We start from the raw sequence: 40,822 nt of genomic DNA on the forward strand, positions 1-40,822 counted from the left end.
AGAGTCAGTTTTTTCATGAGGATCAGCTCCTTTTATCTTTAATTCTGCGAATGACTTTTGCGGGAACTCCTCCGACAACTGTCATAGGAGGAACATCCTTTGTAACAACAGCCCCTGCGCCTATGACTGCCCAGTCTCCAATGGTAACGCCGGATAAGATTGTGGCATTGGAACCAATCCATACATGTTTTCCAATGATAATGGGAGCATAATGATTTTTTCTCATTTTAGAAGGTTCCAGGTCGTGATTGATGGTGGCGAGAACAGCGCTGTGGCCGATCATAGTTCCATCGCCAATGGAAATACCGCCTTGATCCTGAAAATGACAGCAGGAATTTATAAACACATCTTTTCCAAAAGTAATATTTTTTCCGAAGTCAGTATAAAAAGGCGGGAACAGCCGGAAACTGTCATCGACCTGTCTGCCGGTCAGACGGCTCATGATTTTGACGATCTCTTCCGGAGTATGATACCGGGTATTCAGTTCCATTCCAATCTGGATGGCTTCCTGAAATAAAACATTCGCATAAGCGCTTCTTTCCGGGTCATATGGTGCGTTTTCTCTGAATCCTTCAATTACATCTTGAACAGTCAAAACGAAATTCCTCCTTTTGAATTTTATCAGGTAGTTTCATTATAATTGGGGGTATTAGAAATGTAAAATATTTAAAAATTATTTATAGATATTTGAAAAATAAATAACTGAATCTGATATACTAAAAAAGGAGGAAATAAAATGGAATTACGAGTTTTGCGTTATTTTCTGGAAGTCGCCAGAGAAAAGAATATTACAAAAACAGCACAGAGGCTGCACATTTCCCAGCCGACGCTATCGCGTCAGTTAAAAAATCTGGAGGAAGAACTGGGAAAGAAATTATTTGTACGCACCAATTACAGTATTAAATTGACAGAAGAAGGACGTCTGCTTCAAAAGAGAGCAGAAGATATACTAGATATGGTGGATAAGACAGCAGAAAAGATAAAAACTTTGGATGAAATCAATGGAGGAGATATTCGTGTTGGCTGTGCGGAATCAAACGGTATTCAGTATTTTATCCGAGCGATTAGAAAACTGCAGAAAGAATATCCTTTGATTCGTTATCATTTTTACAGCAGCGGTACAGATGCCGTAAATGAAAGACTGGGACAAGGCCTGCTGGATTTTGCGATTATTGTTCAGGAACCAGATGCTGTGAAATATAATTATCTGAAACTGCCTTCGATGGACCGCTGGGGCTTGATTATGCGAAAAGACAGTAGTCTGGCAGAGAAGGAATTTATCTGTCTGGAAGATCTGATTCATATTCCTTTGATTCTGTCCCGGCAGGCTATGGAGGATGAAATGCCAAGATGGTTTGGGGAAGCGCAGGATAAACTGCATATCGTGGCTACATATGATTTGCTGTTCAATGCGTCGGTCATGGTTCGTGAAAATTTTGGATATGTATTGGGATTTGACGAACTGATCTATACAGGAAAAGATGGAGAACTGTGTTTTCGGCCGCTGGAGCCTGCCTTGGAATCACCTATGTATATTATATGGAAGAAATATCAGACCTTTACTCCCGCTGCAAAATTAGTCATAACAGAATTGAAAAAAGAATTCTTATAAAAAAGACAGAAACCGACTATAAACTATAGGTTATAACTCTTTTAACGAATGGTTTCTTCTTTTGAGAAACAGACAGGAGTAGAATTATGCTGGAAGAGAAGCTGTGTGAAACAGCAGTCATAAGAAGATAAGGTGGGAGAAATATGAAAAAAATGGCAGTAATTTATTATTCCTGGTCTAATGGCAATACAAAGAGGATCGCGGAGCGGCTAAGTAAAGGAACAGGAGCGGATCTGATCAGGATCGACACCGCAAAGCCATATGAAGGAAGCTATGAAGATGTAGTGGCCCAGGGAAAGAGAGAAGTAAATGAAGGATATAAGCCGCAGATAAAACCAATTGGCGTAGATTTATCTCAGTACGATGTGATCGCGGTAGGAACACCGACCTGGTGGTATACCATGGCTCCGGCAGTCCATACTTTTCTGGAGCAGACAGATTTTACAGGAAAAACCGTGATACCATTTATGACCAACGGCGGCTGGCCGGGACATGTGATTAAAGATATGAAGAAAGCCTGCAAAGGAGCATCCTTTGCCTGTGAAATGGAAATTAAATTTGATTCCTCAGGAGGAGATCATCTGGAAACTCCGGATAAAGATATCGACGCATGGGTCGAGAAGGTAAGAAAAGAAGTGAATCAAAATGCGTAAAAGCGGAAAATTGCAGAAAGAAATAGAAGAAGATTCTGCGGCCAGGGAAGAGCAGATTTTTGCCAGTGCGGTGGCGGCAGTTTTTCTGTGCCTTTTGGTGTATACGATAACCTTTGTGATCATTGCAGTATTTCAGGCGGTGGGACGAGGTGTGGAACCGTTTGTTTTGTCCGTTCTCCACAAAGGCTCACTGGATATTGTGCTTTTATTCATTCTGCGCCGGCTGGCAGGTGTGGAGAGAATTCTGTGGGCAGCGCCGACTGCCGAAGTGATCGCACTGATCACGGGAATCATCATGCTTGCGGCGTTCTGGAAAACGTTAAATATGAAGTATGCGCAGGTGCGTTGACGGTGTCTCTGCGGCTGTGATAGACTGAAAATACAAGGGTTTTCCTTATGACAGGATGAGGAAGATCTTTGTATTTTTTGTTATGGGAATCGATTTTGCTGAATGTAAGAGGAATGTTATGACAGAAATATATTATGTAGAAGATGATGAAGACATTGCAGGGATTGTAAAAGAATATCTTGAATCACGAAATTTCAAAGTGACGCTTTACAGGGCCGCAGAGGAAGTAAAAGAATCACTGGGAAAACAGCGTCCGGAGCTTATTTTGCTGGACTGGAATCTCCCGGATGAAGAAGGGAGCCGGCTTTGCCGGTGGATTCGCTCCAGATGGCAGGATCTGCCGCTGATGTTTCTAACGGTCAGGAATGAAACAAAGGATATTGTAAAAGGATTTCAGAATGGCGCAGATGACTATGTGGAAAAGCCATTTGAATTGGAAGTTCTGTATTCACGCATCTGTGCCCTGCTTCGGAGAGCAGGAATTGTTCCCGGGCAGACGGTGATATCCTGCGGGAATCTGACCATTGATAAAGAAAAAATGATGGTATTCTGCGGCGGGCAGGAGGTTTCCGTGAGCCGGTCAGAATATCAGCTGCTTCTTATTTTGATGGAACATAAGGGAATGACAGTGACAAGGCAGAGACTGCTGGAAAAAATATGGGATGAAAATGGAAACTTTGTGAACGATAATACACTGACTGTCGCCATGAAACGTCTGCGTCAGAAGCTGAACCAGCCGGCATATATCAAAACCATAAGGAGTTTTGGGTATCGTATGGAGGATGAAATATGACAGAACGGAAAATGAAGATTCTAATGGGGCTTGCCGCTTTTCTTATTGTCTGTTCTGTCTCTGCTTTTGCAATGTATCAGTATCAGGTGAGAGAACAGTACAGACTGCTGGACGCTTTTTGTGAAAGACTGCAGGAAGAACGACCGGATGTGGAACAGACGATGCTGGAAATTATCAAAGAGAAAGATGTTCTGAGAGAATCCGAAACTTCCGGATATCTGAAAACTTTTGGATATACCCCGTCTGATCTGAAATGGAACCGGGGAATTTTTCTGAAAAGCGCAGGCGCCGGGCTTCTGACAGGAGGCATTTTATTTTCATGCGTTTTTATATATTGGAAAAAGAATATATTTCAGCGGATCCGCACGCTGACAGAGAATCTGGAAAAAATGAATCATGGGGATTATGCGATGTTTCGAAAAGAAACAGAAGGAGAGTTTTCAAAATTACAGGATGAAATCTATAAAACCGTCACATCACTGCGGCAGACACGGGATCACGCAGTCAGAGCAAAAAATCAGTTTGCGGATCATCTTTCCAATATTGCCCATCAGCTGAAAACGCCGGTAACATCTATTTCTTTGTCTTTGCAGATGCTGCAGACGACAAATTCATCTAAATATATTCTTCAAATAAAAAGACAGCTGAATCGATTAAAACATCTGGAAGAAGCACTGCTTCTCCTTGCCCGTATTGATGCGGGGACGCTTGTTCTGGAAAAAAGCAAAACCGATGTTTTTACTCTGCTGATGATGGCAGCGGATAATTTGCAGGAATTATCGCTGCAATATGGTGTTTCTATTGATGTTTTAAAGACAGAAGAGACAGATATTACGGCAGACCCGGAATGGACCATGGAGGCTGTGATGAATCTGATGAAAAACTGTATGGAACACAGTACGAAAGGAAGAAGAGTTTATTGTACTTATGAAAAAAATCTGCTGTATACACAGATAAACATATGGGATGAGGGACCAGGTTTTCCGGAAGAAGATATACCGTATTTGTTTGACCGGTTTTTCAGAGGCAGAAATGCACAAAAAGACAGCACAGGAATCGGTCTTTCCATTGCGAAGGAAATCATTGAAATGCAGAATGGGGTTGTAAGAGCATATAATCGTCCGCAGGGAGGCGCCTGCTTTGAGATTCGGATATATCAGAGGGAATAGCCGCTGCTTCCATATGTCACCGGAATGTCATTTTTCTTTGCTATGATAAGAAAAAATGAAGTCAAAGGAGGACGGAGATGGAGATTCTCAGATGTGAAGGCGTGATAAAGAAATTTGGAAAAGGGGAAAACCAGGTGACGGCGCTGAACGGGGTAAATCTGTCAGTGGAACAGGGAGAATTTGCAGCCGTGGTCGGGAGATCGGGATCGGGCAAATCTACACTTCTGCATATTCTTGGAAGTGTGGACAGCCCGACAGAAGGATCTGTCATAGTGGACGGGGTGGATCTGGGAACATTAAATGCTTCCGAAGCGGCAATTTTCAGAAGAAGAAAGATAGGACTGGTCTATCAATTTTATAATCTGATTCCCACATTGACCATTGAAAAAAATATTTTGATGCCTCTGCTGTTGGACAAGCGGAAACCGGAACGGGAATATTATGAACAGATTATAAAGACACTGGGGCTGGAGGAAAAGCGAAACATGCTTCCATATCAGCTGTCCGGAGGGCAGCAGCAGAGAGCTGCCATTGCAAGAGCTCTGATCTACCGTCCGGCTATTTTGCTGGCTGATGAGCCTACCGGGAACCTGGATCGGAAAAATTCCAGAGAAATCATGGATTTGTTAAAAGTATTTTACCGGAATCTGAAGCAGACAATCCTGCTGGTCACCCATGATGAAAAATTTGCTTTGGAAGCAGACCGCATTATTACGATGGAAGATGGACGTATCATCGCAGATCAGAGCAGGAGGTAGGATATGTGGAAAAATTATTCAGAAAGTTATCTGAAACATAACCGAAGGACCTGTATTTCTATTATGATGGCAGTATTCGGTGCCATGATGTTCCTGTCATTGATCTGTACCATGGCCTTTAATTTGTGGAAATATGAGATTGAAAGGATTGAACTGGAAGAGGGAGGATGGCAGGGGCGGATCATTTCTGAACTCAGCGAAAATGACATAAAGAAAATTCAGCAGTTTAAGAATGTAGAGCGGGCAGAGTTAAATGAAGATTTATCGGATGAGAAGACCGTGATAGATATTTATTTTAAAAATCTGCGGACAATTTACAGCGATATGCCTGGAATTGCCCGGTATCTTGGAGTGGAAGAAGAGGAAATCCAGTACCATGTACAGCTGCTGTCCTGTTATTTTATCACGGATCCGCAGGATAAAGAACCGCCTTTGCTTTTGCCGTTTTGTGCAGTGGTCCTGTTTTTCATTTGTCTGTCGCTGATTCTCATTATCAGGAATTCTTTTGAAATTTCAATGAGGGCGAGGATCCGTCAGTTTGGAATACTTTCAGGCATTGGGGCCACACCCGGACAGATCCGGACGTGTCTCCTTCAGGAAGCGGCAGCGCTGAGTATTTTGCCGATTCTTCTGGGAACGGCGGCGGGAATCGGAAGCAGTTATGCTGTCATAAAAGCAGTCAATCATTTCGCTGAGAATGTGGCAGGACGACATCCGGCCGTATTTCAATATCATCCTGTGATACTGACAGTTTCTCTTTTTCTCGCGGCAGTTACTGTGCTTTTATCTGCGTGGATTCCAGCCGTAAAATTAAGCCGGATGACGCCGATGGAAGCAGTACGGAATGAAGAAGGGCTGCATTTGAATAAAAGAAAGCGCCGGACAGTTCTGTCCGGAATTTTTGGAATCAAAGGAGAACTGGCGGGAAATGCAATGAAAGCGCAGAACAGAGCTTACAGGATTTCCAATGTGTCTCTGGTTTTATCATTTTTAAGTTTTGCTTTGATGCTGTGCTTTTTTACTTTGTCTGATATCAGTACACGTTATACGTATTTTGAGAGATATCAGGATACATGGGACGTTATGGCGGAAATTAAAAATACAGAGCTTGCTGATTTTGACCGGACACAGGAAATCAGGAATCTTCCGGGAATCCGTGACAGTATTTTATATCAGAAAGCGGAAATGCGAATTTCTCTGCCCCGGGAATGGCAGAGCCCTCAGATGCTGGCGCTGGGCGGGCTGGAAGCCCTGACAGAAAATGAAGTCGAAAAAGATAAACAGGGAAATGATACAGTGATATCGCCTGTCATTATTATGGATGATGAGAGTTTTCTGAAATACTGCAGAGAGATCGGAGCATCTCCGGGGCTGGACGGTACTATTATTTTGAATCGTATCTGGGACAGCAAAAACAGCAATTTCAGAGACAGAAAATACATTCCATTTGTAAAGGAAAATAAAACGGCAGCAGCGGCCGCGGAAGAAATTAAAATGCGGGAAATCCCTATACTGGCGTATACACAGGATGAGCCGAAGCTCAGAGAGGAGTATGCAGACTATGCTTTGGTTCAGTTTATGCCCCTTTCTCTGTGGGAAAGAATGGGAGCCCATACCGGTGAAACGACAACTTATATCCGGATTCTGGGGCGTCAGGGAATTGATCTTGAGGGATGCAGTTTGATAGGAGACGGGATAGAAAAGATATTGGATACATCTTACGATTATGAAATAGAAAACCGCATCCGGGAAAGGATATCAAATGAAGAAATGCTTCAGGGAGTCAAAATGATCATCGGAGGATTCTGCATTCTGATCGCAGTCATCGGAATTGCCAATATATTTTCTGTAACGCTGGGATTTGTACAGCAGAGAAAAAGAGAATTTGCCCAGTATCTGTCCATAGGCATGACACCAAAAGATATACGGAGTGTATTTTGTATGGAAGCATTTGTAACAGCAGGGCGTCCGATTCTGATCACAATTCCTCTGACTGCAGCAGCGGTTACATTTATGCTTGCGGCAAGTCACCTGAATCCTGAGGTGTTTTTGCGGGAAGCACCGATCATACCGGTGGCGGCATTTGCAGCTGTGATTATATTTTTTGTGGGACTGGCGTATTTTATCGGGGGCAGAAGAGTTTTAAATTGTGATTTGAGTGAGATTTTGAAAGATGATACGCTGAATTAAAAAAATGTTTCAGAACCTGAGGATCAGACGATGTCTGTCACTCGGGTTCTGAAACCAAAAGATTATAATTCCAGCAGGAAGAAATCACAGTCTTTATACGGATGACTGAACCGGATTGGAAGCTGATCTTCCGTGACTTTTCGAAAACCGGCCTGTTCATAAAAGGCATGGGCTCTGTCTGTATTATAAGGAGTATCCAGAAGGATGGTTTTAAAGCCCTTTTCCCGGGCAAAAGTCAGGAGGCGCTGATATAGTTTCTGTCCGATGTGATACGGTTCGCCCTGATAATCTTCATATACAAAAAATTTCTTTAAGACGGCAATTTCTGGGGTGTACGGCATAATGCCGATGGATCCGATCAGTGTTCCGTGTCTGGCGGCAATCCAGAAATTGCCGCCTTTTTCTATATATTCACCGGTAATATTCAGCAGATCCGGCTGATCGTCAACGGAAACAGGCGGGCGGGTGCCGTCATTTTGAAAATGAAGGACCAGATCGATGACATCCCGGGTATATTTATCCTGAAATTGATGGATTGTGAATTCAGTCATAGTTCTTCTCCTCTTTATAATATCTCAAAAGAATAATATAATGGAACAAAAAGTATGTTATGTTGCGATTTGTGTGATATAATGATAATATAAATACAATATATTGTCAATGCAGGAGGAAAGAAAGATTGGATACAATGAATCAGATTGTAGCCGGGAACATCAGGCGGTTCAGGAAAGAAAAGAAGCTGACCATGGAAGAACTGGCAAAATTAAGCGGAGTCAGCAAAAGCATGCTGGCGCAGATCGAAAGGGGAGATGGAAACCCTACGATCTCAACGCTGTGGAAAATATCCAACGGAATGAAAGTGCCGTTTGACGCGCTGACTGTGCGTCCGGAAGTGACATATGAAATTGTAAAGACGGCAGAAGTGCAGCCGATTCTGGAAGATGACGGAAAAGTAAGGAACTATTCCATTTTTCCGGATGATGAGAACCGGAGATTTGCCGTTTATTATCTGGAACTGGATCCGGACAGTTACTGGGAGTCCGAACCTCATCTTCGTGGAACGACGGAATTTATCACGGTGTTTTCAGGAACAGTTGAAATAAAAGCCGATGGAAAGCAGTTTCAGGTGTCAGAAGGAGAAAATATCCGGTTCAAAGGGGATACGGAACATTCCTATCGGAATTCGGGAGAAGAAACTGCGGTGCTGCACATGATTTTGTATAATCCGTAGAAAGGGAATGGAGGAAAAAGAATGAAAAAAAGATCTCATACGTTGAAAAAGGCGTTTGCCGCGGCATTCCCTTATACGATTCCAATTTTTGCGGGATTCTGGTTTCTGGGCCTGACCTATGGAATTTATATGAATGTTTCCGGCTTCAGCTTCTGGTATCCATTGTTTATGAGCATGTTTATATTTGCGGGTTCGGTAGAATTTTTAACAGTTAATATGCTTCTGGGAGCTTTTCATCCTCTGCAGGTATTGGCAGTGACCCTGATGGTCAATGCCCGTCACTTGTTTTATGGAATTTCCATGCTGGATCGGTACCGTGCGGCAGGATGGAAAAAGATTTATCTGATTTTTGGAATGTGTGATGAGAGTTTTTCCATTAATTATACGGCAGAAATACCGGATGACACAGACCGGGGCTGGTTTATGTTTTTTGTGACCATGTTAAATCATTTTTACTGGGTATTTGGAGCGACACTGGGCGGCATCTGCGGCTCTCTGATCCATTTTGACACGGAAGGGCTTGATTTCGTTATGACTGCCATGTTTGTAGTAATTTTTCTGGAGCAGTGGATGAAAGAAAAAAGACATACCAGTGCGGTAGTGGGAATCGCGGCTTCCCTGCTGTGTCTGATTTTCTTTGGAGCCGATAACTTTATGATTCCGGCTATGCTGGCCATGTTATGTGTGCTGACGTATTTACGAAGATTTCTGGAGAAAGGAGAAGAAGCAGTATGACACTGGCACAAAAGATAATAATAATCGGAATGGCAGTGCTGGGAACGGCAATGACCAGGTTCCTGCCGTTTCTTGTATTTCCCGGGGACAAGCCTGTTCCAAAATATATTCAGTACCTTGGAAGAGTGCTGCCGTCCGCGGTTTTCGGACTGCTGGTCATTTACTGTCTGCGGGATGTAAACATTCTGTCCGGAAGTCACGGAATCCCGGAACTGATTTCCATTGCGGCCGTTGCGGGGCTTCATCTCTGGAAACGGCAGATGCTGCTGTCCATCGCAGGAGGAACGGTTTGTTATATGATGCTGGTGCAGATGGTGTTTTGACTGGCTTGACATATTATATACGCAGTGCTATACTGACTGCGTTGAAAGGAAGATAATTATGAATTTTTTTATACAAAATAGATTACCAGCGAAGAATAAGCTTAACTCTGTACAATTCAAACCGATGAAACATTGTGCAGAGTATAGTGCTTAAAAGGCGCGGAAAGATTTCATCGGAACCATAAGCAATGGATTTGTCAAATTCTGATATATCTGATTGCTTATTTTCCGTATGATTTTTGACAGACAAAGGCTGTGGATGATGTTTCATCCACGGCCTTTTGTTGTATAGAAATAGTAAAACAGATGAATGTTTGCTTTTAGTGGGAAAAGCGATCAAAGCAGAAGGCGTTGCGTGGAATGCAAAGTCTTCTGCTTTTTTCATTATTGCAAAAAGAAAGGATGAGATACAATGAGTTTATTGGAAATTGAGGGGCTGACCCATTCTCTTGGAGAAAATATTTTATATGAAAATGCGGCATTAACCTTGAATCGGGGAGAACATGCGGGTGTTGTTGGGAAAAATGGAGCGGGAAAAAGTACTTTGATCAAAATATGCACTGGGCAGCTGCCAGCAGATTCCGGGCATGTCGTCTGGGCTCCAGGGATAAAAACAGGATGTCTGGATCAATATGCCGAAATAGAAAAGACAATGACAGTGATGGGATTTTTGAGATCTGCATTTGCTGATTTGGAAAAAGTAGAGAGGCAGATGCTGAAATATTACGAAAGAGCAGCTCAGGGAGATGAAAAGTATCTTGAGAAAGCTGCAGAGTGTCAACAAGAATTGGAAATCAGAGATTATTATTCAGCAGATACCAAAATAGAACAAGTCATGGAAGGACTGGGATTGTCATCCTTAGGCGGAGAACGTTTTATTTCTGAAATGAGCGGAGGGCAGAGAGCCAAAATAATATTGGCCAAAATTTTACTGGAAGAGCCAGATGTTCTGCTGCTGGACGAACCGACGAATTTCCTGGATCATGAGCATGTGGCGTGGCTGGCAGGATACTTGTCTCAGATAGAAAATGCATTTCTTGTAGTTTCCCATGATGATGAATTTTTGAATCTGGTATCCAATCGGATTTTTGATGTAGATCAAAAGACGATTACGAAATATTATGGGACTTATACAGAATTTCAGGAGAAAAAGGCAGCGCGGCAGAAAACATATGAGTGCCGGTACAATGCTCAGCAAAAAAAGATACGAGCAACAGAAGAATTTATACGAAAGAACATAGCCGGAAGAAAATCCAGGATGGCGAAAGGCAGAAGGAAACAGCTGGAAAGAATGATGAAAATAGGAACACCAGACCAAAGAGAAGAAAAACCATTTTTTAAGTTTAGAGAAATTCCATCAAATCATACGGAGTATCTTACGGTAAAACAACTTTCAGTAGGATATGATGTCCCTATTTTGCAGGGAATTGAATTTAATCTTATGAGCGGACAGAAAGCAGTTATAACAGGATTTAATGGAATAGGAAAATCGACACTGATTAAAACACTGACAGGTCAGATAAAAAGCATAGATGGGCAATTCAGACTGTCTGATCAGGCAGAGACAGCGTACTTTGAACAGGATTTTTCATGGGAAGACAAAACAAAGACCCCGGTTGAAATTATTTCAGAATATAATCCGGATCTAACGGCAGGGGAAGTAAGGAGATATCTTGCAAGATGTGGAATAGGAAAGAAGCATGCTTTGCAGGAAATTCATACTTTAAGCGGGGGTGAACAGGCAAAAGTAAAATTATGTCTGCTGACGCTAAAGCCCTGCAATTTTTTGATTTTAGATGAGCCGACTAATCATCTGGATGTGACAGCAAAGGAGGCGCTGCGGGAAGCAATTATGAAGTTTCAGGGAACTGTGCTGCTGGTATCCCATGAGGAATCATTCTATAAAGACTGGGTACAGAAGATCATTCATATTGGAAAATAGAAATATGCCGCTTCAGAGTCAGGTATTTATATACTTCCGCGGAGAACATCCATAATATTTTCGAAAAGCTTTATAGAAGTTGCTGCTGTTGCTGCACCCCAGCATGGCGGCAATTTCTTCTATGGACAGACTGGTTCCCCGCAGCAGACTGAGAGCCCGGTCCATGCGCTGTTCCAGCAGGATCTCGGAAAAGGTGCGTCCTGTTTCCTGGTGAAGGAGAGTGGAAATATAATTCGGGTGATATGCGAAATGCTGTGCAATACTGCTTAGGGAAACTGTGTCAGTATGTTCACTGATATAGCGGATGATCTGGTCGGACAAAGTCTCGTTTTCAGGGACAGAGACAGAGTTTCGGTACTGCCGGGCGGCCTGCATCAGGAGAGTCAGAACCATAGGCTGCAGAATCTTCTGGGTATCTTCTCTGGGATTTGCGTATTCAACGACCATCATTTCCAGCAGTGTCCGGATACAGAAAGGATCCTCAAATTTAAGGTGGATAAAGTCATCGGAATATTCATCGTTTTGTGGAGCCAGGAAAAAATGAAATAACTTCGGGTCTGATGACAATACCGGAAGAAATGTTTTGAAAAATGACTCTTTCTGGATCAGGATGCCAATGATGATAATTTCTTCCTGACTGTGAGCCGTCAGTGCATATCCGGTGAAAGGCTGTCCAATGTAGCATTCATTCTCACAGATGGTAATGTGATTGTCATGGCGGTAGCTTAGAGCGCCATAATTTCCTTTGTATGCAAAATTAAAGAAGAAAAAATCCTGACGATGAAATAATTCCTGGATATCCGGTCCCTTATGGACACAGATCATAATCTGTTCACTGGCTTCACCGGGCCATGCAAAAGCTTTTTCAATCTGACTGCCTACCGGCAGATCTAAATATTCCCAGTCTCGTCTGGCAAACTGCTCACCGAGAGATTCCAGAGAAGAAGATAAGAGTGTATGTGCCATGTCTGTTCTCCTTTCTATGAAGCGATGCTGTCTGAAGTTCTGTTTCTAATTTATCATGAAATATGAGAAAAAGCCATATGATTTCTTAAGGCAGGATACTGAAAAATCATGTTCCGGACGATATAGTAAAAAAATATAAGTTAAAAACAGAATGACAGAGGGAAAACGGAATCTGAAGGAGGAAAAAATGACAGAGTTAGAAAAATTAGACGCGGGACTGGAATATGATTTCTGGGATGAAGAAGTCAACGCAAGGAAACTTCATGCGGTAAAAGGATGTGAGAAATTAAATAAAACAGATCAGACCGATGAGAAAGCAGTAGAGGCGGCAATCAGAGAATTATTTGATTCCGCAGGAAAGGATCCGGCGGTTCTGCCGGGATTTGCCTGTGACAACGGAAAAAACATCCATGTAGGAGAAGAATTCCTGGCAAATTATAATGTAACTATACTGGATATCGCGCCGGTTTCCATTGGCGATTATGTAATGATCGGGCCGAATACACTGATCACAACAGTGAACCATCCAATGTCACCGAAGAAAAGGCGCCGGCACCTGGGACAGGCAAAGCCGGTCACCATAGGAAATGATGTTTGGATTGGAGGCGGCTGCACTATACTGCCGGGAGTTGTCATAGGAAATAATGTGGTTGTGGCAGCAGGAGCCGTCGTGACGAAAGATGTTCCGGATAATTGTCTTGTAGGAGGTGTTCCGGCAAAGTTTATCAGAGAGATAGAAGATGATACAAAACAGGGAAGATAAGGAGAAAGAATTCTGCTGTTTTGAGGCTGCAGAAATATTAGTGGAACTAAAAGAATGATACAGAAACCATGGAGGGATACGGATAACTTCATGGTTTTTTGCCGTCCTTTCTCAGTTGTTCTGGAGGAAAAGAGACCTGGGGTTGACATAAAATAAGAAATAGAACAGAATAGAAGGAGAGAAGGAGGACATCATGGAGAATTTAATTTTCAGCCTGAATGCGACAGTTCCGATTTTTCTGATGATGATTCTGGGACTGCTGTTTAAAAAAATCGGATGGATCGATGACGATTTTGCGTCCAAAATGAATAAATTTGTATTTCTTGTGCCGCTGCCGGTCCTGGTATTTGAGGATCTGGCAACGGTTGATTTTTCTAAAGTATGGGATTTGAAATTTGTACTTTTTTGTTTTGCGGCAACACTGATCAGCATAGGAATTTCTATGGGGATTTCTTTTTTATGGAAGGATAAATCCATTCAGGGAGAGTTTATACAGGCATCTTATCGAAGCAGCGCCGCTCTGCTTGGAATTGCGTTTATCCAGAATATATATGGCGATGCAGGAATGGCGCCGCTGATGATCATCGGAAGTGTGCCTCTTTACAATATCATGGCGGTTGTGGTCCTGTCATTTTTTCAGCCGCAGCCTCAGAAAATGACCAGAGAGGTCTGGGCAAAAACTTTTAAGGGAATTATTACAAATCCGATCATTATCGGCATTGCGGCGGGACTGATCTGGTCTGCCCTGAGGATTCCAATGCCGGCGATCGTAGGGAAAACGGTTTCGAATATAGGATCCTGCGCTACGCCTCTCGGCCTTATGGCGATGGGAGCTACGTTTGACATCAGAAAAGCATTTCAGAAGGTAAAACCTGCGGCTGTGGCATCCTTGATGAAACTGGCAGGTTTTGCAGCGGTTTTCCTTCCGGCAGCGGTAGCACTTGGATTTCGAAGAGAACAGCTGGTGGCAATCCTGATCATGTTAGGATCCGCCACAACAGTCAGCTGTTATGTTATGGCAAAAAATATGGGACATGAAGGAACTCTGACTTCAAGCACCGTTATGCTGACTACATTGTTCAGTGCTTTTACAGTGACGGGATGGCTGTATATCTTAAAAAGTATGTCCCTTATATAAACAGATATTCTGCCGATATAGAAATGTATAAGAGGATTGTATTGGATTCAATACATAAATATGATAGAATGTGAGAATAGGATGAAATTATTGGGAAGAATACGTAAAGTATTCTTGAAAAAAGGATGGATAAAAACTATGAAGCGATATTTTGATAATTATATGATAAAACATCCGGTATCAGTTCAGCCAATGATGGAAATCGAAGGATTTCTTGTACGTCCAGGTATGTTTGATTTAAATGGTGCGACAGAATTGCCAATCGGGGTCAATTTTACAATCCATACCAGCGGAGGGACGGGATGTGAACTGCTTTTATTTCATGTAGGAGAAGAAGAGCCATATGCGGTGATTCCGTTTCCGGAATCGTATAAGATCGGGGATGTTTATTCCATGATCGTGTTTGAATTAGATATTAATGAATTTGAGTATGCTTACCGGATTGACGGTCCGCATGAACCGGAAAAGGGGCTGCTTTTTGATAAAAATAATATTTTACTGGATCCTTATGCCAGAGCGGTGGCAGGAAGAAGAACATGGGGAAAGAAGCGTCAGGCAACGTATCATGCCCGTGTCGTAAAAGATGTGTTTGACTGGGGAGACCGGCCGCAGTCCGACCGGGAGATGAGTGACCTGATCATATATGAACTCCATGTGAGGGGATTTACAAAACATCCTTCTTCCAATGTAAAACATGGAGGAACATTCGAGGGCCTGAAGGAGAAGATCCCTTATCTGAAAGAACTGGGCATCAACGCCGTAGAACTGATGCCGGTCTTCGAGTTTGATGAGACGATCAATGCCAGGGAAGTGGATGGAAATACCCTTTTGGAGTACTGGGGATATAATACCGTCAGTTATTTTTCACCGAACAATAACTACGCGGCATTGGATGATTTTAAGAAGGAAGGCTGGGAGTTAAAAGAACTGATCCGGGAACTTCATGAGAATGGAATCGAAGTCATACTGGATGTGGTATTTAACCATACGGCAGAGGGAAATGAAGACGGCCCAAGTTTCTGCTTTAAAGGAATTGATAACAATATATATTATATTCTTACGCCGGACGGTAAATATTATAATTTCAGCGGCTGCGGAAATACATTAAACTGCAATCATCCGATCGTTCAGCAGATGATTCTGGAATGTCTCAGATACTGGACGATCAATTACCGGGTGGACGGTTTCCGTTTTGACCTTGCCAGTATTCTTGGAAGAAACGAGGACGGCATGCCAATGAATAATCCGCCGCTGCTTAAGAATCTGGCGTATGATCCGATTCTTAAAAATGTGAAGCTGATCGCGGAAGCATGGGATGCGGACGGACTGTATCAGGTTGGAAGCTTTCCGGCCAACCGCCGGTGGGCAGAATGGAATGGAAGATACCGGGATGCGGTCAGAGGTTTCCTGAAGGGAGATTTCTGGGAATCCTGGAATGCCGCGTGGAGTATTTCGGGATCCGGAGATCTGTATGGAGATCTTTATAATGAATATAATGGACATTACGCAGGATACAATTCCAGTGTCAATTTTTTGACTTGTCATGATGGATTTACCCTGTATGATCTGTATTCTTATAATACAAAACATAACGAAGCCAATGGATGGAATAATACCGATGGATCCGATGATAACCGAAGCTGGAACTGCGGGGCGGAAGGAGAGACCGATGATCCGGAAGTGCTGAATCTGAGATTCCGTATGATCCGCAATGCCTGTACCGTACTGATGTGCAGCAGGGGAACGCCGATGTTTCTGGCGGGTGACGAATTTGGCAATACCCAGTTTGGTAATAACAATGCTTATTGTCAGGATAATGAGATTTCCTGGCTGGACTGGAGTCTTCTGGATAAGAATCAGGATCTGTTTGAATTTTTTAAGTTTATGATTGCTTATCGAAAGAAACATCCATCGATCCGTAAAAAATTACCGGATGCTCAGTGTGGAATCGAAGGACTTTCTACTTATAATATTCATGCGGAGAAGATGACAGTATCCCGGGACGACAGGATTTTCTCCAACGTATTTGCAGGATATGACGAGACTCAGCAGCAGGATGATCTTGTTTATATTACGATCAATGCTTACTGGGATGAGATTGAGATCCGGCTGCCGGATATCGGTGAAAACATGTCATGGTATTTAAGTGTCGATACCTTTGGAGATGAAGAGGGAAATTACTGCTTTTCAGAAGAAAAAGAGAGAAGGATAAAAGGAAGTTATGTCATGCGTCCGAGAACTGTGGCGGTCTTTACCGGAAGAAAAAATCCGGAAGTATCCAGTGAAGCATAAACTCCTGTCGTTTCAGACGGAGAGAAGCAATAAAATGAAAACACCTCATATGGTATGAGATAGTACCAGGAAAGGAGATGCCTATGAAATGCCCAGTATGTAAAGATGTGACTTTGCTGATGTCGGAGAAACACGGTGTGGAAATTGATTATTGTCCGGAGTGCCGTGGAATCTGGCTGGACCGGGGAGAACTGGATAAGATCATAGAAAGAGCGTCTGCATATGACGATGGATATGATCGTGACGAGAAACCAAAGAGCAAAGAGAAATCAAAACACAATCAGAAGCCGAAAAAGAAGAGTGCGTTTTTAGGAGATATCCTTGAAATCTTCGGTGGAGACTGATCCGGTGAAGAAAAACAAATTAGGCAGCCACTGTGAAAACAGCAGGCTGCCTTTGACTATTCTTAAAAATATTTTCTAACTAATTGAACGACAGTTCCGGAAAGCAGGAACAGAGCAATCAGGTTTGGAATGGACATAAGGCCGTTAAAGGTTTCGGCAATGCTCCATAAAAGCCCAAGATTTACTGTCGCGCCGAGAATGGATACCAGAGAGTATACGACCATAAACGGCTTGATGACCTTGGAAGAAAATAGGAATTCGATGCATCTTGCGCCGTATAATCCCCATCCGATGATCGTGGAGAAGGCAAAACAGCACAGAGCAACCGCGGTAAAAATAGAAATCCAGCTGCCGTAAGTTGAAGTAAGTCCAAGGATTGTAAGTTCAGCTCCGGCTGCGTTTCCGTAATCAACAGGAACTCCGCTGCACAAAATGACCAGGGCAGTCATGGTGCAGATAACGATCGTATCGGTAAATACCTCAAAAATTCCGAACAGTCCCTGTTTTACTGGTTCATCGGTATCGGCGCAGGCATGGGCGATGGAGCCGGTACCTAATCCTGCCTCATTGGAAAAAATACCTCTGGAGACACCTTTCTTCATGCTCAGGAAGAAACTTCCCACAACGCCTCCGGTTACAGAAGACGGCTGAAAAGCGCCGGCAAAGATGGAGGCGAAGACTCCGGGAACCCTCTGGATATTCAAAATGATGACGCCGAGAGACAGTGCAATGTAAATGACAGCCATAAACGGCACCAGTTTTTCAGTTACACTTCCGATTCTTTTAATTCCTCCAAGAAGGATCAGGCCGACTAAAACTGCGATGACAATGCCAAGAATGATATTAGAAGTTTTAGTATAAGCCGGATCCAGAAGATGAAAATTGATCAGGGCAGAATTGATCGCCGTTGTGATCGTATTGACCTGTGTGGCGTTTCCGGTGCCGAAGACAGTAAGAACGCCAAAAGCGGAAAATACAAAAGCGAGCCAGTGCCAGTGCCTGGAAAGTCCGTTTTTTATGTAATACATCGGACCGCCCACATAGTCCCCATCTTTGTTCCTTTCACGAAAATGAACGGCCAGGGTAACTTCAGAGAATTTAGTGCACATCCCAAGGAAAGCAGAAATCCACATCCAGAATACGGCGCCTGGTCCGCCAATGGCGATGGCCCCGGCAACGCCGGCGATATTTCCGGTTCCTACTGTGGCGGCGAGAGCGGTACAGACAGCCTGAAATGGCGTCAGAGCTCCGTCAGAAGCCGTTTGTTTTTGAAATACTTTTCCAAGAGTGGATCGGATCGCATAGGCAAATTTCCGGATTTGAATGAAACGGGTCCGGAGACTTAAGTAAAGGCCGACGCCGATAATACATATCATGGCGGGAACGCCCCAGATAAAATTGTTGACAGCAGTATTAACAGATTCAATGATGTCCAGCATATTGTAATATCCTTCCTTTTTCATTTTGAGTGTCGTTTTGACGCGGACACACTGTTGAAAATCATACCACATATTTTTGAGAATGTATAGATATTTATCGTAAGTTGGAAAAGAGATGACAAACGGTTATAATAGTCTTGAAAAAAGGAAACAGGAGAAATCAGATGAAATTTTATCTTGCGCCGATGGAAGGCATTACTATTTTTATTTATCGAAATGCGTATGCACGTTTTTTTGGTGATATGGACAAATATTTTACTCCGTTTATCATGCCAAACAAAAAAAGGATTTTCAGGACGAGGGAGCTTCAGGATGTGCTGCCGGAGCACAATGAAGGAATCAGCCTGGTTCCACAGATCCTCACCAGAAAATCAGAAGAATTTATAAAGACAGCAAAAGAACTTCGGAATATGGGATATGATGAAGTAAATCTGAATCTGGGCTGTCCTTCCAGGACAGTAGTTACAAAGGGCAGGGGATCAGGATTTTTAAAAGATCTGGAGGAATTGGACCGGTTTTTTACTGAAATATTTGAGAAACTGGATATGAAGATTTCCGTGAAGACGAGAATCGGGCTTTATGATCTGGAAGAATTTGAGGAAATCATGGAAGTGTACAACCGGTATCCGATCCATGAACTGATCATCCATCCAAGGCTGCAGAAAGAGTTTTATAATGGAACGGTACATATGGATGCTTTCCGATCAGGATGGGAGAAGAGCAAAAATCCTGTCTGTTATAACGGGGATATTGTCCGGGCAGAAGATTACCAGAAGCTGATCAAAGAGTTTCCAAAACTGGGAGCTGTGATGATTGGAAGAGGCATTTTGAGAAATCCTGCCCTGGCAGGGCAGATCCGCAGCGGGAAGAAACTGGAAAAGAAAGATCTGCGGGCTATGCATGACCAGATTTACAGAGATTATCAGGAATATCTTTCCGGTGAAAAGAATATTCTATTTAAAATGAAAGATTTCTGGACGAATCCGATACAGGTATTTACCGGTTCTGAAAAATATGCAAAGAAAATACGCAAGGTTCAAAGGCTGAAGGAATATGAGAAAATCATAGATTCTCTGTTTCGGGAACAGGACATCGCGGAAGAATTGTGCTAACATATAAGATGTAAAAGAAATGTCAGACGGAAAAGAGGTCATGCTTATGAGTCAATATGTAATCAGCTGCTGTTCTACGGCAGATTTAACCAGGAAACATTTCGAGGAAAGAGATATTTCATATATCTGTTTTCATTTTGAGCTGGATGGGGTTCCATATATGGATGATCTGGGAGAATCCATCCCATTTGATGAATTTTATCAGAAAATGGCAGATGGAGCAGAGACAAAGACATCGCAGGTAAATGCAGAAGAATTTGAAGAATATTTTGAGCCGTTTTTAAAGGAAGGGAAAGATATTCTGCATGTGTGTCTGTCATCCGGAATTTCCGGGGTAATCAATTCAGCGATGATTGCCAGGGAGGAACTGGAAAAGAAATATCCAGACCGCAGGATTTATATTGTGGATTCCCTTGGCGCATCGTCTGGCTACGGACTGTTGATGGACAAGCTTGCGGATCTGAGAGATCAGGGAAAAAAGGTGGAGGAAGTCTATCAATGGGCAGAAGAACATAAGCTGGAAGTGCATCATTGGTTTTTCTCAACGGATCTGACCTTTTTTATCAAGGGAGGAAGAATTTCCAGAACGGCCGGATTTGTCGGCGGAGTTCTGGGCATCTGCCCGCTGCTGAATATGGGAGAGGAAGGGACTCTGGTTCCACGGCAGAAGATCCGGACCAAACGAAAAGTGATCCGGGCCATTGTCGATAAAATGGAGGCCAATGCCCGCGATGGACTGGAGTATTCCGGTAAATGCTATATTTCCCAGTCAGCTTGTGAAGAAGACGCAAAGGCTGTGGCTGATCTGGTTGAAAAAAGATTCCCGAATCTGGACGGAAAAGTAGAAATCAATCACGTAGGTACGACCATTGGAAGTCATACAGGACCAGGAACAGTGGCGCTGTTTTTCTGGGGAAAGAGCCGCAAAGGATCGTAGACGGGGCAAACAGCAGGATAGCTGTCATCCTGCTGTTTTTTTCTGCTCTGTTTTATGGACGGGTTTCCGCCTGAAGGGCAGCCATTGTAATATAATTGTAGGGCTGGTTAAAATGAGGCAGGAAAAACATGTCAAATAGTTTCAGCGTATCAATGGATACCTGTTCCTGGACAGCCAGGGAAAACATATGGATTGCCATGGAAATATCATATTCAGAGCAAAGCTGCGCACCGAGGATCCGGCGGGAAGATTTGTCATAAATAATATGGATCATAACTTTCTGGTTGTCAGTTTCTAAAAATCCAGCTTTTTGATAATCTTCATAATCAACATAGGCGGCATCATAGCCGAGACGTATGGCTTTTTTTAATGACAGCCCTGTACTGACCATTTTCAGATTCCAGATGCTGATGCCGTTGGAACCCTGAACGCCGGGAGAATCAACGGGAACGCCGAGAGCGTTCTGTGCAGCAATGATGCCGGAGCGGACGGCATTGGAAGCAAGAGCGATATAATCGGTTCTTTGGGAAGCGTTATTATAGACCGTGGCGCAGTCACCGGCTGCATAGACGTCAGGAATGCTGGTTTCCTGACGCCGGCTGACAAGATAAGCGCCATTATCAAATTTTTCCAGGACGCCGTCGCCCAGTTTGGTGCTGGGACGGAAACCGGCACAAAATACGGCCATGTCGGTGTCATAAGAAGCTTTTTCCGTGATAACTTTCTGGATGGTTTCGTGTCCTTCCAGTCTCTGTACGGTTTCACGGAAAGCCAGACGGATGCCGTGACGTTCCAGATTTTCTTCCATTTTTCGGGAAAAAGGTTCATCATAATAGGAAGAAAGACAGGCAGAGGCGCTGTCGATCAAAGTAACTTCCCGCCCGCAGCGGCAGAAGGCTTCGGCAAGTTCAACGCCAATGTATCCGGCGCCGATAATGGTAATTTTCTTTAGATTTTTATTTTTCAATTTGTGGATAACATCTTCTGCGTTTTGATATAATTTGACAAATTGGACATTGTGAAGATCGATTCCCTCGATTGGAAGGGAGACAGGCATGGATCCGGTGGCGAGGATCAGCTTGTCAAATGCCTGTTCATAGTAGTCACCGGTCGTACATTTTGCACGAATTGTCTTTCTTTCAAAGTCAATAGAAGAAACTTTTGTATTCATATGAACGTGGGCGCCTTTTGCTTCCAGAGCCTGCCGGCTGGAATAGAATAGTCCTTCAGGTCCGGAAATCTGTCCTCCAATCCATAATGCCATGCCGCATCCGAGAAAACTGATATTGGAATTTGCGTCAAAAGCGGTGACGTTGATATCTTTTCCTGAATCAAGAATTGTATTTAACGCCGCAGTGCCGGCATGATTGGCGCCTACGACAATGATATTTTGTGCCATAAGAAAACCCTCCTCGTTTGAAATATGGTTAGAGTATTGCCCAAAAGAGGGAAAATATACCAGGAGAAAGATTGAAATATAAGGAAAATTAATTGACAAACGAGCTTTTTCTCTATTATAATAACTCAATAGGCGATGACGGAGAAAAGTAACATGGATTATCGTTTCCAGTGAGCAGGGGACAGTGAGAACCCGCAAAGTGAATTCATGCGAAGAACACTCCCGAGCATCAATCTGAACACCGGCAGTTATGGCGGATTAAGTAGGTGCGACGTAGGTCTGGCGTTAACAGACAGGTAAGAGAGACTGTATCAGCAGTAAATCAGGTGGTACCGCGGACTGGATCATACAAGTTCGTCCTGAAAGGAAATTTCAGGACGGGCTTTTTTATTTTATAGGGAACTTTGTTCCTGTGAAATAAAAACGCTCCGCCTGAAGAAGATAAAAGACAGATGATAGAAAAAAGGAGAATTAAGATGTCAGATTTATACCGTTCCAGAACGATGGATCAGATTTCAGAAGCCGATATCGGGGAAGAATTAAAGATTGCCGGATGGGTCGAGAATATTCGTGACCACGGCGGCGTTTCCTTCATTGACCTGAGAGATATGTATGGTGTAATGCAGGTAGTGTTAAGGGATACAAGCCTTCTGGATAACGTAAGAAAAGAAGAGTGTCTGTCCATCGAAGGACTGGTTCAGCACAGAGATGAGGAAACTTACAATCCGAAAATCCCAACGGGAACGATTGAGTTAGAAGCTCATAAAATTGATATTTTAGGAAAAGTTTACAGAGATCTTCCATTTGAGATCGCTACTTCCAAAGAAATCAGGGAGGATGTCCGTCTGAAATATCGTTACCTGGATATGAGAAACCGCAAAGTAAAGGATAATATTCTGTTCCGTTCCAAAGTAACTCGTTTTTTAAGGGATAAGATGGAAGAACTCGGATTTATCGATATCCAGACGCCGATTTTATGTGCGTCTTCCCCGGAAGGAGCCAGAGATTATGTCGTTCCTTCCAGAAAATATAAAGGAAAGTTTTATGCTCTTCCACAGGCGCCGCAGCAGTATAAACAGCTTTTGATGGTATCCGGAATTGATAAATATTATCAGATTGCGCCTTGCTTCCGTGATGAAGACGCCCGTGCTGACCGTTCACCGGGAGAATTTTATCAGCTGGATTTTGAGATGGCATTCGCAACACAGGAGGACGTGTTTAAAGTAGGCGAAGAAGTCCTGACAGCGGCATTTAAAGAATTCGCTCCAAAAGGATCTGTCGTTACAGAAGCGCCTTATCCGATTTACAGCTACAAAGAGGCTATGCTTCAGTTTGGAACTGATAAGCCGGATCTGCGCAATCCTCTGAGAATTGTGGATGTGACAGAATTTTTCCAGAGATGTACGTTCAAACCGTTCCATGGACAGACCGTACGTGCCATCAACGTACATGCAAAATTGTCCAAAGGACAGCACGAGAAACTTTTAAAATTTGCCCAGTCTATCGGAATGGGAGGACTCGGATATCTGGAAGTAAAAGAAGAAATGAAGTATAAAGGACCGATTGATAAGTTTATCCCGGATGACATGAAAATGGAACTGGCAGAACTGGCGGGATTATCTGTCGGAGACACGATTTTCTTCATTGCGGCACCGGAAAAAGCGGCAAATCTTTTCGCAGGACAGATTCGTGATGAACTGGGACAGAGACTGGATCTGCTGGAGAAAAACGCATACCGTTTCTGTTATATCAATGATTTTCCGATGTACGAGATCGATGAAGAAACAGGAAAACTTGGATTTACACATAATCCATTCTCCATGCCGCAGGGCGGACTGAAAGCATTAAATGAAAAAGATCCTCTGGAAATCCTTGCTTATCAGTATGATATTGTCTGCAACGGAGTGGAATTATCATCCGGAGCTGTCAGAAATCATGATATGGAGATCATGGAAAAAGCATTTGAAATCGCAGGATATGAGAAAGAGACATTAAAAGAAAAATTCGGAGCCCTTTACAATGCGTTCCAGTTCGGAGCACCGCCTCATGCAGGAATGGCGCCGGGACTTGACCGTATGATCATGCTGCTCCGCGGAGAAGAAAATATCAGGGAAGTCATTGCCTTCCCGATGAGTGGAACCGCACAGGATCTTATGTGCGGAGCGCCAAATGAAATCACAGAGCAGCAGCTCCGTGAGGTGCACATTAAAGTCAGAGATTAAAGAAAATATATATAACGGAGAAGAAAGCAGAGACCGAAAGGGATCTGCTTTCTTTTTCTGCCTGTCAGGAAACCGGGACCTTTTGCCGGCAGTTTTCATAGACTAAGAAAAAAGGAGTTTTTTATGAAAAAATGCTGGTGTGAAAAATTTGGAAGGAATCCGCAGGCCCCCTGCTGTCCTGAATCTTATGCGCAGTATGGGACTATTGGAAGATATCCGTCAGGAAACTATCTTTCATTTTATGAGGTATTTCGAAAAGGGACAGAGATTTCACTGGAAGAAGATCAGACGATCGTTCTTCAGCCGGGATATCTCTATCTGATAGATTATGTATTTCTGGCGACGACGGGAAGTCAGCAGCGGATTCAGATTCTCCCTTATATTAATCAGCAGCCGGGGCTGCTTTATTCTGTATTTTCGATTTCAGGAAATGAGGATAATGTTTCTGCAGCAGCTTCTTTTACGACCAATGCGGCGTGGGATGAGGCGGCACAGCTGGAATTTCGTGTGACGGCAGGAAATGAGTCGGGAACGGTTACTGCAGATCTTCAGGGGGCAGTGTCTGTGACTCCACTGATCCGAAAGAGAGAATAGAAAATATATTTTGTGTGAGAAGAAAAACATGGTAAGATAAGAAGTAAGAAGAAATATCAGAAACGATGTTTTTGCCGAATTACAGAGGCAGAAGAGCATCCAAAGAGGAAGGAGCTGTATATTATGGCAGTAATAGGAGCAGTTATGGTCCCGCATCCGCCGCTGATCATTCCGGAAGTGGGACGGGGAGAAGAAAAAGCAATACAAAAAACGATCGATGCCTATCATCAGGCAGCGAAAGAGATCGCAGCCCTTCAGCCGGAGACGATCGTTGTTACGACGCCTCATTCGATTATGTATGGAGATTATTTTCACATTTCACCGGGATATGACGCCAGCGGGGATTTTGGACAGTTCCGGGCAGCCGGAGTCAGGATTCATACCAATTATGATACGGCTTTCGTGGAAGAACTGTGCGCCGAGGCAGATGAACACGGCTTTATGGCGGGAACTCTAGGAGAGCGAGATTCCAGGCTGGATCATGGGATGATGATTCCTCTGTATTTTATTGATCAGGAATATACGGATTATCAGACGGTCCGTATCGGACTGTCCGGTCTGTCTTTTGCAGATCATTACACTTTAGGACAGTACATTCAGGAGACAGCCATACGGCTTGGAAGAAGAACAGTCATTGTGGCAAGCGGAGATTTGTCCCACCGGCTGAAAGAAGACGGCCCTTATGGATATCAGGAAGAAGGGCCGCAGTATGACAAGAGAATCATGGAAGTGATGGGAAGAGGAAAGTTTGGAGAATTGTTTGAGTTTTCGGAGAATTTTTGTCAAAAAGCAGGCGAGTGCGGCCACCGTTCTTTTCTGATTCTTGCCGGAGCCATGGACCGGATGAAAGTAAAGGCGGAAGCGCTGTCTTATGAGGGTCCGTTTGGCGTTGGATACGGCGTCTGTACATTTCGGGCAGAGGGAGCGGATGAAAACAGGAATTTCAAGGATCAGTATGAAGAACGTCAGAGAGAAAAGATGAGAGAGAAAAAGGAGCAGGAAGACGCTTATGTCCGTCTGGCCAGAAGATCTCTGGAAGGATATATGATCAAAAGGGTGCCGATTGAGGTTCCCGACGATGTTCCGCAGGAACTGCTGGAGAAGAAGGCAGGAGTGTTTGTATCCCTTAAGAAAGATGGAAGGCTCAGAGGATGTATCGGAACCATTGCTCCAACGACCGGATCCGTGGCGGAAGAGATCATCCAGAATGCAGTCAGCGCCGCGGTCAGCGACCGCAGATTTCCGGAAGTTGCCTATGAAGAGCTTCCGTATCTGGAATACAGTGTTGATGTGCTGGAAACTCCGGAAGATATTCAGACGCCGGATCAGCTGGATGTAAAGAAATACGGACTGATCATAACAAAAGGAAGAAAACGGGGGCTTCTGCTTCCGAATCTGGAAGGCGTTGATACGGTAGAGGAACAGATTGCGATCACAAAGCAGAAAGCAGGAATCGATGCGGATGATGAGGATGTTCAGATGCAGCGGTTTGAAGTTGTCAGACACAGGTGATGGTTATGGGTGAGAGAATTTGTAATCTATGTATGCACCGCTGCCGGCTGAATGACGGACAGACCGGCAGGTGCAGGGCAAGAAAGAATGCAGATGGAAAGGTCATCTGCGGCAATTATGGGAAGATCACTTCCCTTGCCCTGGATCCCATAGAGAAAAAACCGCTGAGAAAATTTTTCCCTGGAAGCCGCATTTTGTCGGTGGGGAGTTATGGATGCAATTTGTCCTGCCCTTTTTGTCAGAATCATGAAATATCCATGAAAAGGGAGGAAGAAGTACAGAGCGTGTATATCTCTCCGCAGGCACTGTGTGAAAGAGCGCTGCAGATGGTTCCTTACGGCAATATCGGTGTCGCTTTTACCTATAATGAGCCGATGATCGGATATGAATATGTGAGGGATACTGCCAGGTGCTGCCGGGAAGAGGGATTAAAAACGGCAGTGGTGACTAACGGGTCTGTTTTTCTGGAAGAGACAGAGGAGATTTTCCCGCTGATTGATGCGTGGAATATTGATCTGAAGGGATTTACGAAACAATATTATCGGAAACTCGGCGGCTCTTTAGAAATTGTAAAAGAGTTTATCTGCAGGGCGAACGAATACGGACATGTAGAACTTACGACTCTGATCGTCCCGGGAGAAAACGACAAAGAAGAAGAAATGAGGGCCATGGCATCCTGGATTGCCTCTGTTGATCCAGAGATCGTACTCCATGTAACAAGATTTTTCCCAAACTGGAACATGCAGGACCGGGGACCGACCAGCGTGGAACAGGTATACCATCTGGCAGAAACTGCAGGCAGATATTTGGAAAATGTGTACACAGGAAATTGTTAGGCTGGCGGGATCAGCCGGAGGGAGAAAGAAATGAATGGATTGGTAAGCGCCTGTCTGCTCGGCGTAAAGTGCAAATATAATCAGGGGAGCAATTGTTCAGATAAGATAGCAGATCTTCTGAGCGAATATCATCTGATTCCGGTCTGCCCGGAAATCATGGGAGGACTGCCGACACCACGGGTTCCGGCGGAAGTCTGTGGCAGCAGGGTGATAACGGAAGATGGAAGAGACGTGACAGAACAGTTCCGGCAGGGGGCCCGGGAAGCGTTGAGGCTGGCAAAGCTGTATGAATGCCGTTTTGCGGTCTTAAAGGAAAAGAGCCCGTCCTGCGGAAGCGGGAAAATATATGACGGTACATTTACAAAGACATTGACAAACGGTGATGGAGTGACTGCGAAGCTTTTAAAGGAGCATGGAATCTGTGTATTTGGAGAAAATACTCCGGGTCTTCTGGAAGCTTTGCGTGAGAAAGGAAAAAACAATGAATTTTAAAAGAATCAGACAGATCATATCCGGAATCGCCGTGCTGACAGGTGCGGCATCTTTTTCTGTTTTTCAATATGCGATCTGCAGAAAAAAGAAACAGCCGGACGTCAGAAGAAAGAAAAAATGGAAGCCGTATCTGGATTTTGTCCTGGAAGAACAAAAATGGGTGAAAAGGCATCACGGAAGGAAACAGGAGATTATATCCGGTGACGGATTGAAACTCCGGGCCATGTATATTCCGAGAAAAAATGCAAAAGGTATTATTATATGCATGCATGGATATCATTCGGAAGTTGATATTGAATTTGTTCCGGAAGTGCGTTTTTTATGGAATCTCGGATATGATATTTTGCTGCCGTGGCAGAGAAGCCATGGACAGAGCGAAGGCAGATATATAACCTATGGCGTGAAAGAACGGTACGACTGCAGACAATGGATCCGATATGCCAATGAGCATCTGGGAGCCAAAGATAAAAATGTGTTTTTATGCGGCATTTCCATGGGATGCGCTACCGTGCTGATGGCGGCAGGACTCAAACTTCCTGAAAATGTCAGGGGAATTATTGCTGACTGCGGGTTCACGTCACCATGGGAGATCATACGTCATGTGGTAAAGACTAAATATCATCTTCCGCCATATCCGCTGCTGTTTTTCCTGGATGCCATCTGCCGGATTGCGGCAGGATTCAGCCTGAAGGACGCCTCTGTTCAGGAAGCGATGCGGAAAAATACGATACCGGTTCTGTTTATTCACGGTGATGAAGACAGATATGTGCCGGTATGGATGACTTACAGTAATTATGAGGCATGTGCGGCTGAGAAAGAACTTTATATTGTACATGGGGCTGCGCATGCGCTGGCTTTTTCTTATGACAGAAAAGAAGGCAGCAGACGAATCAGAAATTTTATACAACGATATGAAAGGTGAAAGCAATGAAGAATAAATATGACGTAATTATGATCGGGGCCGGACCGTCTGCGATTTTCTGTGCTTATGAACTGATGCAGAAACGGCCGGAAACGAAAATACTGATGATTGAAAAAGGAAGAAGAATTGAACAGAGAAAATGTCCTAAAAGGGACACAAAAGTCTGTGTTGGATGCCAGCCGTGTTCAATCACCACAGGCTTTGCCGGCGCAGGAGCGTTTTCAGACGGCAAACTGTCTCTTTCTCCTGATGTAGGGGGAAATCTGCCGGAAATTCTCGGATATGAACGGACAACAGAACTGCTCAGGGAATCAGATCAGATTTATCTTCAGTTTGGAGCAGATACGAAAGTTTATGGAATCAATGAAGAAGATGAGATCGCAAAAATCAGAAAAAAGGCAATTCAGGCAAATTTAAAGCTGATCGAATGCCCAATCCGCCATCTTGGAACAGAAGAAGGATATAAGATATATGCAAGACTTCAGAAACATCTTCTGGAACGAGGCGTGGAAATGCGGTTTTTGACCATGGTAAAAGATATTCTGATTGAAGATGGAGAGGTTAAAGGTGTTATAACAGATCAGGACGAAACATTTTTTGCGGACGAGATCATAGCGGCAGTGGGACGGGAAGGATCGGAATGGCTCAGTGATATCTGCCGGACATATGGAATTGAAACACAGGTAGGCACCGTTGATGTCGGCGTCCGTGTAGAGGTGAGAGATGAGATCATGGAAGAATTGAATCAGAGTCTCTATGAAGCAAAACTGGTCTATTATACGCCGACTTTTGATGACAAAGTAAGGGTTTTCTGTACGAATCCATCCGGGGAAGTTGCCACAGAATATTATGAAAACGGTCTGGCAGTGGTCAATGGACATGCTTATAAGGCAAAAGATCATAAGACAAGCAATACAAATTTTGCCCTGCTGGTATCTAAAAATTTTACCAAGCCGTTCAAGGAACCGATTCAGTATGGAAAACATATTGCCCAGCTGAGCAACATGCTTTGTGACGGAAAAATCCTTGTACAGAGATTTGGAGATTTTATCAGAGGAAGAAGAACGACAGAGGAACGTCTGGTAAGAAATAACATTACGCCGACCCTGAAAGACGCAGTGCCGGGAGATCTGTCTTTGGTTTTTCCTTACAGGATCATGAAGGATATCGAGGAAATGATTTATGCCTTAGATGAGGTGACACCGGGAATGGCAAGTGATGAGACACTGTTGTATGGTGTGGAAGTTAAATTTTATTCTAATAAGATTCTTGTAGACAAGAATTTTGAAACGAACATTCAGGGACTGCATGCAATCGGCGATGGAGCCTCAGTCACGAGAGGACTTCAGCAGGCATCAGCCAATGGTCTGAGTGTAGCCAGGAGTCTGCTGAAAAAGTGGAACTAAAGAAGGGAAAAGATCCGGGACAGACGGTCAGTCTGCTTCCGGATCTTTTTTTGCTGCTTTTTTCTGGTAATAGGCTTCGTTGGCTTTCTTTCCTGCATCGATCAGGCGCTCAAGACCTTCTTCCGGACAGAGAAAGCTTCCCAGAGGATAAGGAGTTGTTGTATACAAACCGTGGAAATCGGTTCCTCCGGTCATAAAAAGATCGTGTTCTTTGCACAGAACCTTGATCTGTTCCATGGTCTTTTCATCGTTGCGGGGATGATTCAGTTCAATTCCATCCATCATGTGATCCTCGATCATCATTTCCATCAGCATTGGATTTTTGTACTGTCCCGGATGAGCCAGGACCGGGACTCCGCCGCAGGAACGAATCAGCCTGACTGCTTCCATGGCGTCCATGTAATCCGTCTGGAACTTATGAGGGCTTCCAGGATGGAAAAGCTCCCTGTGGAGTTCTCCAATGGGCTGGCCGGTGTATCCCATCAGGGATAAAACCTGCATGATATGGGTATAGTAAATGCCGGTGCTCTGACGGGAAGCTTCGTACAGCTGGTCCATTGTAATGGGATATTCATCCATCAGGGACTGATAGGAACGAATCACAGAATCAGAAAAAAGCTTCAGATCCTTGTCCAGGCGTTTTTGAAGACGCTTGGTATCCGCCGGATAATAGCAGAGCAGATGAACATTAATACCAGTTTCTTTGTGACGGGCAGCAATTTCCACAGCCGGAATCACATGGAGATTCAGCTCTTCCCCCAGTGCGCAGGCCGCAGGTATGGAATGAGTAGATTCATGATCCGCGATGGCAATATAGTCCAGATGAATTCTTGAGGCATAGTGCAGGAGCTGGTCAATATCCATTGCGCCATCAGATAATACAGTGTGACAGTGTAAATCGGCTTTCATAAAGTTCTCCTTTCAAGGCAGATAGATGTATTAGTTTCGCGTGTTAAAAAGAGCCGGGACTACTCTAATTTTCTAAGGATTTTCAGAATGTCATCGACTGCGTGGTGGAAGGTTTCCTGATCTTCCAGGGACAGCATATTAAATTTGCTGGAGAGCCGTTCTTTGACAAGGCGCTGTTCTTCTTCAATAAAGGATTGTCCCTGTTCGGTGAGACGAATGTAAACTTTCCGCCGGTTGTCTCCCATATGGAATCTGGTGACATATCCTTCTTTAACCAGAGGAGCAACAGCCCGGGTTGTCTGTTCTTTGGAAGAGGCAATGTATGCCGCAGTCTGAGACATGTTCAGATGTTCTCTGCTGTAAAGGGCAAATAAAATCAGCATCTGGGTTCTTGTAAAACTGACTGAATGCAGATCAATGGTGTTAAAAAGAAGTTTTTGCACCACAGGGAATATTTCCATAAGCGCAGAGATGTTTTTCATAGATTTCGTATCCTCCTTTGTATCATGAAATCTGACTAACATTTATTATAGCATTTTGTTTAAGAAGGTCAATGATTGACAAATGTCAAATAAAAGAGTAAAATTATATTGATAAAAATCAACTTTTGCAGCGTAAGGAGGGAACTGGAAAGATGACGAGAGAGAACCTAAGCAGTTATCTGAAGCGTCAGGCAGTTGTTTGCCGTGATCATTGTGAGATTGATAAAGAATTGTACGAAAAATTTGGGGTAAAAAGAGGTCTTCGTGATAAGGAAGGGGTCGGAGTTCTGGCGGGCCTTACTAACATTTCCAATATACAGTCAAGCAAAATTGTAGATGGGAAAAAAGTTCCGTGTGAGGGACAGCTTTTCTATCGGGGTTATAATATATATGATCTGGTGAAAGGATTTCTTTCCCAGGACAGATACGGCTTCGAGGAAGTAACGTATCTTTTATTGTTCGGCATTCTGCCGGATCAGCAGCAGTTAGCGGAATTTCGGGAAATTTTAGTATCCGGGATGACGCTTCCGAAAAATTTTACAAGAGATGTTATTTTAAAAGCGCCAAGTAGTGATATTATGAATTCTCTGACGAAGAGCATTCTTACACTGGCTTCTTATGATGACAACGCCTCTGATATTTCAATGGAAAATGTGCTGCGCCAGTGTCTGATGCTGATCAGTGTATTCCCGATGCTGGCAGTTTACGGATATCATGCCTACAATCATTATGAAAATGATGACAGCTTGTATATTCACCGACCGGATCCACAGTTTTCCATGGCAGAGAACATCTTAAGGCTTTTAAGACCGGATAAATCATTTACGCAATTAGAAGCCAAAGTGCTGGATCTTGCTCTGGTGCTCCATATGGAACATGGAGGAGGAAATAATTCCACTTTCACAACGCATGTGGTAACTTCTGCCGGATCCGATACGTATTCCGTTATTTCAGCGGCTTTGTCTTCTCTGAAAGGACCAAAACATGGAGGAGCCAATATCAAAGTCGTAGAAATGATGAAAGATCTGCGTTCCAGTGTGGAAGATGTAACAGATCGTGATCAGGTGGAGGAATATCTGAAGAAACTTCTTCATAAGGAGGCTTTTGATAAGAAAGGACTGATTTATGGAATGGGGCATGCGGTTTACAGTATTTCTGATCCGAGAGCCCAGATTTTCAAAGAATTTGTTCAGAAGCTGGCTGAGGCCAAAGGAAGGGATGAGGATTTCAGACTGTACTCTATGATTGAAAAACTCGCGCCGGAAGTGATCGCAAAAGAGCGTCATATTTATAAGGGTGTAAGCGCAAATGTAGATTTTTACAGTGGTTTTGTCTATAGTATGCTGGACATTCCACTGGAATTGTTTACACCGATTTTTGCCATGGCAAGAATTGTAGGATGGAGTGCTCACAGGCTGGAAGAACTGACCAATGTGGATAAGATCATACGGCCGGCCTATAAAAGCATAGGAGAAGAAAAAGAATACATTCCATTGGAAGACAGATAAAAGCAAAAGAGAGTCCGGAATATCCGGACTCTCTTTTGTCTGGCCGCAGCCTGATTTGTAATCTGAAATGTGATATCGTTTCATGGAGAGATAGAAGAAAGGGTAATCCATAAAACGCTTATTTTCAGATTTATAGAACAGTCAGGCGGCCGGCGGCATATCAAATACCGCCTGTCATGCCGCTGTCTGTAAATCCTGATTTAAAGATCAGCAATAACTGTAGAAGCCGCTTCTACCTGATTTCCTGTATGGAAGCTGATTTCTTTGGCGTCGCCCATTTCTGTCACAACCATGATTGTGATTGCAGGGTGGCCGGCTGCTTTGATCTTTTCCTGGCTGAAACGAATCAGAGGATCACCGGCTTTTACAACGTCACCGACTTTTACTAATGGTTCAAATCCATCTCCATTCATATCTACGGTGTCCAGACCGATATGGAGGAGGATTTCAGTTCCGCTTGCGAAACGGAGTCCGCAGGCATGGTTGCTGCCTTCCATAACGATGGTGACAGTACCGTCTGCAGGAGCAGTTAATACATCATTAACCGGATCGATAGCCATACCGTCTCCAAGTGTTTTGCTGGAGAATACAGCATCTGGAACTTCTTCAATAGGAACAGCTTTTCCGGTAAGAAAAGCTTTTAATTCATGAACTTCACCGGCTGGAAGTTCTGCGGCAGGAGCCTCTGCAGCAGGAGCCTCTGCGGCTGTCTCTTCTTCTGCTGTATCGCCTTTATATTTTTTCTTTCCAACAGTCAGTGTTAAAATCAGAGGAATTACAATTGCGATAACAGAGCAGATTGCAAATAAAAGCATGTATTTTGGCTGAATGGAAAGGATTCCCGGAAGTCCTCCGACACCGATTGCATTTGCGGTGATACCTGTTGTAACACAGATGCATCCTGCAACAGCGGAACCGATCATACCACATAAGAATGGGAAGCCATACTTAATATTTACACCAAACATTGCAGGTTCTGTTACACCAAGGTAGCAGGAGATACAAGCCGGAATAGATACTTCTTTTGCTTTTTCATCATGTTTCTGAAGGAAGATCATTCCAAGTACGGCAGAACCCTGCGCGATATTGGAAAGAGCGATCATTGGCCAGAGAGTGGTTCCTCCAAAGTCAGCGATCAGCTGAAGGTCGATCGCGTTGCTCATATGATGGAGTCCGGTGATAACCAGCGGAGCATATACAAATCCGAAGACTGCACCGAACAGACTCTTAATGCTGGATGTCAGACCAGCGTTTACGACATCAGAGATTGCTGTACCGATAGTCCATCCGATTGGTCCAAGGATGAAATGTGCAATCATAACAGATAATGTTAACGCGAAGAATGGTACAACGATCATGGAAACAACCGCAGGACAAATCTTGCGGAAGAAACGCTCTAAGTACACTAAAGTAAATCCGGCGAGGATTGCAGGAAGTACCTGAGCCTGATAACCAATCATGCTGACATGAGCGAAACCGAAATCCCAGTATGGAATATCTGCGGCAGCTGTGGAAGCAACACTGTAAGCGTTCAAAAGCTGAGGAGATACCAGTGTGATACCGAGGACAATACCAAGGGACTGGGTCGTACCCATTTTCTTCGTGATAGACCAGACAATGGATACTGGCAGGAAGTGGAATACCGCTTCACCGATCAGCCATAAGAACTGGTACACACCGTTCCAGAATACGGATGTCTGAATCAGAGACTGTGTTCCGTCACCAAACATGTAAATCTCACCGATGATGTTTCGGAAACCTAAGATCAAACCACCGGTAATGATGGCAGGGATCAATGGTGAGAAGATTTCAGCCAGATCAGACATTAACTTCTGAAGTCTTGTCTGATTGGATTTTGCCGCGTCCTTTGCCGCCTCTTTTGAGACACCTTCGATTCCGGCAACGGCTACAAAGTCGTTGTAATATGTGCTGACTTCATTTCCAATGATAACCTGGAACTGTCCTGCCTGTGTGAACGTTCCTTTGGTCGTTGGAAGAGCTTCGATTGCTTTGACGTCTGCGATCTTTGGATCAGCCAGGACAAAGCGCATTCTCGTAACACAGTGTGTTACGGCTGAGATGTTTTCTTTACCGCCGACTAATTCGAGCAGCTGACGGCATTCATCAGTAAATTTTCCCATATTTTACCTCCATTTTCTTAATAAGTTCCATCCTGTACGGACAAGTTTCTTTATGCTGTTATTATAGCTTGTCCGGACAAGTTTGTCAACACTTGTTTAAACAAATTTACAAAAATACTGTATGTTGTATAAAGGATAGAAACTTTTTGGATAGAAATAAAAAGAAGGTATCTGTTTTCAGATACCTTCTTTTATAAGAGAGTCATTCAGGCGCTGTGCCTGTTCATAGAATGCGAATTTATCCGGACGGTGTCTCGATTGTGTAAATTCAAACATTATGCCGTCGCCGTTGAAGGTCCAGCTGCTGACAACCGCCAGGCAGTTGTAATCCTTCATATTCATATATCTTTCATCGATCTGGGTGATATGTTCTACCGTCATTCGACGTTTGGTCGTAACGATCTTCTCTCCAAGTTCATGTTCCATGTAATCATAAATGGATTTTTTAGCGATTTCCGGAGTCAGATTTTTTACGACATCCTTTAGAAAATAGTTATGATCGATGATCAGGGCAGTTCCTCCAAAATAACGGACCCTTTGAAGATAGTAAATTTCCTTACCCACAGGGAAAGAGGTTCTCTGATGGATATGCTGATCCACTGTCAGTTCAGCAAAGCAGATAATCTTTGTTGTGTAATCTTTCTGGTTCCTGCTTGCAGCTTCCTTCATACTCTCTATCCCATCAAGTATAAACTCGGACTGGTCTTTTGGACGATAAATAATATTGACTCCTTTGCCCTGGATACTCTGGACGTAGCCGTTTTTTGCAAGAAGCTGGACGGCGCGCCGGATGGTATTGCGGGAACAGTCAAATTCTTCAATCAGAGTGTGTTCAGATGGCAGGAAGCTGGTAGGAGGATATTCTTCATGTTCAATTCGCTCTCTTAAGATCTCATAGATGTGATGATATTTCGCGGCAGCCATCATTTTCACCTCGTTTCACTTGTTTATACAACTAAGAATATCATATTAAAAAAAAAACTACAAGACTTTCAAGAAAAAGAAAAATTTTACAAATCAAATGAGAAAAAATGTGAGTAAAAAGGTAGTTGAAAAAAATTGTCATAAACGTATATTGTATTCAATTTTGAATATGTTATACTCTTAGAAAAGTTAGCTAAAACTAACTTTGAAGCAAAGATTGAATCAAAGAAAAAGGAGGCGCAGTCATGAAATATTTTAAAGAGTGGGAAGGTTTTCAGGGAAGACTCTGGAAAGAAGAAGTCAATACGAGAGATTTCATTCAGGAAAACTATAAACCATATGATGGAGATGAAAATTTCCTGGCCGGACCAACAGAAGCAACCAATACCCTGTGGGGAATCCTGCAGAAACTTCAGAAAGAAGAACGGGCGAAAGGCGGCGTGCTGGATATGGATACGGATATCGTATCAGGTCTGACGTCCCACGGCCCTGGATATATAAGTGAAGAAACAAAAGACCTGGAAAAGATTGTCGGATTACAGACAGATAAACCTTTGAAACGTGCGTTTATGCCATTTGGCGGGATTAAAATGGCAGAAGAATCCTGCCGCAATTATGGCTATGAGCCGTCAGAAGAACTCCATAAGATCTTTACCGAGTACGCAAGAACTCATAATGAAGCAGTATTTGACGCCTATACGCCGGAAATGAAAAAGGCACGTCATAACAAGATCATTACCGGGCTTCCGGATACATATGGAAGAGGAAGAATCGTTGGCGACTATAGAAGAGTGGCTCTGTACGGCGTGGATTTTCTCCTGGAAGAAAAGGAAAATGACTTCAATAACTGCGGATGCGGAACCATGACAGATGATGTGATTCGTCTGAGAGAGGAAATTGCCCTGCAGAAGAAGGCCTTAAGAGGCATGAAAGAAATGGCGGAAATCTATGGATATGATATTTCAAGACCTGCCAAAGATGCAAGAGAGGCCATTCAGTGGATGTATTTTGCATATCTTGCAGCCATCAAGACACAAAATGGCGCAGCCATGAGCATTGGACGAGTGGCTACTTTCCTTGATATTTATATTCAGAGAGATCTGGAGAAAGGAATCCTGACAGAAACACAAGCTCAGGAACTGATCGATCACCTGACCATGAAATTCCGCATGGTGAAATTTGCGAGAATCCCTTCTTATAATCAGCTGTTTTCCGGAGATCCGGTCTGGGCAACTCTGGATCTGGCAGGAATCGGTGTAGATGGACGTTCCATGGTGACGAAGACAGATTTCCGTTTTCTCCATACACTGGAAAATATGGGACCTTCTCCAGAACCAAACCTGACAGTGCTGTATTCTTCCGCACTGCCGGAAAACTTCAAGAAATACGCAGCGGATATTTCCATCCGAACAAGTTCTGTGCAGTATGAAAATGATGATGTAATGAAACCAATCTGGGGCGATGATTACGCTATCTGCTGCTGTGTATCCGCGACACAGACCGGGAAAGAGATGCAGTTCTTTGGAGCGAGAGCAAACCTGGCGAAATGCCTGCTCTATGCGGTTAACGGCGGAGTGGATGAGAAGACAAAACAGCAGGTAGGACCTCAGTATATGCCGGTAACATCTGAATATCTGGATTATGATGAAGTGCTGGCAAAATATGATGCCATGATGGACTGGCTGGCAGATCTGTATGTGAATACGCTGAATCTGATCCAGTACATGCATGATAAATATTATTATGAATCAGCTCTGATGGCTCTGATTGATACAGAAGTTAGAAGGACGTTTGCTACAGGAATCGCCGGATTCTCTCATGCGGTAGATTCACTGAGTGCGATTAAATACGCGAAAGTAAAAGCAGTCAGGGATGAAGACGGAATTGTTACAGGATATGAGACAGAAGGAGATTTCCCGAAATATGGAAATGATGATGATCGTGCCGATGACATTGCAGTATGGCTGTTAAAGACATTCCTGGAAAAAATCAAGAAACATCACACCTACAGAGAATCTGAGCCGACGACTTCTATTCTTACAATTACATCTAATGTCGTTTATGGAAAGGCAACAGGATCCATGCCGGATGGAAGAAAGGCAGGAGAACCGCTGGCACCGGGAGCAAATCCAAGTTATGGAGCAGAGCAGAACGGACTTCTGGCATCTTTAAATTCAGTGGCAAAACTGCCGTATGAGTGGGCGCTGGATGGAATTTCCAACACACAGACCATCAATCCGGACGCTCTCGGACATGAGGCGAAGGAGCGGATTGATAATCTGGTCCGTGTTATGGACGGATATTTTGATCAGGGAGCACATCATCTGAATGTCAACGTTTTTGGAAAAGAAAAACTGATTGATGCCATGGAACATCCGGAAAAAGAAGAATACGCAAACTTCACGATTCGGGTATCTGGCTATGCGGTAAAATTCATCGACCTGACCCGGGAACAGCAGATGGATGTTATTTCCAGAACCTGCCATAAGACAATGTAATGAAAACGAAAGCAGCAGGAAGGATTCATTCGCTGGAGACCTTTGGACTGGTGGATGGACCTGGTGTACGATTTGTAGTATTTATGCAGGGATGCCGAATGCGGTGCAGATATTGTCATAATCCGGAAACCTGGAGTGAAACAGCCGGAGAAGAATGGACGCCTGAAGCCCTCCTTGAGAGGGCCTGGCGTTATCATAATTACTGGGGTGAAAATGGAGGAATTACCGTCAGCGGGGGAGAGCCCCTGCTGCAGATTGATTTCCTAACAGAATTTTTCCGGCTTGCCAAAATAAGAGGAATCCATACGGCTCTGGACACCTGTGGACAGCCGTTTACAAAAGAAGAGCCTTTTTATGGAACATGGAAGAGGTTAATGGAATATACGGATCTGGTAATGCTGGATTTGAAGGAGATGGACTGCCAGCGTCACAAAGATCTGACCGGATGGGACAATGATAATATTCTTGCGATGGCCCGGGAAATATCTGAAATGGGGATTCCCATGTGGATCCGTCATGTCCTGGTTCCAGGCCTGACCGACGACCGGGAAGGTTTGATCGGCCTAAGGCAGTTTATGGATGGATTGAAAACCATAGAGAAATTTGAAATCCTTCCATATCATACACTGGGAACATTAAAATGGGAAGAAATGGGATTGGACTATTCCCTGGAAGGCATCATGCCGCCCACAAAAGAAGAGGTAAAAAAAGCAGAAAAAATTTTCCAGTAACGAAAAATATTTCATAAATGACTGGACAACGTCAAGGAAATATCGTATGATACATTTAGTTAGAATAGACTAACTCAAAAAACAACATAAACAAAGCCAAAAACGACCGATCTTCCTTCCGGTCGTTTTTTGTTCACTATGCTGTATCATGTATCAGACGTCACTATGTTCGCTTAATTACAGGAAATTGATGAAGAAACTGCCGTCTGCGCTGCCTCACGGATTTTTTCGGACAATATCAGGATATTTTTTGTATCTTCCAGGCTGTGGACGCTGTTCTCTGTTTTTCCGGATTTTATATCCTGGATTGCAGCCTGGATTTCCATGGTCATATCATCACCCAGGATAGGATTTTCCCGTCTTATAACAGAACCATCCTGCAGTGTGATCGTGTAGGAAGAAATTCGATTAAAAAGAGGGACTTCAATTTTTCCTTTTGTACCCTAGATCAAAGCTGTGCGGTCAGTTCTGCGGTCAATGGCGCCTTCGGCGAAGGCTGTATATCCGCCTGAGAAAACCAGATCCGCAGAAAAATATTCCTCAATTCCTTTCCGGACTTTAAGGGTGGATTTTACATCTGTGATCGGATCCTCACAGAGACCAAGGATAAATCCCAGTGCGTAGCTTCCGATATCATTTAATGCGCCGCCTTGTTCCGGATCAAAAAGGAAGCAGGAAGGCGGCATGCCGGAAGCATCAGAACAAAAAGAAGTTTTTAGATGGCGGATTTGTCCGATCAGAGGAAGATCTTTTTTCAGATGTTGGAACCCGTCATTAAATTTTGTCTTGAGAGCTTCCAGACAGTAAGTGCCGGTGTCCTTTCCTTTTGTGCGGATGATGTCTGCATTTTTGGAAGAAAGGACGAGTGGTTTTTCACAGAGAACCGGAATGTGGTAATCCATGGCGCGCAGAATCCATTCTTTATGATACTTGTGCGTCAGTGCAATATAGACTGCCTCTACCTGAGGATCCTGCAGCAGAGTTTCATAGTCACGATAAAGTTTTACCTGAGGATGTGCTGCCAGGTAAGGATCATTTTCAGGAACGGACCTGGAGGCGATGGCAGTAACCCTGCCTTCATCTGTTGAAGTGATGCTTTGAATGAATTTATGGGCGATGTTTCCAAAGCCGATGATTCCGAAATTCATAAGAAAACTCCTTTCAAATAATAACTGATTCTATCATAACATGCTGCAGGTTTTTTTCCTATGAAACTTTCATGCCGTGGCCACTTGGCACCACCATCAATGAAACATAGCTATAACTTTTCAGTTACTTGCCATGGTTTCAGGTGTATACTAAAGATAACGGCAAAGTTCGATTTTTATTTGAGCCAACAGCTCGCCTATAAAACTGAATGTGAGCTTCCTCATTTGAACCACCATCTGTCCAGCCGCACCGCGGCAGAAGGACGTACAGTAAAATATCAAAAGACAGGAAGCTATGCCGTAAATTCTATCCATGGAGGTAGCATTATGGAAAAAGTTTACGACAAATGTT

Annotated in this window: 39 protein-coding genes and 1 other annotated feature (1 of these 40 running past the window's edge); of the genes, 27 read left to right on the plus strand and 12 right to left on the minus strand. The window is 43.7% G+C overall.

Annotation, left to right across the window (positions count from 1 at the left end):
* Positions 1–17, minus strand: the beginning of a protein-coding gene (locus tag JMF81_RS12020; RefSeq protein ID WP_201311686.1) for an aldo/keto reductase. 928 nt of this gene lie to the left of the window's left edge; the window shows 17 of its 945 coding nt (coding positions 1–17); its start codon is at positions 15–17; its stop codon lies beyond the left edge, outside the window.
* Between the two features lie 5 nt (positions 18–22).
* Positions 23–577: a DapH/DapD/GlmU-related protein gene (locus tag JMF81_RS12025; RefSeq protein WP_334297470.1), complete on the minus strand. Its 555-nt coding sequence runs from the start codon at positions 575–577 to the stop codon at positions 23–25.
* A 159-nt stretch (positions 578–736) separates the two neighbouring features.
* Here JMF81_RS12025 and JMF81_RS12030 point away from each other — a divergent pair, with 159 nt between their 5' ends.
* The 7 genes from JMF81_RS12030 (at position 737) to JMF81_RS12060 (ending at position 7,524) form a co-directional block, all read left to right on the plus strand.
* The gene (locus JMF81_RS12030) at positions 737–1,612 is read left to right on the plus strand and encodes a LysR family transcriptional regulator (RefSeq protein ID WP_201311687.1); all 876 of its coding nucleotides are present in this window, start codon (positions 737–739) and stop codon (positions 1,610–1,612) included.
* 143 nt (positions 1,613–1,755) lie between these two features.
* On the plus strand, positions 1,756–2,265 hold the full coding sequence (locus JMF81_RS12035; protein WP_201311688.1) for a flavodoxin: 510 nt from the start codon (positions 1,756–1,758) through the stop codon (positions 2,263–2,265).
* Positions 2,258–2,614 carry a hypothetical protein gene (locus JMF81_RS12040; protein WP_201311689.1) on the plus strand — a complete coding sequence of 119 codons (357 nt, stop codon included), beginning with the start codon at positions 2,258–2,260 and terminating at the stop codon, positions 2,612–2,614. The genes JMF81_RS12035 and JMF81_RS12040 overlap by 8 nt, the downstream gene beginning before the upstream one ends.
* Positions 2,615–2,732: 118 nt before the next feature.
* Positions 2,733–3,407, plus strand: coding sequence for a response regulator transcription factor (locus tag JMF81_RS12045; RefSeq protein WP_201311690.1), 675 nt, complete (start codon positions 2,733–2,735; stop codon positions 3,405–3,407).
* Positions 3,404–4,576 (plus strand): sensor histidine kinase, encoded by a 1,173-nt coding sequence (locus JMF81_RS12050; protein ID WP_201311691.1) that lies wholly within the window; start codon positions 3,404–3,406, stop codon positions 4,574–4,576. The genes JMF81_RS12045 and JMF81_RS12050 overlap by 4 nt, the downstream gene beginning before the upstream one ends.
* A 77-nt stretch (positions 4,577–4,653) precedes the next feature.
* Positions 4,654–5,334, plus strand: a complete 681-nt coding sequence (locus JMF81_RS12055; protein WP_201311692.1) for an ABC transporter ATP-binding protein — start codon at positions 4,654–4,656, stop codon at positions 5,332–5,334.
* Between the two features lie 3 nt (positions 5,335–5,337).
* The gene (locus JMF81_RS12060; protein WP_201311693.1) at positions 5,338–7,524 is read left to right on the plus strand and encodes an ABC transporter permease; all 2,187 of its coding nucleotides are present in this window, start codon (positions 5,338–5,340) and stop codon (positions 7,522–7,524) included.
* A gap of 62 nt (positions 7,525–7,586) precedes the next feature.
* On the opposite strand, the gene JMF81_RS12065 is transcribed toward JMF81_RS12060, so the two are convergent.
* Positions 7,587–8,075, minus strand: a complete 489-nt coding sequence (locus tag JMF81_RS12065; RefSeq protein WP_201311694.1) for a GNAT family N-acetyltransferase — start codon at positions 8,073–8,075, stop codon at positions 7,587–7,589.
* 137 nt (positions 8,076–8,212) lie between these two features.
* Here JMF81_RS12065 and JMF81_RS12070 point away from each other — a divergent pair, with 137 nt between their 5' ends.
* The 4 genes from JMF81_RS12070 to JMF81_RS12085 all read left to right on the plus strand — a co-directional run bounded on the left by JMF81_RS12070 (position 8,213) and on the right by JMF81_RS12085 (position 11,755).
* Complete coding sequence (locus JMF81_RS12070) at positions 8,213–8,755, plus strand: helix-turn-helix domain-containing protein (RefSeq protein ID WP_330611520.1); 543 nt, start codon at positions 8,213–8,215, stop codon at positions 8,753–8,755.
* 21 nt (positions 8,756–8,776) lie between these two features.
* Positions 8,777–9,490: an AzlC family ABC transporter permease gene (locus tag JMF81_RS12075; RefSeq protein ID WP_201311696.1), complete on the plus strand. Its 714-nt coding sequence runs from the start codon at positions 8,777–8,779 to the stop codon at positions 9,488–9,490.
* On the plus strand, positions 9,487–9,813 hold the full coding sequence (locus JMF81_RS12080; RefSeq protein WP_201311697.1) for a branched-chain amino acid transporter permease: 327 nt from the start codon (positions 9,487–9,489) through the stop codon (positions 9,811–9,813). Before JMF81_RS12075 ends, JMF81_RS12080 begins: the two co-directional genes overlap by 4 nt.
* A gap of 412 nt (positions 9,814–10,225) precedes the next feature.
* Positions 10,226–11,755 (plus strand): ABC-F family ATP-binding cassette domain-containing protein, encoded by a 1,530-nt coding sequence (locus tag JMF81_RS12085; RefSeq protein WP_201311698.1) that lies wholly within the window; start codon positions 10,226–10,228, stop codon positions 11,753–11,755.
* Between the two features lie 18 nt (positions 11,756–11,773).
* Here JMF81_RS12085 and JMF81_RS12090 read toward each other — a convergent pair whose 3' ends face one another.
* The gene (locus tag JMF81_RS12090) at positions 11,774–12,721 is read right to left on the minus strand and encodes a helix-turn-helix transcriptional regulator (protein ID WP_201311699.1); all 948 of its coding nucleotides are present in this window, start codon (positions 12,719–12,721) and stop codon (positions 11,774–11,776) included.
* Between the two features lie 187 nt (positions 12,722–12,908).
* Here JMF81_RS12090 and JMF81_RS12095 point away from each other — a divergent pair, with 187 nt between their 5' ends.
* From JMF81_RS12095 to JMF81_RS12110, 4 genes are all read left to right on the plus strand, one after another.
* A complete protein-coding gene (locus JMF81_RS12095; protein ID WP_201311700.1) occupies positions 12,909–13,484 on the plus strand; it encodes a sugar O-acetyltransferase in 576 nt (191 codons plus the stop codon).
* 193 nt (positions 13,485–13,677) lie between these two features.
* The gene (locus JMF81_RS12100; RefSeq protein ID WP_201311701.1) at positions 13,678–14,622 is read left to right on the plus strand and encodes an AEC family transporter; all 945 of its coding nucleotides are present in this window, start codon (positions 13,678–13,680) and stop codon (positions 14,620–14,622) included.
* A gap of 138 nt (positions 14,623–14,760) precedes the next feature.
* Positions 14,761–16,914, plus strand: coding sequence for a glycogen debranching protein (locus JMF81_RS12105; protein ID WP_201311702.1), 2,154 nt, complete (start codon positions 14,761–14,763; stop codon positions 16,912–16,914).
* Positions 16,915–16,997: 83 nt separating this feature from the next.
* Entirely contained in the window at positions 16,998–17,258 is a 261-nt protein-coding gene (locus JMF81_RS12110; protein ID WP_201311703.1) for a TFIIB-type zinc ribbon-containing protein, read from the plus strand.
* 62 nt (positions 17,259–17,320) lie between these two features.
* On the opposite strand, the gene JMF81_RS12115 is transcribed toward JMF81_RS12110, so the two are convergent.
* Positions 17,321–18,697 carry an alanine/glycine:cation symporter family protein gene (locus JMF81_RS12115; protein WP_201311704.1) on the minus strand — a complete coding sequence of 459 codons (1,377 nt, stop codon included), beginning with the start codon at positions 18,695–18,697 and terminating at the stop codon, positions 17,321–17,323.
* Positions 18,698–18,861: 164 nt separating this feature from the next.
* On the opposite strand from JMF81_RS12115, the gene JMF81_RS12120 reads away from it, so the two are divergent.
* Both JMF81_RS12120 and JMF81_RS12125 read left to right on the plus strand, forming a co-directional pair.
* Complete coding sequence (locus JMF81_RS12120; protein ID WP_201311705.1) at positions 18,862–19,809, plus strand: tRNA dihydrouridine synthase; 948 nt, start codon at positions 18,862–18,864, stop codon at positions 19,807–19,809.
* 46 nt (positions 19,810–19,855) lie between these two features.
* Positions 19,856–20,746: a DegV family protein gene (locus JMF81_RS12125; protein WP_201311706.1), complete on the plus strand. Its 891-nt coding sequence runs from the start codon at positions 19,856–19,858 to the stop codon at positions 20,744–20,746.
* Positions 20,747–20,798: 52 nt separating this feature from the next.
* Here JMF81_RS12125 and nox read toward each other — a convergent pair whose 3' ends face one another.
* The gene (gene nox / locus JMF81_RS12130) at positions 20,799–22,145 is read right to left on the minus strand and encodes a H2O-forming NADH oxidase (RefSeq protein ID WP_201311707.1); all 1,347 of its coding nucleotides are present in this window, start codon (positions 22,143–22,145) and stop codon (positions 20,799–20,801) included.
* 126 nt (positions 22,146–22,271) lie between these two features.
* Positions 22,272–22,510: a binding site (T-box leader), on the plus strand.
* A 111-nt stretch (positions 22,511–22,621) separates the two neighbouring features.
* On the opposite strand from nox, the gene aspS reads away from it, so the two are divergent.
* From aspS to JMF81_RS12165, 7 genes are all read left to right on the plus strand, one after another.
* Positions 22,622–24,367 carry an aspartate--tRNA ligase gene (gene aspS / locus JMF81_RS12135; protein ID WP_201311708.1) on the plus strand — a complete coding sequence of 582 codons (1,746 nt, stop codon included), beginning with the start codon at positions 22,622–22,624 and terminating at the stop codon, positions 24,365–24,367.
* Positions 24,368–24,490: 123 nt separating this feature from the next.
* On the plus strand, positions 24,491–24,961 hold the full coding sequence (locus tag JMF81_RS12140; protein WP_243282631.1) for a hypothetical protein: 471 nt from the start codon (positions 24,491–24,493) through the stop codon (positions 24,959–24,961).
* A 123-nt stretch (positions 24,962–25,084) separates the two neighbouring features.
* On the plus strand, positions 25,085–26,473 hold the full coding sequence (gene amrA / locus JMF81_RS12145) for an AmmeMemoRadiSam system protein A (RefSeq protein ID WP_201311709.1): 1,389 nt from the start codon (positions 25,085–25,087) through the stop codon (positions 26,471–26,473).
* Between the two features lie 5 nt (positions 26,474–26,478).
* Entirely contained in the window at positions 26,479–27,309 is an 831-nt protein-coding gene (gene amrS, locus JMF81_RS12150; RefSeq protein WP_243282633.1) for an AmmeMemoRadiSam system radical SAM enzyme, read from the plus strand.
* 30 nt (positions 27,310–27,339) lie between these two features.
* The gene (locus JMF81_RS12155) at positions 27,340–27,801 is read left to right on the plus strand and encodes a DUF523 domain-containing protein (protein ID WP_201311710.1); all 462 of its coding nucleotides are present in this window, start codon (positions 27,340–27,342) and stop codon (positions 27,799–27,801) included.
* The gene (locus JMF81_RS12160) at positions 27,791–28,723 is read left to right on the plus strand and encodes an alpha/beta hydrolase (RefSeq protein ID WP_201311711.1); all 933 of its coding nucleotides are present in this window, start codon (positions 27,791–27,793) and stop codon (positions 28,721–28,723) included. Before JMF81_RS12155 ends, JMF81_RS12160 begins: the two co-directional genes overlap by 11 nt.
* A gap of 5 nt (positions 28,724–28,728) precedes the next feature.
* The gene (locus JMF81_RS12165; protein WP_201311712.1) at positions 28,729–30,129 is read left to right on the plus strand and encodes an NAD(P)/FAD-dependent oxidoreductase; all 1,401 of its coding nucleotides are present in this window, start codon (positions 28,729–28,731) and stop codon (positions 30,127–30,129) included.
* A gap of 27 nt (positions 30,130–30,156) precedes the next feature.
* On the opposite strand, the gene JMF81_RS16410 is transcribed toward JMF81_RS12165, so the two are convergent.
* Together JMF81_RS16410 and JMF81_RS12175 are read right to left on the minus strand one after the other, a co-directional pair.
* Positions 30,157–31,038 (minus strand): PHP domain-containing protein, encoded by an 882-nt coding sequence (locus tag JMF81_RS16410; protein WP_243282635.1) that lies wholly within the window; start codon positions 31,036–31,038, stop codon positions 30,157–30,159.
* Between the two features lie 59 nt (positions 31,039–31,097).
* Positions 31,098–31,520 (minus strand): MarR family winged helix-turn-helix transcriptional regulator, encoded by a 423-nt coding sequence (locus JMF81_RS12175; RefSeq protein ID WP_243282637.1) that lies wholly within the window; start codon positions 31,518–31,520, stop codon positions 31,098–31,100.
* A 152-nt stretch (positions 31,521–31,672) separates the two neighbouring features.
* Between JMF81_RS12175 and JMF81_RS12180 the strand changes: the two genes are divergently transcribed.
* Positions 31,673–33,028, plus strand: a complete 1,356-nt coding sequence (locus tag JMF81_RS12180; protein WP_201311713.1) for a citrate/2-methylcitrate synthase — start codon at positions 31,673–31,675, stop codon at positions 33,026–33,028.
* A gap of 200 nt (positions 33,029–33,228) precedes the next feature.
* On the opposite strand, the gene treP is transcribed toward JMF81_RS12180, so the two are convergent.
* Together treP and JMF81_RS12190 are read right to left on the minus strand one after the other, a co-directional pair.
* The gene (gene treP, locus JMF81_RS12185) at positions 33,229–35,169 is read right to left on the minus strand and encodes a PTS system trehalose-specific EIIBC component (protein WP_201311714.1); all 1,941 of its coding nucleotides are present in this window, start codon (positions 35,167–35,169) and stop codon (positions 33,229–33,231) included.
* A gap of 177 nt (positions 35,170–35,346) precedes the next feature.
* Complete coding sequence (locus JMF81_RS12190) at positions 35,347–36,093, minus strand: UTRA domain-containing protein (RefSeq protein ID WP_201311733.1); 747 nt, start codon at positions 36,091–36,093, stop codon at positions 35,347–35,349.
* 245 nt (positions 36,094–36,338) lie between these two features.
* Here JMF81_RS12190 and pflB point away from each other — a divergent pair, with 245 nt between their 5' ends.
* Entirely contained in the window at positions 36,339–38,591 is a 2,253-nt protein-coding gene (pflB, locus tag JMF81_RS12195) for a formate C-acetyltransferase (RefSeq protein WP_201311715.1), read from the plus strand.
* Complete coding sequence (gene pflA, locus JMF81_RS12200; RefSeq protein WP_201311716.1) at positions 38,591–39,322, plus strand: pyruvate formate-lyase-activating protein; 732 nt, start codon at positions 38,591–38,593, stop codon at positions 39,320–39,322. Before pflB ends, pflA begins: the two co-directional genes overlap by 1 nt.
* 173 nt (positions 39,323–39,495) lie before the next feature.
* On the opposite strand, the gene JMF81_RS16415 is transcribed toward pflA, so the two are convergent.
* Positions 39,496–39,654, minus strand: coding sequence for a hypothetical protein (locus tag JMF81_RS16415; protein ID WP_243282638.1), 159 nt, complete (start codon positions 39,652–39,654; stop codon positions 39,496–39,498).
* Between the two features lie 111 nt (positions 39,655–39,765).
* Entirely contained in the window at positions 39,766–40,470 is a 705-nt protein-coding gene (locus JMF81_RS12205) for a Gfo/Idh/MocA family protein (RefSeq protein ID WP_243282639.1), read from the minus strand.
* Between the last annotated feature and the right edge of the window lie 352 nt (positions 40,471–40,822).

Source organism: Anaerostipes butyraticus (genome assembly GCF_016586355.1).
Lineage (GTDB): Bacteria > Bacillota > Clostridia > Lachnospirales > Lachnospiraceae > Anaerostipes > Anaerostipes butyraticus.

Excerpts from the sequence above, each read along its gene's own strand:
- JMF81_RS12030 (WP_201311687.1), top strand. The coding sequence starts at position 737 with ATGGAATTACGAGTTTTGCGTTATTTTCTGGAAGTCGCCAGAGAAAAG.
- JMF81_RS12035 (WP_201311688.1), top strand. The coding sequence starts at position 1,756 with ATGAAAAAAATGGCAGTAATTTATTATTCCTGGTCTAATGGCAATACA.
- JMF81_RS12040 (WP_201311689.1), top strand. The coding sequence starts at position 2,258 with ATGCGTAAAAGCGGAAAATTGCAGAAAGAAATAGAAGAAGATTCTGCG.
- JMF81_RS12045 (WP_201311690.1), top strand. The coding sequence starts at position 2,733 with ATGACAGAAATATATTATGTAGAAGATGATGAAGACATTGCAGGGATT.
- JMF81_RS12050 (WP_201311691.1), top strand. The coding sequence starts at position 3,404 with ATGACAGAACGGAAAATGAAGATTCTAATGGGGCTTGCCGCTTTTCTT.
- JMF81_RS12055 (WP_201311692.1), top strand. The coding sequence starts at position 4,654 with ATGGAGATTCTCAGATGTGAAGGCGTGATAAAGAAATTTGGAAAAGGG.
- JMF81_RS12060 (WP_201311693.1), top strand. The coding sequence starts at position 5,338 with ATGTGGAAAAATTATTCAGAAAGTTATCTGAAACATAACCGAAGGACC.
- JMF81_RS12065 (WP_201311694.1), bottom strand. The coding sequence starts at position 8,075 with ATGACTGAATTCACAATCCATCAATTTCAGGATAAATATACCCGGGAT.
- JMF81_RS12070 (WP_330611520.1), top strand. The coding sequence starts at position 8,213 with ATGAATCAGATTGTAGCCGGGAACATCAGGCGGTTCAGGAAAGAAAAG.
- JMF81_RS12075 (WP_201311696.1), top strand. The coding sequence starts at position 8,777 with ATGAAAAAAAGATCTCATACGTTGAAAAAGGCGTTTGCCGCGGCATTC.
- JMF81_RS12080 (WP_201311697.1), top strand. The coding sequence starts at position 9,487 with ATGACACTGGCACAAAAGATAATAATAATCGGAATGGCAGTGCTGGGA.
- JMF81_RS12085 (WP_201311698.1), top strand. The coding sequence starts at position 10,226 with ATGAGTTTATTGGAAATTGAGGGGCTGACCCATTCTCTTGGAGAAAAT.
- JMF81_RS12090 (WP_201311699.1), bottom strand. The coding sequence starts at position 12,721 with ATGGCACATACACTCTTATCTTCTTCTCTGGAATCTCTCGGTGAGCAG.
- JMF81_RS12095 (WP_201311700.1), top strand. The coding sequence starts at position 12,909 with ATGACAGAGTTAGAAAAATTAGACGCGGGACTGGAATATGATTTCTGG.
- JMF81_RS12100 (WP_201311701.1), top strand. The coding sequence starts at position 13,678 with ATGGAGAATTTAATTTTCAGCCTGAATGCGACAGTTCCGATTTTTCTG.
- JMF81_RS12105 (WP_201311702.1), top strand. The coding sequence starts at position 14,761 with ATGAAGCGATATTTTGATAATTATATGATAAAACATCCGGTATCAGTT.
- JMF81_RS12110 (WP_201311703.1), top strand. The coding sequence starts at position 16,998 with ATGAAATGCCCAGTATGTAAAGATGTGACTTTGCTGATGTCGGAGAAA.
- JMF81_RS12115 (WP_201311704.1), bottom strand. The coding sequence starts at position 18,697 with ATGCTGGACATCATTGAATCTGTTAATACTGCTGTCAACAATTTTATC.
- JMF81_RS12120 (WP_201311705.1), top strand. The coding sequence starts at position 18,862 with ATGAAATTTTATCTTGCGCCGATGGAAGGCATTACTATTTTTATTTAT.
- JMF81_RS12125 (WP_201311706.1), top strand. The coding sequence starts at position 19,856 with ATGAGTCAATATGTAATCAGCTGCTGTTCTACGGCAGATTTAACCAGG.
- nox (WP_201311707.1), bottom strand. The coding sequence starts at position 22,145 with ATGGCACAAAATATCATTGTCGTAGGCGCCAATCATGCCGGCACTGCG.
- aspS (WP_201311708.1), top strand. The coding sequence starts at position 22,622 with ATGTCAGATTTATACCGTTCCAGAACGATGGATCAGATTTCAGAAGCC.
- JMF81_RS12140 (WP_243282631.1), top strand. The coding sequence starts at position 24,491 with ATGAAAAAATGCTGGTGTGAAAAATTTGGAAGGAATCCGCAGGCCCCC.
- amrA (WP_201311709.1), top strand. The coding sequence starts at position 25,085 with ATGGCAGTAATAGGAGCAGTTATGGTCCCGCATCCGCCGCTGATCATT.
- amrS (WP_243282633.1), top strand. The coding sequence starts at position 26,479 with ATGGGTGAGAGAATTTGTAATCTATGTATGCACCGCTGCCGGCTGAAT.
- JMF81_RS12155 (WP_201311710.1), top strand. The coding sequence starts at position 27,340 with ATGAATGGATTGGTAAGCGCCTGTCTGCTCGGCGTAAAGTGCAAATAT.
- JMF81_RS12160 (WP_201311711.1), top strand. The coding sequence starts at position 27,791 with ATGAATTTTAAAAGAATCAGACAGATCATATCCGGAATCGCCGTGCTG.
- JMF81_RS12165 (WP_201311712.1), top strand. The coding sequence starts at position 28,729 with ATGAAGAATAAATATGACGTAATTATGATCGGGGCCGGACCGTCTGCG.
- JMF81_RS16410 (WP_243282635.1), bottom strand. The coding sequence starts at position 31,038 with ATGAAAGCCGATTTACACTGTCACACTGTATTATCTGATGGCGCAATG.
- JMF81_RS12175 (WP_243282637.1), bottom strand. The coding sequence starts at position 31,520 with ATGAAAAACATCTCTGCGCTTATGGAAATATTCCCTGTGGTGCAAAAA.
- JMF81_RS12180 (WP_201311713.1), top strand. The coding sequence starts at position 31,673 with ATGACGAGAGAGAACCTAAGCAGTTATCTGAAGCGTCAGGCAGTTGTT.
- treP (WP_201311714.1), bottom strand. The coding sequence starts at position 35,169 with ATGGGAAAATTTACTGATGAATGCCGTCAGCTGCTCGAATTAGTCGGC.
- JMF81_RS12190 (WP_201311733.1), bottom strand. The coding sequence starts at position 36,093 with ATGGCTGCCGCGAAATATCATCACATCTATGAGATCTTAAGAGAGCGA.
- pflB (WP_201311715.1), top strand. The coding sequence starts at position 36,339 with ATGAAATATTTTAAAGAGTGGGAAGGTTTTCAGGGAAGACTCTGGAAA.
- pflA (WP_201311716.1), top strand. The coding sequence starts at position 38,591 with ATGAAAACGAAAGCAGCAGGAAGGATTCATTCGCTGGAGACCTTTGGA.
- JMF81_RS16415 (WP_243282638.1), bottom strand. The coding sequence starts at position 39,654 with ATGACCATGGAAATCCAGGCTGCAATCCAGGATATAAAATCCGGAAAA.
- JMF81_RS12205 (WP_243282639.1), bottom strand. The coding sequence starts at position 40,470 with ATGAATTTCGGAATCATCGGCTTTGGAAACATCGCCCATAAATTCATT.